The following is a 57,671-nucleotide window of genomic DNA, read 5'->3' as shown; positions in this document are numbered from 1 at the left end:
CGGCGACATCGATCTCGCGATCGGCCCGGACCGGCAAAGCGGGCCGCGCGTGCGCTCCGAGCCCGCGTTCGCGAGTCCGTGGGTCATGTGGTGCTCGGCCGCGCATCCGCTCGCCGCGCGCCGCCGCGTGCAGTGGCAGCATCTGCGCGACGTGCCGATCGTCGCGACCGGCCGCGACCACGAGCGCGCGGTCGACCAGATGCTCGCCAATCTGCCGGTCGAGGCGCGCATCATTCCCGTCGATGTCGTCGACAACGTGACCACCGCGTTCGGCCTCGCCGCGCAAGGGCTGGCGGTCACGCTCGCGCCAGCCTATGTCGCACCGCTCGCTCGGACCTTCGGGCTCGTGATGAAGCGTATCGTCGATCCTGAAACGATTCGCGAGGTGTGCGTGTATCGGTCGACCGAGCGTGCGCTGTCGCCATCGGCCGACGGCTTCGCCGATTTCGTGATGCCGTGGTTGAAACGCTGGGATCGGGAGACGCAGGTCGAGGCGCGGGGTAAGCGGAGTTGAAGCGGACTCGAAGCGCGATGCGACGCGCGCTTCGGCGCGAATTTCGACATATGTGCAGCTAGGGCTGCATACACAACGCGAACAGTTGCCGCTGATTAGAAATCCCGAGCCGCGCGTACGCGCGCTTCTGGTACGTGACGACGCTTGCTGGCTTCACGCCCATCTGCCCGGCGATCTCGGCCGCGCTCGCGCCATCGAGCGTGCCACGCAACACGTCGAGCTCGCGCGGCGTCAGCGTCGGACATGCGCGCCGCACGCGTGCGAGCATCGCCGCACCGGTGCCGTGCTGATGTTGCCCGTTCAGCGCGTATTGGCCCTTCGCCGCATGCGCGAACAGCGGCGCGACGCTTTCGATCCGCTCCAGTTCGCCCGGCGCGAATACGCCGTACGCGCGGTCGCGATACAGGTTGATCGACAGCCACACGCTATCCGCAGGCTGCACGAGCAACGACAGCCGGTCCGATACGTTCGGCTGCGCGTAGCAGGCCGCGCGGTACGCTTCGTTTTCGATTTCGTCGCCGCGCTGCTGATGCAGCACCAGCGCATCGCGCGAAGCGGTGCGCCGGCTGTGGTTCGATGGACCGATGATCGCGCGATTGCCGTCAAGCGCATAGAAATGCGCGGCGTAGCGTTCGGCGACGTCGCGCAGAAAATGCCCGCCGCGATGGTCGGCCGCCGACACCGTACGGGGCCGCGCGTCGAACTCATACGCGAAGATCGTGCACTGCGAGACGGGCAGCGACAACGATTCGCCAACCGTCAGCAGAATGCTCGCGGCGAGCGCGTCGGCATCCGGGTGGGAGATCGCCATGACGAGCTCGGTGGCGAGCGCGGTGCTGATCTGACCGCTGCGCTGCGGTGATGCGAGGCGCCAGGAACGCATGATGGGGATTCGTGCTTGCGCTGCGTGAATTGGGTTGCGGCAAGCGTAGCACAGCGGGCGCGCGGTGGCCCACCGGCGTGATCGCCGGCCTGGCGATGCTTTATCGCCGGGTAAGCGCCCCCCGCTGCAACGCCACCGTCCTCGGCAATTCGATCGTAAAGGTCGTGCCGGACTCGACCGTGGATACGACGCTGACGTCGCCGCCATGCATGCGCGCGATCTGCTGCACGATATGCAGACCGAGCCCGAGCCCTTCGCGCGAGCGCGCGCGGTTGCCGTTCGACACGAACGCCTTGAACAGATGCGGAAACACCTCCGCCGGAATCGTGCCGCGATTGGACACCTTCAGGCGCACGCAATCCTCGGCGTCGCCATCGACCTCGACGCCGATATCGCCCTCCGACGCCCCATGATGCAGCGCGTTGCTGACGAGATTCGACACCGCCTGCCACACGAGATCGGTATCCCACGCGCCGGCCGTATTGCCGGTGCAGGCGAACACGATCTGCTTGCCGCTCTTCTGCGATGCGAATTCGTCGATGACCGAGCGGCACAGCGTCGCGAGTTCGATCGAGCGCGGCTGCAACGGCAGACGTCCGCCTTGCAGGCGCGCGAGGTTCATCAGCTGATCGACCATCCGCGCCATGCGCAGGGAGCTGTTCTTCACGCGCGAGGCGACGGTTGCGGCCTGCTGGTCGGCGGCCGTGCGCATCAGGTATTCCGCCGACGCCAGCACCGCGCCGAGCGGCGTGCGCAGATCGTGGCTGAGCACCGCCATCAGCATCTCGTTCGCTTCGAGCATCTGGCGCGTCGTCACCAGTTGCGCGGCGAGCTGGCGCTTCTGCTGCTCCAACTGCACGAATACGTCGACCTTCGATTGCAGGATGCGCGGATCGAACGGCTTGTACAGGAAGTCGACCGCGCCCGCCTCATAGCCACGGAACGTGCGCGACGCGTCCTGCGCGGTCGCGGTCAGGAAGATGATGGGCACTTGCGACGTGCGCGGGCTGCCGCGCATCAGCGCGGCCAGCTCGAAGCCGTTCATGCCGGGCATATTGACGTCGAGAATCGCCAGCGCGACTTCGTGCTTGAGCAGCAGATCGAGCGCGGCGGTGCCGCAGTCGGCGACCAGCACCGCGACGTCGGGCCGCGCGAGCAAGGCTTCCAGCGCGGTGATGTTGTGGACGATGTCGTCGACGATCAGGATGTTCACAGGTGAGTTCGTCATGGCACCGGATCAGAGGGAAGTCGGCAACGCGGCAAGGCGCTTCGCCAGGGTTGCGGGATTGTAGATCGCGTCGGCCGCGCCGCGCTCGATCGCGGCGCGCGGCATCTCCGGTGCACCGGCGCTGCCGGGGTCCTGCACCCACGCGGTGCCGCCGAGCGCGCGCACGCGTTCGAGCCCGTGCGCGCCGTCGTCGTTGGCGCCGGACAGCAGGATCGCGAGCAGCCGCTCGCCGTACACCGCGGCGGCCGATTCGAACAGCACGTCGATCGACGGCCGCGAGAAGCGCACCGCCGCGGCGGTCGACAGCGCGACCGTGCGGTCCACTTCGACGAGCATGTGATAACCGGGCGGCGCGACGTACACGCGGCCCGGCAGGATCAACTCCCCCGCATCGGGTTCGAGCACCGGCAGCGCGCAGCGATGCGCGATCGCCGGCACCAGATAGCTCGGCGAATCGGGCGGCAGATGCGCGACGATCATCACGGCTGCCGCGAAGCGCGCGGGCAGCGCGGCGAGCAGCACGTTGAGCACCTCGATGCCGCCCGCCGACCCGCCAATCACGACCAGTTGATAGCCACGCCGCGCGTGCGTCCGCGCGACGGCGCTGGCGTCGGCGGCGTCGGCGGCGAGGGTGGGCGGGGGTTGACTGGTCGAGCGTGGCATCGCGACCTCGCTAACGCTTCTGATAAATGCGTTCGGCCGGGCGAAACTCGTCGAACGCCGGATAGTGATGTGAAAACCGCAGGGTTTCCTTGCTGCCCAGGCCGAGAAAGCCGCGCCGCACCAGTGCGTTCTCGAACAGCCCCAACGCGCGATCCTGCAAGCCGCGATCGAAATAGATCAGCACGTTGCGGCACGACACCAGATGCGCTTCGAGGAACACTTCGTCGGTGGACAGGCTGTGATCGGCGAACACCACGCGCTCTTTCAGCGAGCCGGCAAAGCGCGCGCCGCCATACGCTGCATGATAGTAGTCCGACAGCGAACGCGTGCCGCCCGCCGCCAGATAGTTCTGCGTGAAGCCCTGGATGCGTTCGAGCGCGTAGATGCCCGCCTCCGCGCGCGCGAGCGCGTCGGGGTTGATGTCGGTCGCGTAGAACAGCGTGCGCTCGGTGAGACCCTCCTCGTCGAACAGGATCTTCAGCGACCAGAGCTCCTCGCCGGTGCCGCATCCGGCGACCCACACCTTGATCGACGGATAGGTGCGCAAACGCGGCAGCACGTGCTCGCGCAGCGCGAGGAAATACGACGGATCGCGAAACATGTCGCTGACCTGCACGGTCAGGTAGCGGAACAGCCGCGAAAACTCGTAGCCGTCGCGCATGATGCGGTCCTGCAATTGCGACAGCGTCTCCACGTTGAATTCATCGAGCGCCTGCGTGAGGCGGCGGCGCAGCGACGACATCGCGTAGTGGCGAAAGTCGTGCTGATACTTCAGATAGATCGCCTCGAGCAGCAGCCGCAGCTCGATGTCGAAATCGCTGATGCGGTGCGGTACGTCAGATGCGGACGGTTTCATCGCGTTTCTCGCTTCCGTGCCAACGCTCGCGCCGTCAGCGCTGGCGCAGCCACACGCGGCACAGCGCGACGAGCTTGTCGACGTCGATCGGTTTCGACACGTAGTCGTCGGCACCCGCTTCGAGGCAGCGCGTGCGATCGTTCGCCATCGCCTTCGCGGTCAGCGCGATGATCGGCAGATGCGCGAAGCGCGGATTGCGGCGAATCTCGCCCATCGCGGTCAGACCGTCCATCTCGGGCATCATGATGTCCATCAGCACCAGATGCACTTCCGGCCCGTTCTGCAGTTCGTCGAGCGCCTCGCGGCCGTTGCGCGCGATCAGCAGTTTCGCGCCGAGCGGCTCCAGCACGTGCGACAGCGCGAAGATGTTGCGCACGTCGTCTTCGGCGAGCAGGATCGTGCGGCCCTCGAACGCATTGTCGCGTTGCCGCACGGTGCGCAGCATGCGCTGCTGCTCCGGCGCGAGCGACGACTCGACGCTATGCAGAAACAGCGTGACTTCATCGAGCAGACGCTCCGGCGATTTTGCGCCCTTGATGATGATCGACTTCGAGTAGCGGCGCAGCCGGTGCTCCTCTTCGTCGGACAGCATGCGGCCCGTGTAGACGATCACCGGCAGCGATGCATGCGCGCTGTTCGCGGCGAGCCGTTCGAGCAGATCGTAGCCGGTGCCGTCCGGCAGCGCGAGATCGGTGACGACGCAGTCGAACGTCAGCGCCGACAGTTGCTCGAACGCCTCGGCGAGCGTCGCGACCGCGACGATCCCGGTGTTCTCGCTTTGCAGCAGCGCGCGGATGCTTTCGCGCATCGGCGCGTCGTCCTCGATCACCAGCACGCGCTTCAGGCGCTGTTGCAGCCGCGCTTCGAGGCGGCGGATCGCGGCCTCCATCGTCGAGCGCGCGGTCGGCTTCAGCGTGTAGCCAATCGCGCCGAGGTGCAGCGCCTTGTCGGCGTGATCGGTGGCCGACACGATATGGATCGGAATGTGGCGAGTCAGCGGGTCGTTCTTCAGCCATTCGAGCACCGTGAGGCCCGAGCGGTCCGGCAGACCGACGTCGAGCAGCACCGCGGCCGGCCGCATGTCGCGCACCAGCGCGAGGCCGCTCGCGGCATCGCTCGCGTGCACGAAGTCGAAGTCGAGTTCGTGCACGAGATCGCGCAGAATCGCAGCGAACGGCGGATCGTCTTCGACCGCGACGATCAGACGGCCCGCGCGGGTGCGATTGTCGCGATCGTCGGCTATCGACGCGGCGGCGGGCTCGGCGGTGCCGGGCAGCAAGGCTTCGCGCGACGCGGTGGGCGGCGCCCAGCTTGCCAGACCATTCGCTGGCGAGATCACCGCGGCGGGCGCGGCGTCGAGCGGCGGGCGCAGCAACGGCGCTTCCGCCGTCGCCTGCGCGCCCATGCCCGCGTTCAGCGCGTTCGGCGCGGCGACGCTCGTCATCGCGCCGTCCGCGCCGTCCGTGCTCACGCGCGCCTCGCGCGCATCGAGCGGCAGCCACAGCGAAAACACGCTGCCCTTGCCGACTTCGCTCGCCACCGTGATGCGCCCGCCCAGCAACCGCGAGAACTCGCGCGAAATCGACAGCCCGAGGCCGCTGCCCCCATATTGACGGCTCGTCGAGCCATCGGCCTGCTGGAACGCCTCGAAGATCATGTCGAGCTTGTCGGCCGGAATACCGATGCCCGAATCGCGCACGTCGAAGCGCAGCACGTTGTCCTCGACCTTGACGACCTCGAGCGTGACCTCGCCGCGCTCGGTGAACTTCACCGCGTTCGACAGCAGGTTGCGCAGGATCTGCGTGAGCCGCTGGCCATCGGTGACGAACGTATCGGGCGTGCCCGGCAACTTGTCGAAGGCGAGACGCAAGTGCTTGGTCGCCGCGATCGGACGAACCATTTCTTCGAGCGATTGCAGCGTCGCCTCGATCGACACCGTTTCGGGCTCGACCGTCAGTTGACCCGCCTCGACCTTAGACAGGTCGAGAATCTCGTTGATCAGCACGAGCAGATCGCTGTTCGACGCGTAGATCGTTTCCGCGTAGCGCACCTGCTCGTCGGTCAGATTGCCGCTGCGATTCTGCTGCAGCAGCTTCGCTAGAATCAGCGAGCTGTTCAGCGGCGTGCGCAATTCGTGCGACATGTTCGCGAGGAACTCGGACTTGTAGCGGCTCGACTGTTCGAGGCGCTCCGCGTTGGCCGCCAGATCGTTCTGCGCGCGCAGCAGATCCGATTTCTGCCGCTCCAGCCGGTGCGCGTATTCCTCGAGTTGCACGTTGGTCTGTTCGAGCTCGGCCTGCTGCGCTTCGAGGCGCCGTTGCGATTCCAACAGCGCGCGGCCGCGTTCCTCGAGCCCTTCGTTGGAGACCCGCAACTCCTCCTGCTGGACCTGCAACTCCTCGTTCAACTGCTGCGTCTCGGCGAGCGCATCCTGCAGGCGTTCGCGATACAGCGCCGCCTCGAGAAAATCGCCCATGCTGTGGCGGATCAGCTCCATGAACTCTTCGTCGCGCGGCGTCACCTCGCGCAGGAAGCCCATTTCGACGACGCCGTTGACCTGGCCATCGTTGTCGATCGGCAGGATCAGGAGATTGCGCGGCGCGCCGCTGCCCGTCGCCGACACGACCCGCACGTAATCGGCCGGCACGTCGCGCAGCACCAGCGTGCGGCGCGAGCGCGCGGCCTGGCCGACCAGCGTTTCACCCTCCTCGAAACTCAGAGCGGCCGTCTGCTCACTGTCACGGCTATATCCGTACGCGGCGATGCGGCGCAGCGTGCCGCTCTGCCTGTCGCGCACGTACAGCGCGGCGACGACCGCATCGAGATATTGGGCGAGAAACTCGAGCATCGCGCGGCCGACGAGCGGCGCGCTCGTCTGGCCGACGACCTTGTCCGCGAGCAGGCGCTGGCCCGAGCGCAACCAGACCTGCTGCTCGAGCAGCGCGGTCTGTTCGCCCTGGCGGCGCAGCACGTCGTCGTAGGTCCCGGACAGGTCCAGCAGTTCGCGACGGCCTCGCCACGCTAGCAGCCCGCTGACGACGAGGCTGAACAGCAGGAACACGCCGAGCAGCGTCGCCGTCACGTTGCGCGTCGCTTCGATGCGCTGCTGGCGCAAGCGCAATTCGACGTCGAGAAAATCGCCGAATTCGCGGCGCGTTTCGTCGAATTCGAGCTTGCCGCGCCCCGCTGCGATCGCGCTCTCATAGTCCTGGTTGCGGCGGCGCGCGTCGATGATCTGTTCGGCGAAGCGGCTCCAACGCTCCTGCAAGGCCTCGATCTGCTTGAGCCGCTCGATTTGCGGCGGGTTGTCGGCGACCTGCTTTTTCAACGCTTCGAGCTGTGCCTTGAATTTCGGGCCGCCGTTTTCATACGGCGCGAGGAAAGTCTCGTTACCGGTGATCAGAAAGCCGCGCATCGACGATTGGCGATCCACCGCGAGCCGCAGCATTTCGTTGGCGTCGCCGATCACGCGCTCGGAGTGCTCGGCCCAGGTCATCGTCGACACGAGATACGCGATCAAGCCGACGAACAGCGCCATCGTGACGAGGCCGACGCCCAGAGGCAGCGCGATATTGCGGCGAAGGATGCGGCGGAAACGGAGTTGATCGACGGCCTGCGATGCGGTCATTTTTTCTGTAAGTGGCATGGCGAATCGGGTCGATGCGGAACGTTTTTCGGGTCTGCGCACGGTGTTGAGTGCCGCGATGCGACCGCTGTCATCATACAAGGACCACCCGCATCTCGTAACGGGAGTGCGCTCGTTGAGCCCTGCTGGGCACGGCGCGGCTCCCTTCGCACGATTCGTCGAGCGCGACGCGGAATGCAAAAAGAATCCGGCCGGCTAACACCGGCCAGATTCCTGTATCGACGCGCATCGACGCGCCGCGTTTCAGCTACGCTCAGCACCGTTCAGCGGCTAACGCGGCAGCGCGTCAGCGCAACCGGCTCGGCCCGCTCAGGCCGGCACCGATTCCGCCTGCGCCGCGCGCGACCACACGCGATGCTGTCCGGCGGCCTTGATGAACGCCTTCAACACGTCGGCGGACTGCGAGTCCTCGCCGGTCGCGACGCCGTCCGGCTGCGCGGGCAACTGCGCGGCCGCGAGCAGGTCGCGCCCCGCGCCGAGCGCCGCGATCGCCTTCAGATGCTTGAACGCTTCGAGCACGAAGTGCCGCGCATCGCCCGATTGCGACAGTGCCTTCGCCCCCTTCTCGCCGCCGACGACGATCACCGCGTCGAACATCACCGATGGCAGCCCGGCGATCGTCGCGTCGGGCGCGAGGCCATCGATCTCGGCGAGCGTCGGCGCGATCAGCATCGGCGTCGCGCCTTCGCCCGTGAGCGCCTGCTGCAACTGTTTGATCGCCGCGCCATCGGAGCCGGGTGCGGCGAGCAGCGCGATCTTGCGAGTCTTGATGCCGGGCTTCACGCGATTGAGCAGACTCAACGCCGGCGACGTCTTCGGCCCGACGAGTTTCGCCGTGCCCTGTTTCGGCGCCGGCAAGCCGAGTCCTTCGGCGACCTTCGCGGCGAGATCGGCGTCGAAGTTCGCGAGAATCTCGTTGACCTGGCGCGCGCGAATTTCGGGCTTAGTCACCTTGCCGAGCTCGAACTGATAGGCCGCCGCGATATGGTCTTTTTCCGGCTGCGACATGCTGTTGTAGAACAACGCGGCCTGCGAGAAATGATCGGCAAACGAGTCGCTGCGCACCCGAATCTTCGTGCTCTCGACGCGTTCCTGATAGCTGTCGAAGCCGCCATCTTCGGCGGCTGGATCGGTTTCCTTCGGCCAGCCCTCGTTCAGCGAGTTCGGCTCGTACGACGCCTGGCCGACATGGATCGCCTGCCGATGCATCGCATCGCGCTGATTGTTGACGGATGGACAGACCGGCCGGTTGATCGGAATCTCGTGAAAGTTCGGGCCACCGAGGCGGCTGATCTGAGTGTCCGTGTACGAGAACAAACGCCCCTGCAGCAACGGATCGTTGGTGAAATCGATGCCCGGCACGATATGCCCCGGATGGAACGCGGCCTGTTCGGTCTCGGCGAAGAAGTTGTCCGGATTGCGATTGAGCGTCATCTTGCCGATGATTTTCACCGGCACCAGCTCTTCCGGCATCAGCTTGGTCGGATCGAGCAGGTCGAAATCGAACTTGTGCTCGTCGGCTTCCTCGACGATCTGCACGCCCAGTTCGTACTCCGGATAATCGCCGCGCTCGATCGCTTCCCATAGGTCGCGCCGGTGAAAATCCGGGTCCTTGCCCGCGAGCTTCTGCGCTTCGTCCCACAGCAGCGAATACGAGCCGAGCACGGGACGCCAGTGGAACTTGACGAAACGAGCTTTGCCCTGCGCATTGACGAAGCGGAACGTGTGAACGCCGAAGCCTTCCATCGTCCGAAAGCTGCGCGGAATCGCGCGGTCCGACATCGTCCACAGCACCATGTGCGCCGATTCGGGCACGAGCGAGACGAAGTCCCAGAACGTGTCGTGCGCGGACCCGCCGGTCGGCATTTCGTTCGGTGCTTCCGGTTTCACCGCGTGCACGAAGTCAGGAAACTTGATCGCGTCCTGAATGAAGAACACCGGCATGTTGTTGCCGACCAGATCGAAATTGCCTTCCTGCGTGTAGAACTTCGTCGCGAAGCCGCGCACGTCGCGCACGGTGTCGGCGGAGCCGCGCGGACCTTGCACGGTCGAGAAACGCACATAGACCGGCGTTTCGGCGGCCGGGTCCTGCAAAAACGCGGCCTTGGTGTACTCGCGCATCGATTCGTAGACCTTGAAGACACCATGCGCGGCCGAGCCACGCGCGTGCACGATCCGTTCGGGAATGCGCTCGTGGTCGAAGTGCGTGATCTTTTCACGCATGATGAAATCTTCGAGCAGCGATGGACCGCGCGGTCCCGCTCGCAGCGTGTTCTGGTTGTCGGCGATCTTGACGCCCTGATTGGTCCTCAGGGCCTCGCCTTGCGGCTTCACGCGATTGCGTTCGAGATCGTTCGATTTCGCGTCGTTCGACTGCGCTGCCCCGTTTGCCTGGGCCGCGGGCTTCTGGGTGTTCGCTTTACCTGCCATGGGGATCACTCCTTCTGTTCGGGCGCGCGGCGACGGAGGCGTCGCGGCGCACGATCACGGAGTCAGCAAGGGCTATACCCACGAAGTCACGGCGCAGTGGCTGCGACGCGGCGGTGCGTCAGAACCGGTAGTTGATCGATACGTCGGCGACGCCGTTCGCGCGGCTGCGCGTGATCGGACTGTTGCCCGCGCTGCCGACGAGTTGCTCGAACGCGCCGTCGGCGGTCGCGAACCAGTGCTTGCTGAACAGCCAGATCGCGCTGACGCCGAAACCCACCGACTTGAAGCCCGCGCTCGCGTGATACTGCGGATACTGCGAGTGCGCGGCCTGTTCCTGATTGACGCCGAACCAGCTATTCATGTAATTGGAGTCCGCGAGCACCACGTTCGGGCCGGCGAACCAGAAGAACTGCTTGGTGCTGCCGGGCATCGGCATATAGGCGCCGAGATCGCCGATCCAGCCGTTCGATCCGCCGAAATAGCGGCGGATATCGGCGCGCAGGACGAGCGGAAAATCCTTCGACACGACGTACTCGCCCGAAAGCTTCAGACCGGGCGCCGGGTTGATGTTGCCGAGCCCGTTGAGTTCCTGCGGATCGTCCTGGCCGCGTCGCCCGAGGTCGTAGACCGCGGCGAGACTCATGCGCCAGTTCTCGCCCTGCGCGAAATTCACGCCGAAGCCTTCGCCGCTCGACAGAAAGAACAGATCCTTGTAGCGCACGTCGATGCTCGGGCCGGTCACCAGGTGATAGCGGTCCGATCCTTCGAAGCGCGGCTGGAACGATGTGGCCACGCCGAAGCGCAGTTGCCAGTCGGGAATGTTCGGCTGCCACATCTTCTGCAGCGGAATGCCCACCGAATATTGCCATTCGCCGAGCGGCGACGGCGTCTGCGCGAAGACCACACCCGGCACGCAGGCCATCGCACCCAAGGTCGCGGCGACGAGCGAGCTCGCCGCGATGCCGGTTTGTTTATGGCGAGGCATGGCGCCCCGCTGCTTTCTACGGCTGTTCACCACCGGAAGCCTCCAATTTCGCTCGTCGCGATGAGGTTAGGTTTTCGCCCGGGTCCAGCGCGGACCCAAAAACGCGGACGACCGCCGCGCTGTTACTTACGGCGTGTAATTTTTCCAATCGATGAAGCGGGCAGCGCGATGTGCACGAGGCGCGGCGCATGACCCACGCGCTAGCGTGGTGGCCACTGCGCATAGTCCTTGCGCGCCGCGGTGACGCGGACAATGGCCAACGGCACATTGCTTCGCAAGATATGCGCCAACTCTGTGGAAGATTGATGACGAGCGCGACCCAAGGCGTAATCCGAAGACGGTCCGGCGCTGTGGCGGCGCCGCTGGCGCCGCCGTTCGGGGGGTTATTGCCCTGCTTCGACGAGCACCGGCTTGTCGCGATACAGGTTCGGGAACAAGCGTTTCAGGTTGGCGATTTTCGGCATGTCATTGAACACGATGTAGGCCGAATCGGGATGCAACGTCAAATAGTTCTGGTGATACGACTCTGCCGGATAGAAGCCCTTGTACGGCTCCGTCTTCGTGACGATCGGCGCGGGGAACACGTGCGACTTGTCGAGCTGCGCAATGTAGCTTTGCGCGACATGCCGTTGCGCGTCGTTCAGTGGAAAGATCGCGGAGCGGTATTGCGTGCCGCTGTCGGGCCCCTGACGATTCAGCTCGGTCGGGTCCTGAACCACCGAGAAATACACCTGCAGCAACTGGCCGTAGGTGACCTTGCCAGGATCGAACGTGACCTGCACCGATTCGGCGTGCCCCGTCTCGCCGCCGCTGACGGTCTCGTACTGCGCGGAGTCGCGTGAGCCGCCCGAGTAGCCGGACACCGCCCGCGTGACACCGCGCACATGCTGGAACACCCCCTGGACGCCCCAGAAACAGCCACCCGCGAACACCGCGGTTTCCTCGTGCGCGGTGCTGGCCGGGATCGGTTCGTCGAGCGCGGGGGGCGCGATCACGACCGCGTTCTCCGCCGCGAACGCGACGCGCTGCGCGAGCGGCAATGCAAGCGCGGCCGCGCCTAGCAGCAACGACAACGCGGCCGCGCGTGAGCGTTTCGAGATGCCGCCGAACGATGTAAGGAATTGCGGTCTGTTGCGAGTCATGATGGTCGCTCCGGAAAAGTGCCGGCGCCCGCCCGCGTTGGCACGGTGCTGCCACGGCCGCATGCGGGTGCGCCGAAGCTTGGTCGCGCGGGCTCGGCATTTATGACAGCATGCGCGCTTTCGCGGCCGGCGGCGCGGCCGCGCGGCTCACAGCGGAAATTTCGTGGTCGACAGGATTTCCTTCAGCACCATGAATGAGCGAATCTGCCGTACGCCCGGCAGATACAGCAACTGCTCGGCGTGCAGTCGATTGAAGCTGTCGCTGTCGCGCGTGCGGATCACCATGAAATAGTCGAACTCGCCGGTCACCACGTGGCACTCCATGCAGCCGGCCACCTTCTGCGCGGCCTTCTCGAACTCGGCGAACGACTCGGGCGTCGAGCGATCCAGAACCACGCCGATGATCACGAGCATGCCCGCGCCGGCCGCCTTTGGATCGAGCAGCGCGACCACGCCGCGAATCAGCCCCGATTCCTTCAAGCGTTCGACGCGCCGCAAACACGCCGGCGCGCTCAGCTTCACTTTCGCGGCGAGCGCCACGTTCGAAATCGACGCGTCGGTTTGCAACTGCCGCAGGATCGCGCGATCGATGCGATCGAGCGGGTGGTGAATCGCGCCGATGCCCGAAGGTGGCGCTCCAGCACGAACTTTCGTTGCGCTCATGACCATGTGTGCGAAGTTTTGTTAGGAAGCGGACATTCTTTGATTTCGAAAAATACGTCCAGGAGATTTTTTTCGCAAGCTCATTTCTGGCGGTTTTTCCTAACATGAACTCATGGAAATCACCCCACCACGGAGCCGCGATGAACCTGCAACGATTCCCCCGCTACCCGCTCACCTTCGGACCGACGCCAATTCAACCGCTCAAGCGTCTGAGCGAACATCTCGGCGGCAAGGTCGAGCTGTATGCCAAGCGCGAGGACTGCAATAGCGGCCTCGCGTTCGGCGGCAACAAGACCCGCAAGCTCGAGTATCTGATCCCCGACGCGCTCGCGCAGGGCTGCGACACGCTCGTGTCGATCGGCGGCATCCAGTCGAACCAGACGCGCCAGGTCGCGGCGGTTGCCGCGCATCTGGGCCTGAAGTGCGTGCTCGTGCAGGAGAACTGGGTCAACTACTCGGATGCGGTGTATGACCGCGTCGGCAACATCCAGATGTCGCGCATGATGGGCGCCGACGTGCGGCTCGTGCCGGACGGCTTCGACATCGGCTTTCGCAAGAGCTGGGAAGACGCGCTCGACAGCGTGCGCGCGGCCGGCGGCAAGCCGTACGCGATTCCGGCCGGCTGCTCGGACCATCCGCTCGGCGGCCTCGGCTTCGTCGGCTTTGCCGAAGAGGTGCGTCAGCAGGAAGCCGAACTAGGCTTCAGGTTCGACTACATCGTCGTGTGCTCGGTGACGGGCAGCACGCAGGCTGGCATGGTCGTCGGTTTCGCCGCCGACGGCCGCGCCGATCGGGTGATCGGCATCGACGCATCGGCGAAACCGGCGCAGACACGCGAGCAGATCATGCGCATCGCGAAGCGGACCGCCGAGAGCGTCGAACTGGGCCGCGACATCACCGCGAAGGACATCGTGCTCGACGAGCGCTACGGCGGCCCGGAATACGGTCTGCCGAACGACGGCACGCTCGAGGCGATCCGTCTGTGCGCGCGGCTCGAAGGCATGCTGACCGATCCGGTGTACGAAGGTAAGTCGATGCACGGCATGATCGACAAGGTGCGTAACGGCGAATTTCCAGCCGGCTCGCGCGTGCTGTATGCGCACCTGGGCGGCGTGCCGGCGTTGAGCGCGTACAGCTTTATCTTCCGCGACGGTTGATGCGGTTTAGGCGATTAGCCGACGGGCGTCCGCGGTTCGGTCGCGAGCTTCTTCCTCAGATGCTTGCGCAGAAACTCGACGAACGCCCGGATCGTGACCGAGCTTTGCCGATGCTGCGGATACACGGCATAGACGCCCGTCGCCGACGGCAGGAACGCTTCGAGCACGGGCACGAGTTGTCCGCTTGCGAGCGCATCGGCGACGATGAAATCCGGTAGCCGAACGATTCCAAGTCCCGCGACGGCCGCATCGCGAATCAGATCGCCGTTATTGGCGCGTAACGGCCCCCGCACCTCGACGCTCTTCACCACGCCCTCGACGCTGAAGTCCCAGCTCACCGCGCCGCCATGGCCGTACAGCAGACATTCGTGGTTCGCGAGATCGCCAGGCACGGCCGGGCTGCCACGCCGACGCAAATAACCGGGGCTGCAGCACGCGACCATCTTCACATCGATCAGCTTTTGCGCGATCAGCGACGAATCCGCCAGCGTGCCGATACGGATCGCCATGTCGAAGCCTTCGCCGACCACATCGACGGCGCGGTCGCTCAGTTCCATATCGAAGCGCACGTCGCGATGCTCGCGCAGAAACGCCGCCACTAGCGGCGACAGATGCATCATGCCGAACGACATCGGCGCGCTCACGCGTAGCAGCCCGCGCGGCCCGGCGCGGCGCAGTGACATGGCCTGCTCGGCGTCCTCGACCTCGCCGAGGATGCGCTTCGCGCGCTCGTAGAACTCCTGACCCAGATCGGTCACCGCCAGCTTGCGCGTGTTGCGGATCAGCAGTTGCACACCGAGCGCTTCCTCGAGCGCCATCACACGGCGGCTCACGAACTGTTTCGACAGCGACAGCCGGTTCGCCGCGGCGGTGAAATTGTGGGCGTCGACGGTCGCGACGAAGATGCGCATGTCATCGAGTTGCATCGTATTGTCCACTCCAATGCGACAGTGTTTCCGGTTTTATCATGATTATAGCCATCCTGATTGACCTACACTGTCGTTCATGGATCGCAGCCAAACATCTGGCCCGGATCGCACGACAAAACTCAAGGAGAAAGAGCATGCTCGAAATCAGACACGCCAACCAACGTGGCCGCGCGGAACACGGCTGGCTCAGCTCGCGTCATACGTTTTCGTTCGCGAACTATCACGATCCGAAGCAGAACGGCTTTTCCGACCTGCTCGTGATCAACGACGACCGTGTGGCGCCGGCGCAGGGCTTCGGCAAGCATCCGCATCGCGACATGGAGATCTTTTCGTACGTGCTCGAAGGCGCGCTCGAACACAAGGACACAATGGGCACGGGCTCGGTGATCATGCCGGGCGACGTCCAGTTGATGAGCGCGGGCACCGGTGTGGCGCACAGCGAATACAACCATTCGAAGAGCGAGCCGGTGCACTTCCTGCAGATCTGGATCGCGCCGGCCCAGCAAGGCACGAAGCCGCGCTATCAGCAACAGCACTTCGGCGCGGCCGACAAGCGCGGTGTGCTGCGGCTCGTGCTGTCGCCGGACGGTGCGAACGGTTCGCTGCAGTTGCAACAGGATGCGCGCGTGTATGCCGGTCTGTTCGACGGCGACGAAACCGCACGGCTCGAACTCGCGAGGGACCGCTATGCATATGTTCAGGTGGCGCGCGGCAGCGTCACGGTGAATGGCGTCGAGCTTGCCGAGGGTGACGGCGCGCGGGTGCGGGGTGAAGAAGCGCTGACGTTCACGCAGGGCCGCGAAGCGGAAGTGCTCGTGTTCGACCTGCGTAATATCGAAACCTCGGCGTTGTGGGCATAAGCGCTCCGCTTGCGCTGCTATTGACTCAAACCTGAACGCGGCTCGCTGGACGACGATTTCCAGCGAGCTTCATCGCTCTACCCTATCGGGAAAAATCATGCGCTACACACTGTTTGAAAACCAGAAAGACGTCGTCGTTCTCGTCGCTCGAATCCTGCTGATGGTGCTGTTCGTGATGTTCGGCTGGTCGAAGTTGACCGGCTTCGCAGGCACCGTCGCTTATATGACGTCGACCGGCGCGCCCGTGCCGGCGTTCTCGGCTGTTATCGCGGTGGTGATGGAGCTTGTGGTGGGCGTCGCGCTGTTAGTGGGATTTTTCACGCGACCGCTGGCGCTGCTGCTTGCGGTGTATACGCTCGGCACCGCGATCATCGGCCATCACTACTGGAACATGACGGGCGCGATGCAGTACGACAATATGATTCATTTCTACAAGAACATCGGCATCATCGGCGGGTTGCTGCTGTTGTGCGTGACCGGCCCCGGCAAGTATTCGTTCGACCGGCGGTGATACCGATTCCCGTGCTTTAACGAAAAAGGCCCGCACGAATGCGGGCCTTGTTGCATGCGCAAACTGAAACGGCGGCCCGCGGGCCGCCGTTTGCGTCTCTGATCTACCGGATCAAACCGCTGCTTCGGCTTCCGCTTCCGCTTCGCTGACCGCCGCGACTTCTTCGCTGTTGCGGATCAGGTGATCGAATGCGGACAGCGATGCCTTCGCACCCTCGCCCACCGCGATCACGATCTGCTTGAACGGCACCGTGGTCACGTCGCCGGCGGCGAACACGCCCGGCACCGACGTCGCGCCGCGCGCATCGACGACGATCTCGCCATGCTTCGACAGCTCGACCGTGCCCTTCAGCCATTCGGTGTTCGGCACTAGACCGATCTGCACGAACACGCCTTCGAGTTCGACCGTCTTCACTTCGCCCGAAGCGAGGTCCTTGTAGACCAGACCGTTGACCTTCTTGCCGTCGCCGGTGATTTCCGTGGTCTGCGCCTGCGTGACGACCGTCACGTTCGGCAGGCTGCGCAGCTTGCGTTGCAGCACCTCGTCGGCACGCAGCGTCGCGCCGAATTCGAGCAGCGTCACTTCGCGCACGAGACCCGCCAGGTCGATCGCGGCCTCGACGCCCGAGTTGCCGCCGCCGATCACCGCGACGCGCTTGCCTTTGAACAGCGGGCCATCGCAGTGCGGGCAGTACGCGACGCCATGATTGCGATACTCGCGCTCGCCCGGCACGTTGATTTCGCGCCAGCGCGCACCGGTTGCGAGGATGATGGTCTTCGCCTTCAGCACCGCGCCGTTGGCCAGACGTACTTCGATGATGCGCCCCGGAATCAGCGCTTCGGCGCGCTGCACGTCCATGATGTCGACGTCATAGGACTTCACGTGCTGTTCGAGCGCGGTCGCGAACTTCGGTCCTTCGGTTTCGGTCACGGAGACGAAGTTTTCGATCGCCAGCGTATCGAGCACCTGGCCACCGAAACGCTCGGCCACGACACCGGTCGCAATGCCCTTGCGCGCCGAGTAGATCGCCGCCGCCGCGCCCGCCGGGCCGCCGCCGACGATCAGCGTGTCGAACACCGGCTTATTCTCCAGTTGCTTCGCGGCGCGCGCACCGGCGTTGGTATCGAGCTTCGCGAGGATTTCCTTCACGCCGCTGCGGCCCTGGCCGAAGGTTTCGCCGTTCAGGAACATGGTCGGTACCGCCATGATCTGGCGCGCGTCGACTTCGTTCTGGAACAGCGCGCCGTCGATCGCGACGTGACGGATGCGCGGATTGATCAACGCCATCACGTTCAGCGCCTGCACGACTTCCGGGCAGTTCTGGCACGACAGCGAGAAATACGTTTCGAATTGATAGTCGCCGTCGAGGCTGCGGATCTGTTCGATCACCGCATCGTCGAGTTTGACCGGATGGCCGCCGACCTGCAGCAGTGCGAGGACGAGCGACGTGAATTCATGCCCCATCGGAATGCCGGCGAAACGGATGCCGGTTTCCTTGCCCGCTTCGCCAATCGAGAACGATGGCTTGCGTTCGTCGTCGCCGCGACGCTCGATCAACGTGACGCGCTCTGACAAGGTTGCGATGTCGTTCAGCAGGGCCAGCAGTTCCTGCGACTTCGCGCTGTCGTCGACCGACGCGACGAGCTCGATAGGCCTGCTAACTTTTTCGAGGTACGACTTCAGTTGAGTCTTGAGATTGGCGTCAAGCATGGCGTTGCGATTCCGTGACGAGGGGTGTGGGTGTCCCGGCGCCGCACGCATCCGGATAGGACGTGTTGGGCCCGGGGACGCGCGAAGCGCCGTATCAGGCGATTCGCGCGGTGAAGCGACGGGAAGATCCCGGCAGATGCAGACTGCGGGTGCAGCGTGAGCTGCGCGGACCTTAGATCTTGCCGATCAGGTCGAGCGACGGGGTCAGCGTTTCCGCGCCCGGCGTCCACTTGGCGGGGCACACTTCGCCCGGGTGCTTTGCGATGTACTGAGCGGCCTGAACCTTGCGCAGCAGTTCGCCAGCGTCACGGCCGATGCCGTTGTCGTGGATTTCGCACAGCTTGATCTCGCCTTCCGGGTTGATCACGAACGTGCCACGCAGCGCGAGGCCCTCTTCTTCGATCAGCACGTCGAAGTTGCGCGAGATAGCGAGCGTCGGGTCAGCCAGCATCGGGTACTTGATCTTGCGGATCGTATCCGACGTGTCGTGCCAGGCCTTGTGCGTGAAGTGCGTATCGGTCGACACGCTGTAGATTTCCACGCCCAGCTTCTTGAAATCTTCATAACGATCGGCCAGGTCACCGAGTTCGGTCGGGCACACGAATGTGAAGTCGGCCGGGTAGAACACGAAAACCGACCACTTGCCCTTCAGGCTTTCGTCAGTGACGGTCTGGAAATCGCCGTTGTGAAAAGCCTGTGCTTTGAACGGTTTGACTTGACTGTTGATGATCGGCATTTGCTGAATCCTCTCTTTGAGGGGGTTGGAAAGTGGAGTCAGTATGTCAGACTACGCTTAATAGGTAAAGTGGATTGTGTCAATGAGTTCGATAGTCCCGCCCTATTAATTTCGTCGGTCGAAACTATCGGACGATTTGCCGGGCGTTTCAGCCCTTCAGAAGCCGCCACAGCGTGGTTCTGCCGATGCCGAGCGCGCGGCTCGCGGCGGCGCGATTGCCGCCCGATTGTTCGAGGGCGCGCAGCGCGGCCTCACGGCTGGGGGTAGCGCGGGGCGCCGTACTGCCGGGCGCAGAGCCTGGAGGCGCCTGTGTGATCTGCTCGACCTCGACCGCCCTGATCCGGAAGAACTCGGGAAACACGGCCTGCTGGTCTGGCAAGGCGTCGGCAGTCAAGTTCCCGGACATCTCGTTGGTTGGCTCACCGATATAAATCGCCGCGCGGGCCAGGAGATTTTCCAGTTCACGGACGTTACCGGGCCACGCGTAATCCGCAAAAAGCGGGGCAAGGAACACGAGCACCCGCTCGAGCCCCGCCGCCGACAAGCCGTACTGCACCGCGTTGCGCTCTAGCAGATGCCGCGCCAGCGGCGCGATGTCGGCACGGCGTTCGCGCAGCGGCGGCAATTTTATCTGAAGCAGATTTAATCTGAAATACAGGTCCGCGCGAAACGCGCCCTCCTCGACGAGCGCGTGCAGATCGCGGTGCGTCGCGGCGATCACCCTCACGTCGACCGGCGTCGCGCGGCCCGCGCCGAGCTTCATCACCTCGCGCTCCTGCAGCACGCGCAATAGCCGGCTTTGCAGCGCGGCCGGCATTTCGCCGATCTCATCGAGAAAAATAGTGCCGGTGTGCGCGATTTCAAACAACCCCGGCTTGCCGCCGCGCCGCGCGCCCGTGAACGCCCCTTCCTCGTGTCCGAACAGTTCGCTTTCGATCAGCCCCTCGGGCACCGCCGCGCAGTTGAACGCGACGAACGGATTGCCGCGCCGCCGGCTCGCGTTGTGAATGCCCTGTGCGACCAGTTCCTTGCCGGTGCCGCTTTCACCACTCAGGAGCACGGTCGCGTCGTGCGCGGCGCCGGCGCGCGCGAGCCGGCGCACGCGCTCGAGCGCTGCCGAAGCGCCGATCAGATCGTCGAGCCGGTGCCGCGCGACCAGATGCCTCGGCCGCTGGCTGGTGCGCAGGGAACGGTCGATCCGCTGCGCGACGAGTGCGTCCTGCGCCGTCACGACGAAACCGGCGCGCGCGCCCTGCTCGACGATCGGCACACAGCCGACGATCAGTGCGCGGCCGCCGATCTGTTCGATGCGTTCGTCGACCGGCTGGTCGGCGGCGCGCGTCTCGCGCAGCAGCGGCGCGAGCGCGCGCGCGACTCGTGCGGGGGTGTCCTCGTCGTCGTTTGGAACGTCCTGCGCGGCGCCTAGGCCGAGCAGTTCGAGCATTGCCGGGTTGACGGCTTCGAGCTGGGCGGCTTCGTCGAACGCGGCGACGCCGTCGCGCAGATGCGCGACGATCGTGTTCAGGCGCACCCGCTTCGATTCCTTCTGGCGGCTCACGCGCGCCAGTTCGACCGAGCGCTCGAACGCTTCCTCGACCGCGGCGAGCGAATACAGAAACACGCTTTCCATGCCGGCCTGCTGCGCCAGATCGCAGGCCATGCCAGCGCCGACCACCACGCGGCAGCCCTGCGCGGCGAGTTCATCGACTGCGAGCCGCACTTCGTCGATCGACCGATACGCGCGCTGCCGCAGATCGACGTTCAAGAGCGGGCTCAGGTCGGCCAGCTCCTGCGCGATTGCTTCGTGCAGCACGAGCCCGATGCGCGCCCGCGGCCATGTGGCCGTCGCGCGCGTGATCGCGCTCAACACGTCGAAGCCATTCACCTTGACCATTACCACCGGCACGCTGAGGTTCTCGCGCAGGTACGCGCCGTTCGAGCCGGCGGACAGTACGACGTCGACCGAACCTGCGTCCACGTAAGCCTGCAACGCGGCGACGGCCGCCCCGTAGCCCTCCCGCACCGTGAAGAACTTCGCCCGGCCCGCGTAGCGCGGCGCCACCGTCTCGCAAAGCGACTGCAGTCGGCTGATACTGACGAGTGCGACACCGGGCCGCCCGGCGTCGACGGCGGGGCTCGGATTCGCGACGAATGGGATGAACGTGGACACGCCGCCCTCCTCGATTGAAACGTTCCTCGAAACGTTTCATGAGACGTTTCATCGATTGTGCCACAAACGTCCAGACCGACCTGGTATCGCGCAAATCCTTGTTCCAGCGGAACGACCCGTGAAACACTCGCCAATGGCACGCTTCCTGCAGAATGTCGCCGGCGTTCTACTACCGATTTCCCTCATGGAGACCCCATCATGACCACCACTTCCGCCAGCCGCCGCGCCGCCTTCCGCGCCAAGGTCAATCAGCGTCAGGGCCTGCTCGTGCCCGGCGCGTTCAACGCGATGAGCGCGCGCGTGATCGAGGACGCCGGTTTCGAAGCGGTCTACATCACCGGCGCGGGCGTCACCAACATGTCCCTCGGTCTACCCGACCTGGGCTTCATCGGCCTTGCCGAAGTCGCAGAGCACACCGCGCGCATCCGCGACGCGGTCGCGCTGCCGCTGATCGTCGATGCCGACACGGGCTTCGGCAACGCGCTGAACGTGCGCCAGACCGTGCGCGTGCTGGAGCGCAGCGGCGCCGACATGATCCAGTTCGAAGATCAGGTGATGCCGAAAAAATGCGGCCACTTCTCGGGCAAGGAAGTCGTCGCGGCGAGCGAGATGGTCGGCAAGATCCGCGCGGCTGTCGACGCGCGCGAAGACGCGAACCTGCAGATCATGGCTCGTACCGACGCGGCCGCGGTCCACGGCATCGAGGACGCTATCGAGCGCGGTCATCGCTTCATCGAGGCGGGCGCCGACATCCTGTTCATCGAGGCGACCGAATCGCTCACCGACATCGAGCGTCTGCCGGGGCTGTTCAATGTGCCGCAGCTGATCAACATCGTGATCGGCGGCAAGACGCCGGTGCAGTCACGCGACGCGCTCGCGAAGCTCGGCTACGGCATCGTGCTGTACGCGAATGCGGCGCTGCAGGGCGCGGTGCTCGGCATGCAGCGCGCGCTCGGCACGCTGCAAAGCAACGGCCGCCTCGACGAGGACGCGACGATCGTCGCGCCGTTCAGCGAGCGCCAGCGGCTCGTCAACAAGCCGCTGTATGACCGGCTGGACAAGGAGTACGCGGGGAAGGACTGACGCTCGGGCGGCGGCGCGGCGGTGTGACGCGCTGCATGCCCGCGCGATATGGAACCCTTTATTGCGTTAGGATTCAGGGCTGGCAATCGAGGCTGGCAATCAGGGATGACAAGCGGGACTGACAATCAGTCAAGCCGATGTTCCCGCCAGCCCGCCGCGACAGTTCGTGGCACCGGCCTCCTCTCGTCGGCTCGCTCTCCCGGCTGCCGGCAGAATCACAAAAGCGCAAACGAAAGGTAGTCGCAAGCACCATGAAGTCAAACTATCCACGCGCCCCGCGCGGGCTCGTCAATTGTCTTTCAGCGCGCACGCGCGCAGCACGGGAGCTCACCCGATGAGCGGCACCCGCACCGCGCACGTCGGCTGGCTGCCGTACATCGTCGCGGCTACCTTCTTCATGGAGTACCTCGACACCACGGTGATCGCCACCGCGCTGCCGCAGATGGCGCGTTCGTTCGGCGTCGGCCCGAACAGCCTGAGTCTCGGCATGACCGCCTACATGCTCGCGCTCGCGATCTTCATCCCGGCGAGCGGCTGGGTCGCCGACCGCTGCGGCGCGCGCACCGTGTTCGTCAGCGCGATCGGCGTGTTCACGGTCGCGTCGGTGCTGTGCGGACTGTCGCAGAACGTGCCCGAGTTCACGGCCGCGCGGCTGCTGCAAGGCATTGGCGGAGCGATGATGGTACCGGTCGGCCGTCTCATCGTGGTCCGCAGCACCGAGAAAGCTCGCATGATGCAGGCGATCTCGACGATCACATGGCCGGCCATCGCGGCGCCGGTGGTCGGCCCGCCGATCGGCGGATTCATCACGACCTACGCGTCGTGGCGCTGGATCTTCCTGTTGAACGTGCCGTTCGGCCTCGCGGCGATCGCCGTCGCGCTCGCCATCGTGCCGAACCTGCGCGGCACCGAGCGCAAGCCGCTCGACGTCGTCGGCCTGCTGCTGAGCGGCGTCGCGCTGACCGCGATTCTGTACGGCGCGGAACTCGCGAGCCAGCCGGCCACCAATCCGTGGCTCGCGGTCTCGATCGTGGCGGGCGGTCTGCTGGTCGGCGCGCTCGCGTTCCAGCATGCGAAGCGTCATCCGTATCCGCTCGTCGACGTGTCGACGCTGAAGGTGCCGACGTTTTCCGTGACGGTCATCACCGGCTCGTTCACGCGCATTGGCATTGGCGCGGTGCCCTATCTGATGCCGCTGCTGTTCCAGGTCGGTTTCGGGCTGTCGGCGTTCCGCTCGGGGCTGCTGCTGCTCGCGAGCGCGCTCGGCAATCTCGGCATGAAGGCGCTGACCACGCGCATCCTGCAGCGCTACGGCTTCAGGATGGTGTCGATCGTCGATGTGGCGGTGGCCGGCATTTTCATCATCGCGTGCGGACTGCTGACGCCGGACGTGCCGCTCGTGTTCGTGCTAATCGTCGTGTTCGTGTACGGCATCGCGCGCTCGATGCAGTTCTCGACGCTCGCGACGCTCGCCTATGCCGACATCCCGCAGCCGCAGATGAGCGCGGCGAGTACCCTGTGGAGCGCGGCCGCGCAGATGACGATCGGTCTCGGCATCGCATTCGGCGCGGTGTCGCTGCGCGTCGCGGCGCTGTTCAACGGCGAGACGACCGGCCATGTGTTCACGCTCGACGATTTCCGCCTCGCGTTCCTGTTCGCGGGCGTGCTGACGCTGCTGTCCGTGCTTGGATATATGGGGCTCGCCCGCAATGCTGGGCAGAGTATCGGTGGGGGTTCGCGCGGCGGTGAAACTCCGGCGAAGAGCTAAGGGACGCGCAAGCGCTGCGCGATCAAAAGGAGACGTGCCGTGCAAGCAGGCGAACTGGCGATTTCCAGCCGCATCGACGATCTCGACCTCGACCTCGTCTACACATTCCTGTCGCAGGAAACGCCGTGGGCGCGCGGCATGCCACGCGCGACCTTCGAGCGCGCCGTCGCCGGGTCGCTCTGCTTCGGCGGGTTTGTCGACGGCAAGCAGATGGCGTTCGCGCGCCTCGTCACCGACGAGGCGACCTTCGCCTACCTATGCGACGTGTTCGTGCTGCCCGCGTATCGCGGCCAGGGCTATGCGTCGGCGTTGATGAAACATATCTTTGCGAGCCCTTCGCTCGCCAGTCTGCGTAGAGTCGTGCTGGTCACGACCGACGCGCATCGCGTCTATGGGCCGCATGGGTTCACGTCGCTCGAGAACCCCGAGCGGTATATGGAGCTACATCGACCGGATGTTTACAAGACGGACGCATGAACACGCATCCAAATGCCGACTATCGCGGGTGTGCCATGATCGGCTTGCACGGCCGCCGCCCTTAGCCTTCTTCTCTGCCCGCAATCCATGCAATTGTCATGGCCCAACTGCCACATTTCGTTCATCGGCTACCGGATTGCCATCATCGCCGATCAGAGAAAATAGCACGCTTGCATTTTCACCCGGGTTGCCGTGCAGCGTCTCGAGAGAGAAAGTGGCGCTGGAAAACGGGGCGACCATATCGGCCTGGGCTTGTTGCGACGCATTCGCCAGCTTGACCTCCACGGCACCGATCGTGGCGTAATAGGGTGTCGGGTTGTCAACCTTCAGCACAAGTTTGTCCGATGCCTGGGCAAGCGAGAACACAAGATGCCGGGGGAGCTCGCTCACGGAATAGGGGAGCTTTTCTGGTCGCACGAACACCTTGACCTGGGTGCGCATCGTAACAGTCACCGTCTGAGCGTCGGGTAGCCGGTCTCTAGGTGTTGCTGGAATCTCATACAGATTGAGCCAGAACAGGGACTCGCGATCTGCGGGCAGCGGCGCTCCCGAATTGATGAGGCGCAGACTCGTTTGATCACCTGGACCCATGCGAAAAACAGGCGGCAGCAGGATGATCGGCGCCTTCGACTCCTGTGGCACCGAATTGATGTCACCGTCATCCACCCATGCCTGAACGAGTACCGGGTACTTGTTGACATTGAACACCTGCAGGGACTGTTCGGTGGCACCCGCCGCGAACACCACCCGCGACACCTCGGGCGTCACACCGGCAGCGGCCTGAGCGCTCCATATAGCCAGGGGCAGTGCGCCCCACGCAAGGGCGAAGCGCACCAACTGGCGCGATCCACGCACGGCCAGACGTGTCCAGCCAGTACGAGACCTGCCCACCTGTCCACGCGCGGTCGGGGCACCGCGCCGGTCCGCAAACGTCGGGCGAATCGACGGTCTTTCGGCATCCTGCGCGCGGGACGCTGACACGTGGATCTTCATAGGGGCTCACAAAGATGGATGCTGATCTAACGACTTTACTATTCGGTTGCGGCCGCAAACTTCATTAGAGCGCCGCAACCGGCGCTCTAATAATGACCGTTTGTGACGGTAGAACCGATTACTGCACCCGCACGATAACCTGAGCCGTCGCGTTAAACTTCCCTGCCGTCACCGGCGTCGCTCGTGGCGCAAAGGCCTTGAAGGTCGCATTGATCGTGCGCGTATAGGAGGTCATGCCGCCAGATGCCGGGCCATTTGCAGATGCATCATTCAAAACCGGATCCCAGCCATCCTTGGTACCGCCAGCGGTGACGTACTCGTTGGTGAGGAAATTCAAGGCAGCACCTCCCGGCCTCGACAATGCCACACCCACGCCGGTTGCAGCACCGGGATCGGTTCCGTAGCCATCGGAGAGCAGATAGCTTACGCCGCTTCCCGTGGTCGTCAGGCCCACGCTGGTCGCGGTCTGTGCATTGGCCGGCGGAGCAAGAATGCCCAGCGCGGTCTGGTTGGGCGCCGTTCCGCTCGCGAAAGCCGCTAGGTTCGCAGGCTTAGTGGTCTGGCACTGCATCTGGATTGTGATGGGCAACTGCCTGGAACCACCCTGATTCAGTTCGCCTATCGTAATCGACGGGAAATTCACCACCGGTGTTGCATTGGTCACTGCACAGGTGGCGGATCGTCTGACCGTTACATTGCCATAAGGGTTAATCGAGCCGGGCCAATTGCCATACCAGCCGTCGTAGTGATTGAGGGAGTCGGCGCCAACCGACAGGTTACCCTTGATGATAGTGCCACTGGCGCCGCCAACAAACGCAGAATAGGCGACGGGCTGGGAATACGCCCAAGCCCCAGTGCTAGTATTGTCATAGACCGGGCAGGTGCTGCACTGGAAAAACTCCATCTTGTACTGACTGAAGTTCTTTGCCTTGACGAGAAACCAGCCCTGACTGTCGACATCGAGGTTAGTAAGGGGCGTAGCCTTCCAGTACCGCGACACGTATTCACCTGTTGTCATGTTCGTTACTCGGGACACGACCCCCGTGTAATAGGTTTCATACGTTTCCGGGATACCTGACTGGGCACTGACATTGGTATAGCCAGCATATGCATTATCGCCGTTCGTCGAATAGTATTCAAACATGGTGCCGGCCGAATCAGGGGAGCAGCGGAACAGAACCTGCTCGGGACTGTAGCCCCCAACGCCTTTATCACCGAGGTTGACCATGGGCGCCACGCCGCTTGCGAGCAGCGTGCCGTCTGGCACAAAGGGAGGGGTGTTGATCTGAATGGTCATTGGATAGGCGCCTTTCCCCCCCCCATCGGTTGACCCCGTCCAGCTACTGGCAACGGTACCCGGGTCCGTGTAGAGATTCGAATTCTTATTGGTGGTAAGACTCGTGATCTTCCAGCACCCCCTCGAGGTGGACTGGGCCGAGGCGTGCGTGGGCACGACGATGCTCGACATGACAACCAGCGTTGCCAGCAGGCCGTTTCGGCTCACCCGTGGCGAATGCCGGACGAAGTTTAAAAAACGCTTCATGAATAAAAACTCCTAATAGTCGTCGATTCCGCCGTGAGCCCGAATCGACGGGTGCGTCAGCCTTGCCGGCGCACAACATTACCTGGCTGCGGCCTGAATTTCAGCCGATTCAAGGGGCGTGCACCTTGCGCTCATCCGAATGATGGGTGCGGAATCCTGCCCGGTGGTGTCGTACGCGATAGCGCATTGATCTTCGCGATGCTCTCCCCACTTCACGGTCAACGTGCCGCGATCCGCCGGCACCCGAGCGTAGACCTGTCCACCCTGACCCACCATACCGATCGCAGCGCCGGTGCTGTCCAGCACATCCGCGCCCAGAGGCAGCGGCTCGCCTTCCGGCCGAGTCGCTCCGATCAACAACGCGTGACCGGTCAGTGTGGAGAATTTGAGCAGCACAGCAGATCCGGCATACGGTGCAATCCGAATCTGGTTACCTGTCAATTCAGCGTTCTGGTTGATCCCCTTGGTATCAAGCGCCACATCGTTGTAGCGGTACGGTGTCAGCGACGGAACGATTGCGTACCCGAAACTGTCCACGCGCGCACCCGACCCGTTGCGCACAGTGGCACCCTCTGCACCCTTGGCTTCAACGAGGCCGAACGTATCGCTCAGGTACGGGCCGAATGTGACTCCACCACCATGCGCGACTGCTGCGCCGCGTGCGTTGGCACCAGCCTGCCAGAAGCCATTACCCTGCGAATAGTTCGCGCCCATCGTGACCATCGACAGGTTCTTCTGCACGTTGCCGCTGACGCTCTTCGCGCCGTTTTGCGTCTCGGCCGATGCCGTCAGGCCATAGCTGAGTGTCTGCGCCGTATCGGCGATACCGCTTACCGACGTCTGGAACGAGGTGCCTTGGCCAGTACCGGTTGCAACGCTGCCGGAGAGACTTGCGGAGCGCGGGCCGTAGCCGAGCGGGATCGAAACCGTCGCCATGAACGTATTGGACGACTGGCCGCTTGATCCCGACTGGCCACTGCCGGACACCAGGTTCGGCAAGCCCGTGCTGTAGAGCATGGCGGTCTGCTGGCGAATGAACGACAGGTTATAGTTGATCGACTTGTAGTGATTGTTATAGCTGAGCTGGAGCTGCGTATCGCGCGGCCTCGAGCCATAGTAGCTACTTATCGCAGCTGACAGAGAAAGGGAGCCGTACTGGTTGAGGCTCTGGTTGACGTTAACCGTAAACTGATCGCGCTGCTGATACGTGCCTGAAGACCAGGTCTCGCCGCTCTTATAAGCCGCCCGTGCGCTCAGTGCATCCAGAAAGTCCCGATATCCTTTGGTCGAATAGCGATAGCCGGCCAGCGAGAACGTAGTCATGGTCTGCTGGAGGGTATGGCTGTAGTTGATGGAACTCCGCCATCCGTTCACGCGGTTACCCTGCGCATCGAGTGCGTTGGACCACGCAGCGTTCAGGCCGAACGCGCCAAATGACGTTCCAAATACCACACCAGCCAGTACGGACTGGTAATCCGTGGAAAGACGTGCGCCGCCGTTGGCGGTGATCATATTGGTCAGACCGCGCTCATATGTAAAGTCGGCGAACTTTGCGTTCGAGCTTTCCACCTGGCGCACCTGACCCAGCGTGAAACTGTAGTGTGACGCGCCGGGTCGCAGTGAGTTCGGCACTGCTGAAAACGGCACCGTGAACGTGGACACCTGCCCGTTCGCTTCAAACACGCGCACGGTCAGGTCACCCTGATAGCTCGTGGGATTCAGATCGTTGATCGAAAACGGACCCGGCGCAACTGTGGTCTGGTAAATGACGTTGCCGTTCTGACTTACCTCGACCCGTGCGTTGGTGTTGGCAACACCATTCACGACCGGCGCGTAACCGCGCATGGAGTCCGGCAGCATGCGCTCATCAGTCTCGATATGCAGCCCTGTATAACCCACACTACTGAGCAGGTTGCCACCCGTGAAGTTTTGCCCGACAGTGAGGTGGCTGTTCCAGCCCGGCAACGGTCGCTCGGCGTACGTGCGAATGTTGTTCCACTGCCCGGCGCTACCCGCGGGGCTGTTGTTAAACGTATAGGCGGATTGCTGGTGAAATCGCCATAGCCCGATATTCAGACCGGCGTTGATACCCGCATAAAGCGAGTTTGTCTTGTAACCAAACGCCGATGACGTGTAGTAGTTCGTGTCATAGTTGAGATAGGCCATGGTCTGGCCTGCCTCGAGGTTGGCCAGGTCGACTGCACCGCGCGGCACATGCTTCATCTGCGCGTGAGGAACGCTGATGTTCAGACGCAGGCGCGGCAGGTCGAAGGCAGTGGATGCGCCCGGCACGCGCTTCGCAAGCGGACCGCACAGCGCAGTCAACGCCTCTGCGGGTGGCGTATGCACGGTTGGCATAGCCTCATCCGGGACACTGTCCATTGATCCGGAAGACGCGCCGGACACTTCGCTGGATGTGGCGCTCTCTACCAGTATCCCGGTCGACATCAGAAATTCGTCGCTCAGACACGGATAAACCTCGCCGCTATCTGCGCTGCGGAACTCGACCGGCCGACGGGAAATAAAGACATCATTCACGTAGATATCGACCCGATAATTTCCGGGGTCAACGCTGCTGGTTTTATTAAAGCGTTCGATATCGGCGACACCGAGTGATGAACCCATCAGTAGATCGCTGTCGAACGTATAGGCAGGTGCTGCACTAGCAGAAGCCTCGACAACTGTCGGAATTGGCGCGGCCAGCGCCCGGCATGCGGGGATCGCAAAACCGAGGGCCGCTACGACTATCGAAACCTGGGAAGGTCTGATTGACCGTACGTCGGTGGAAGCACCCCGACTGTTGACGGAATACACTGCTTTTCGAGGCTGACGCAACATCTCACTTGATCCCTTGTTCTACGATTACTGGATATTCCGATTCGTGAACCGCACCGTAGTCGTCGACGTGTTTGATTTTCAGACTAGGGGTTGCCCCTTCAAGCGGACATTCGCCCTTAATGCTCCATCCAGCCTCGGAACGAGGCGCAACCATGTCAGCCGCGAGAGTTGCGGTATGCGTGCCGCAGGTCAAACTGCCGTCAAGAAGTGAAATGTGGTAACCCGACGGATTGTTGGCGGTGACGTGCTCACTCTTGCCTTCTTTGCCAATACGAAATGTGAGCAGCTGCTGCGCTTTTTGTGCGCTGCCTTCAATTCCGGTCGGACGATAGAAAAGCTTGAGCCGGTTGCGCAACATCACCAGCATCTGGTTCTGGTCGGCGTAGGCCGCGTTTTTCGATGGGATCTGCAGGGTATTGAGGTAAAAGACCGACTCGCGATCTTGCGGCAGATCCTTGCCGGTAAACACCAGGCGTACTGTCTGCCCCGCCTTGGGCTCGATGCGGAATATGGGTGGGGTAACCAGAAACGGCGCGTCGGCCGTGTCGGGGGTGGACTGGGCATTCCCCGAGTCAACCCATACCTGCATCACGCTTGGTCCATCGTCCTGGTTGGAAAACTGCAGACTCTGCTCTCTGGCGTTTCCATCGAAGATGACACGGGTACTGGGCATGATGACACTGGCGCAGGCGCTGCCAATCTGGGCAGCACACGTTGCGGCCAGCATTACCTTGTAAACATTTTCACGAACCCAGCCCATGATTTCTCCGTTTCCGCAAGCTGTTGATTAGATGTACTGATATAAAATCCTTCGGGCTTGCTCAGATATGCAAGCCCGAAGGCAAGGGGGTGATTACTGGTAGCTAACTGCGTACTGCACGCTGCCCAGAACCGAACCTGGCGTTGCGCCGCCTTCTTCGGAGATGTACTGAACAGCGAAGTCGTGCGACGCGGCCGATGCGCCAACTTCCAGATTCAGACCCGGTGCTGCATAACCGTTGACGCCGCTCAGATTGAACGGCGCAGCGGGTGCTGCCGGATCGAGCAGTTGCAGGGCAACTTTAGTCGCGGTGCCGGTGTTCCCCAGATTACCGCTTGCGGTGACCTGGTTGCCCACGAACACCGTATTGATCGACTGAGCCACCGTCGTCGGAGCCATACATCCCGTCACGCCAATCGTGAAGTTGGTCGGTTCAGCGGTAGCGCCCGCAGCAGCCAACTGTGACGCTGCGACGGTAGGCAGCAGCACCGTCGGGCTGGCAGCATTGCCATTGATCGCAACCGCGCACGTCTGATCCGTCACTTCGCCCTGGAAGTTGATGGTGTTGCCGCTGGCAGCAAACGCGAAGGCAGGAACAGCTGCAATGGCGAGGGCAAGAAGATGTTTTTTCAAGGTATAACTCGTTTTGGAAAGGTTGATAAATGTGCCGCTTCTCAGGCAGCAAACGAATTCTGATTCTTTCAACGTCATTTCGCTCTAGGACGTCTCCGATAACTTCGTTGGTAGGCTCGGACATCCGGACAATTCGAAGGAAAGCGCAGGCCAATCGCACAAATTGTTCAATCGTTATGAATTGTGACAGCCGGGAATTTGAGGGCGATAGACGTCGTTGGTACATGCCTTCACCGGTTCAGGGCGATGCCATCTCCGGGGCAAAATCCAGAGTAATCGCGTGCACCACTTTGTTTAGATGCCTTCCGGTCAATCTTTAAATAACAATCTTTAATACTTCATTCAATCGCGCTATGGCGGGAATGGCAAAGATCTTCGATTGGAATCAATCGCATTCGGACGACGCCCTCGATCTAGGGGGTACGCTAAGAAAGGGGCATCAAAGTACGCCAAGCCAAATGCCAACCCCGTGACTCGGGATGGTGTCACCGTGCGTTCTCGACGACAGCTCCGTTCTGCAAGGTGAATTCCGCATTTCCGAAGGAGCCTGTCTGAAGTGCCGTGCATCCTGTTTCTTGCGACCGGTCCGCTTTCTCTCCTTAAACAACCTTCTACTGTGGGCGTGCCCTCGTCTGCACGCGGAAATGCGCATGGCACAGCACGATCTTGCTATCGTTAGAACGATTGTCCTTCCCGATGTGCCGCTGAACGCGCGGACGATTCATGCCCCGTTCCCTCCTGAATCCACGCCCAAGGCCCGCGTCGCGGCGCTTGCCCCTTACGGGAAGCGCCATGCAGAAGGTCCATTTTTCTGCCTATCTTGCCTGGGGTGAACATCAACCTCGTTGGCTTTGCGGACCGGGACGAAGCGGATCGGAATCAAATTTGCCAGAGCCCGCCTCAGCCGTACGCGCGCTCGCGCATCCACTTCGTCATGATCCACTTATCGCCGGCAAGCACCGGCGCGCCGCCGTGCAGAGTCGACGGATCGAGCTGGCGTTGGCCGTTCATGTAGCGGAAATACACCGCGCCGCCCGCGCGCGCCGCGACCGACAGGCTCGCTGACGGAAACACCGTCTCGCCGCCGTCGGCGACGTCGTTCAAATACATGATCAGGGTCGCGACGCGTTGGCCGCCCTGCGCGGTATGCACCGCGCTTCCCGGATGATCGGGTGTGAAGAAGTCGAAATGAGGGCTGTATTCGCCGCTCCTGTCGTAATGGAGCACCTGCAGGCCTTCGCCATTTTCGAGCGGCCAGTTCGTCAGGCTCTCGATGCGCCGTTCGATCCGCGCGATCAACGCATCCTCACCGCGCCGATACCAGACGCCTTCGCTGGTGCGGTTGCGGATCACGTCTTCGTGGCCGGTGAGCGGATTGACCGTCGTCGAGCGTTTCAACCGATGCCGCGAGCGTTCGATCAGCTCGGCGCATTCCGCGACCGACAGCACGTCGGCGAACACGACCAGCTGCGGACGCTCACAGCGCAGCAGCACGCGCACATCGCGGTCGTCGGCACGGATCAGGTTGCCGCGGGCGACCGGCGCGGCGTCGTATCGATAAGGCTGGGTGGCTGGATCGGCGACTGTGGCTTGCGCCGCGGGGTCGGTCGCGCGCCGATCGAACGCATGGTGGACCGCGACGCGGGCGTCGCCGCCGGCAAAACCGGCCTGCACCATCGCGTCGATCATCGAGCCCGGCGTGCAGCCCCGCGCGACATTGCTGCTCAGCCATTCTTGCCAGGCTGCATCGACGACTCGCATAGCGCTTCCTGTGCAGCGGCCCGGCAAGGAGTGCGGGCACGCGTGCTTCGATCATCGCAGGCGCGATGCGCGCGCCGCCCGCATGCGCCTAGTCGCGCCTCAACTGCCCGCGATAGTGCAGCAGCCCTCGGCGCGCCTGCTGCCTGAGCATCCGCTGCACGAACGGCGACCAGCCGAACAGCGTGCCGCGCACGCCCATCGCCTGGCGCATCCACAGCCACAGATCGAAGCGGTCGCGATGCTCGACGATGAGCCCATCGCGGAACACGAAACTCGCCTCGATCCGGTTCACGACGTCGCGCCCCGTCTGGACGAAACGGTAGCTCGCCACCCACTGCGCGCGGCCGGCATGGTCGTCCGCCTCGATGTTGCTGAAGGTCAGCGTGAAGTCTTGCGCATGCTTGACGAGCATGCGCCACATGTCGCGCGCTTCATCGCCAACCAGCTCGCCGAAAGCGGGGTCGCTGAAGACGACGTCGTCGGCATAACAGGCGACCATGGTCTCGGCGTCGCGTTGCCGGAAGGCCGTGTAGAAACGTTCGATCAGCTCGGTGTTGGGATGGCTCATTGATGTCGTATGGTGTATTGCAGGAGCGCGTCATGCACGTGCAGAGTCGCGCCGCGCTCCGGAAAAACAGCCCGCGCGCGGTAGGCGGCGGGCATGGCGCACACGATATAGGAAAACGGCGTGAAGGGGGCCGGCGCGAGCCGACGACGGCTTTTACCCTTCCGATACCGCTCCCTTGAAGCGCACCACCTCCGCCCGCCAGGAGAGGTAGGACGCATCGAGATCGGCTATGTGGCGTCGGCCGCGTTCGCGGGCGTGTTGCAAGCGTCCTGTCGGATATTGCGGCAGGTCTGCCGTTCATGCAGCCTACTGGGCGCTGATGACCCACCCGCTCGTGACCATGCCGATGCGTCAGAAAGCTGGATCAACCTTCGTCCGCATATGCGCGGCCTCGAATCTCGGCCAGCGACGTATCGACCAGCAAGTGGCCCGCCTCGAACACCGTCTCGAGCGCTTCGCCCCACTCGCCCTCCACCGTGCTCCCGTCCCACGCGATCGGCAACGTGACCGTCCGGTACTCGCCGGTGCGGCGATGGCGCAGCAAGGTGAGCCGGCCTTTCATCGAACGCTTGCCGTGATCCGTGACTGGATCCTTCGACACATCGTGCCACGTGTCGCCTAGCCGGATCGCCGAGCACTTCATCGCGAAGCGCTGCGTATCGCGATTGATCTGCTGCAACAGCGCACCGCCCATGCCGAACACGATGTTGTCGGTGGCGAAGCCGGCCTCGTCCATCGCGGCGAGGATCGCGACGATCGAATCCGGGTTCACGCCGTCACCCTGAATCACGCGCACATGGTCGAGCACGCGCCGCCCCTTGCTGTTGGTCTGCGACCCGAACGAAGCCTCCAGCGAGCACAGCGTGTGCAGGACGATCGTGCACGGATCGCCGGAGTCCGGGCGAATCACGAGCATGCCGCCGGAATCGAGCACGGCCTGCTTCAGCTCGCCGCCCCATGCGTTGAGCGCGGCGAACAGGTCGTAAGAGTCGGACACCACCGAAACGATCGCGCCCGGCTTGCCGAAGCGGGCGATCATGTTGCGATACGCGTCGACTTCGCGCTCGCGGCCCCACGACGTGATCGTGCTGTGCTCTGCCGCCGGCACCGAGAACGCGGCCATGCGGTCGCGGTAGAAGTGATTCGCCGCAATCACGCCGAGCACCGTATCCGAGCCCATGAAGCTGACGAGATGTGCCGCGCCGCCGATCGCCGCCGACTCCGCGCTCGACACGCCGCGCGCGCCGAAATCGTGCAGCTTGAACGGTAGCTGCGAGAGATCGTCGCTGCTTTTCAGCAGATACGCGCGGATCGTCTGGCGCAGATGCCAGCTTTGCGTCGCGACCGTGATCGGATACCATACGCGCATCAGCATCGTCTCCAGATACGACGTGAGCCAGAACACCTGCGGATCGTCGCACTCGACGGTGACGAGCACGTTGTGCGTGGGCACGACCGAGCCTTCGGGCGCCGCGCGAATCCGCACCGGCAGATAGCCGCCGTATCGCTGCACGACGTAGCGCCAGCCCGCCTCGTTGAACGGCTCGCCGTGCGCGCTGAAGAAGGTCCGCGCCTGGTCGATCATCGCGCCGGTAACCGGCCGGCACAGGTACTCCTTCAGCAGCATCTGCAAGCCGAAGAACAGCGTGCGGTCGTAACGTCCGCCGCGCGATTCGATGTACGAGAACATCGCCGTCGCGTCGGGCGGATATTGCAGATAGTGCGATGCCTTGTACGAATCCGTATTCAGAATCGGATTGGACAGGATCGACGCGAGGTCGCTGAAACCCTGCGCGTTTTGCATGGACGGTGCTGCGCTCACGTGATTTTCTCGCTGGAGTGACCGGACGGCGCGAGCCTGCCCGACGCTTTCGAGACTCCGAGGCCGCGGCTCTACGCCTACAGAATATGCCGGAGATGAACCTGTATCTCACCTTACTACGGTATGCGCGATAGCGCTCGTCGTCGGACTGTAGCTTCTCTTCGCGCAGGATGAGTCTGGCCTGCAGCGCCAACTGCAGCCGCAGACGATCATCTTCCCGATCTCGAGGTTCACCAGCAGAAGACCGGGCTCGAGCAGCGAGTAGACGTCGTCCTAGACTCCCGGCTTCAATTGCGGCGGCAGATTCGGCCACGTCGCGAGCAACCTCCCGAGCATGCTCCTGCGGCGCTCCGCACCCGCGGGCCACAGCATGTTCGCGAGCAGCACGATCCCTTGCGCGAGCCCGCTGTCGCGCGCGCAAGCGACGAGCGGCACGCCGCGGCTCAGCGCATCGTTGACGTGCTGATCGTCGCGCGGCAGTTGATGCGCGACCCTCGCGCCGAGCGTGCGTTCGAGCATCGGTAGATTGATCTGCGCGCCCTTGTCGTAGTGGTTGACGACGACCCGCACCTTGCTGGACGGGTGCCCCAGTTCGCGAAAGATCTCGAGCATGCGGCGCGCGCCGTGCAGGTACAGCGGGTTCTGCCGCACCACCATGCAGATCGCGTCGCTATGCGCGAGCGCGCGGATCGTCGACGGATTCAGGCTCGTGCCGACGTCGATCAGCACCGCGTCGTAGCGCTCGCGCACCAGCGTCAGAATCCGGTCCAGCTGACCGGGCAGTAGTTCGGCGGCCTTCAACGGATCGCCGGCGCCGGCGAGCAGATCCAGGTTCGGGCACACGTGCATCGCGCACGCGTCGAACAGCGCCGGGTCGAGTTGCTCGTTGCGCGAGCACAGATCGACGAGCGTCATGGGCGGGGGGCGATTCGCCATCAGCAGGCTCGCGTCGGCGAATTGCTGGCTCAGGTCGATCAGCAGCACGCGCCGCTCACGCCGCGCGGCGAGCGCGCACGCGAGGTTGACCGCGATCAGCGTGGTGCCGCTACCGCCCTTGCTCGACGCCAGGGTGACCACGCGCGCGTGGCGCCGCTCGGGCTCGCGGCGCCGCGCTTCGATCTGCGCAAGCGCATCGACGACGGCCTGACGATCGAGCGGCCACGACAGCACCTGCCGCACGCCGACGCGCAGCGCCGCGCCGATCAGCGCGGTGGACGGCGCCGGCGTTACCAGCATGCAATGTAGCGTCGGCGCGCAGGCGAGCGTTTCCTCGATGCCGTCTAGTCCGCCCACGCTCAGATTGGCGTCGTCGACGATCAGCAGGTCGGCGCCGCGGACCACGCGCGCGTGCATCGGCAATTGCCGGGCCGGACCGAACGCGGTGTGCAGCCGGTAACGCACGCCGCTCTCTTCGAGGCGCACGACGATTCGCTGCGCGTTTTCGATGCTCGCGGCAATCAGGAAGATGTCGATCATGGCAGCTCTGCGGCGCTTGGCGCGTCATGCGCGGGCTTTTATTCCAGTCGTCTGTTCACGATTGACGACGCAGGCTTCGGCGCGAGTTCCTTACCGCGACGCTCCTCCGTGAAAACCATGAGCCGGCAAACGGTGCTATCGAATTCCTGCGCGGTCGCTGCGAGCCGACGAGCGGCAAGCGTCAGCCGTCGGTTTCATCGTCGTCGCGCCGATGCGCCGCGCGGCGTTCAGCGCGCACCGGCATGGCGTACAGCGCGTCGCGCAGCAGGTCGCGGCGGATCTCGGCTTGCGCTCGGCGCTCGAGCGCCTCGGCGACGACGAGCGTCAGCAGATCGACCGACGAGCCCGCCGCCTGCGCGAAAAAGCGCGCGCGCGATGCCGCGACATACCGCCGGTAAGTGCTTCTGGTTCCTCCCGAAGCGGCCGGCCTGCGAATCAGTTGTGGTTTCATGTCAGCCCCGATGTCGAGCAGATTTGCGCCGGGTCACGCCGTCTGGTCTCAGCGCCCCGGCCGTTGGGCCAGGTCGCCGTGCCCGTGCCAACCCACGGACACGGCCCCTGGTTCACCTCGTATATCCGTCTCTCTGTGGAGACTAGGCCTCTCTCCCCGCTTCATCGCGCCGGCCGGTCCTTATCCGGCGCTGCCCCTTCCCTTTGCGGCGCGTCGCTCGCGAATGTTGCCAGCGCGTTGCCTGTCGTTATCGCCACCCTTTTCGCGTCGTGAGGACAAAAAGTCGAAAAGGAAAAACGGCGAAGTCGTTGCCCTTTTTTCGTCCGGTTTTGAATGGCCGCCAAACCGGTCCGCCACTCACCCGTTTTCTAACGTATTTAAGAAGGCCCCGCCGCGCTCCCGCAAACACCTGATGGCTGGCTTCCCCGACCATGTCTGCGAGTGACTTTTTTACCGCCGGTCTTTTTTTAATCCGGTTTTCCCGTACCGTCGACCTGGCGGCAAAACATTTTTCTGTGCAGACCTTATTGCAACGGTTATGCCAACACGCGTTCGAATAGCTAAGGCGCCCGTCAGGGCTTCACGCTGCCGAGAAATCGGTTTGCTTTTGACGCAGTGCGAGCCTGTCCGATTTTTGGCGTGACGCGCATTGATTCGTTTCTGACACGCCAAATCGCTGTGCGCTGGCCGCAAAACGCGCCTCCCGCTCCGTCTCGCCGGCCTGCTGACTGGCCGCGGGCCCGTCCACGCGCGGCTTCGCCGCTCTTTCCGGTTGGCAAAGCGCCCCACCCGGCGCGGCAAAGCGCATTCGACTCGCGCTGTCCAATCTGTCGCAAGTGTGAAACATGACTGCTCGCGCCCCGTCCGTTTTAGTCACGCCTTAATCCCAGGGCAATTGCTACGCAATGTGCGATTCCGCGCATAACCGGCCTTGACCGCTTATTCATTAGTGATCCGTGTTAATCCGAAAAACCGACACGCACTCTTGATCCATGTTTCTTTTCTGGCGCTTTTAGGCGCTTTCGCTTATCGTTAGGCCATACGCCAATCAGAGCGCTTGTATCAGGTCAACGAGGCAAGCCACGGTTCAAGTGGTTTTCACGGTTCGGGGAAAAATCGCCGGGCAGTTTCAGCAATGAACGACAAGGTCGGCGCCATTGCATGAATCGGTCTACCATGCAGCGTTCCGGTTCGCGCCGCACTTGAAGCGTGTCCCTTGTTCGTGATTGCTGCTGTCGTGAATGCGTCGCAGCCGGAGTGCAGCAACTGGCCGCCTGAATCTCACAACGTCGCACGGCAGTCCTGAGGATCGAACGGGGGAACCATGACTACGACTTGCACGCCGGCCGACATGGAACGCACGGTTCTGTACGTGGCGAACGCGCCCGACCAGAAACTCGTCGAGTTTCTGGCCGCGTCGGGATGGCAAGCCATGCACGCAAAAAGCACGGCCGTGGCGGAACGCATGATCGAACGCGGCAACATCAAGGTCGGTCTCGTTCAACTGCCCGAAGATTGCACGTCACAGCAGCTGTCCGCGCTCGCGCTGTGCATGCGCCGCGTCGAAACCAACTGGGTCGCGCAGATCGTGCCGGGCCAGGCCGACAACGAGCTGGTCAGCCGTTTCATCCTCGATTACTGCTTCGACTTCGTCACGCAGCCATGGCTCAACGAGCGGCTCGTGTTTGCGCTCGGCCACGCGCATGGGCTGTCGAGCCTGCGTCAGCCGCGCGTCGTGCCGGAGCCGTCGCTCGGCCGCCACGGCATGATCGGGCAATGCGAGCCGATGCAGCAGCTCTACCGGCGCATCGATAAATGCGGCGTGACCGATGCGCCGGTGTTCATCGCGGGCGAATCGGGCACCGGCAAGGAGCTGACCGCTCGTGCTATTCACGACCGCTCGCCGCGCGCGGGCCGCACGTTCGTCGCGATCAATTGCGCGGCGATTCCGCCGAGCCTGTTGCAGGCCGAACTGTTCGGCCACGAGCGCGGCGCTTTTACCGGCGCGGTGCAACGCAAGCTCGGCCGGATCGAGAGCGCGCATGAAGGCACGCTGTTTCTCGACGAAATCGGCGACATGCCGCACGAATGCCAGGCGGTGCTGCTGCGCTTCCTGCAGGAAGGCACGATCGAGCGGCTTGGCGGCAACGGTCCGATCAGCGTCGACGTGCGCGTGATCTCGGCCACCCACGTCGATCTGGAGCGCGCCGTCGAAGACGGGCGTTTCCGTTCCGACCTCTATCACCGGCTGTGCGTGCTGCGCCTCGTCGAGCCGCCATTGCGCGAGCGCGGCGGCGACATCAAGCTACTCGCCAATTACGCGCTCAGCATGTACAAGCAGGACGGCGCGCGCAAGCTGCGCGGCCTGTCGAGCGACGCGATCGTCGCGATGTCGAACTATCCGTGGCCCGGCAACGTGCGCGAGCTGATCAACTGCGTGCGCCGCGCGGTCGTGATGAGCGAGGGCCGCTTCATCACCGCGATCGACCTCGGCCTACCCGAGGCTGACAATGGCCCGGCGATCACGCTGGCGGAAATCCGCAGCAAGGCCGAAAAGGATGCGATCGGGAACGCGCTGCTGCGGCACGGCTACAAGCTGTCCGATGCGGCGGCCGAACTCGGCATTTCGCGCGCGACGCTGTACCGGCTGATGCATGCGAACCGGCTGCATCAGGAGCCGTCCGGACGCGGCGCGAGCAGCAGCCCCCATGCCGATGACGAAGCAGAGCGCCAGACCTCTTCAGTGGCATAAGTGCAGATTTAAGCGTTTTTTGTAGTGAACGCTTAGCAGCGCACGGTCACGGCGATTGGGCATTCCCGACTTTCCGCGCTCTGCCCGCACGTAGCGTGGCCGTCGGGAACATCCTCGCGCCGCCGCCAGCATTGCCACCCGGCAAGCGGCCTCCTACCTCCTGCGCCGCCCCGCCCACGGGGCTTTCCGGGCAGGCTTTCTGCTGCCTTCGACAGGCCTGCCGGCCATCATCCGCTATCCTGTCGGGTCAACGCCCCGCCGGACGGGCGCCGCTCTCGCGGCCCTTTCGCCCGTCCGGCGGGCCTCTGCCGCAGGAACTTCAGCGCCCCGCCCCGTGTCGGTCCCGGGTCGCCCCGCTGAAACAGCCCATGTTCCGGCACAATCGTCCGCACTGGCCTCATCCCGCTTTACACCCTATGCAAAAATTTCTGCGTGTCTGTTTTTTCATTTTTCTGCTCGCAGGCGCGGCGCCCGTCTTCGCCGCCGCGCCTGAGCCTGCCCATCCCACGCCCGCGACACCCGCTTCCGCCGCCGTCACGCTGACACCTCAGCAGGCCCGCGACGCGCTCGCCGTCCTGAACGACCCCAAACGTCGCGCGCAAGTCGCCGATACGCTGCAAGCGATCGCCGCGGCCGGCGCGTTGAGCGCGCCGCCCGCATCCGCGCCGGCGGCGGCGTCGGCGCCCGCCGCCGCAAGCGGCGCAGCCGCGCTCGTGCCGGACGCGTTCAAATCCAATGGCCTCGCCTCGCAACTCGCGCGCGAGGGCGCGCATTACGCCGGCTATCTCGCGACCTCGCTGCGCGGCTCGATCGCCGCGCTGCTCGACGTCGCGTCGGTGCGCGCATGGTGGAACTGGCAGTTTGCCAATCCGCACGCGCGCGCGGTGCTGTTCGAGGTGCTGTGGTCGCTGCTGGCCGCGCTGATCCCCGCTCTGGTGCTCGAATGGCTGGCGCGGCGGCTGCTGCGGCGCGTCTATCGGGCGATCGCCGCGCGCCGCGAAGCCGCGCGGCAGGATGACAACGACAACTCACCGCCGCCCGCGCACGACGCCGGCGCCGCGCCGACCGGTCATCCGCCGACCAGCACGCCGCCGCTGCCCCCGATCTCATCGGTGCCGTCAGTGCTCGAAGCGGAGGCGCAAGCCGTCGCGACTGGCCCGGCCGCGCCGTACGCGACGCCATCCGCCAAAGGCCGCGCCATCGAAGCCGAAGGCAAGCGCAACGCGACGCACCACTGGACGCTGCTGCAACGTCTGCCGCGCGCGTTGCTGATCACGCTGCTGCGGCTCGTGCCGATCGCGGTGTTCGTCGGCGCGGCGAGCGCGCTGATGTCGATCTTCACCGGCAACGGCACGCCGCAGGATCGCGCGCTCGATTCGCTGATCGACGTCTATGTGGTGTGCCGCTGCGTCGTGATCGTCGGCGCGTTCTTCCTGCAGCCGAGCGCACCGCGTCTGCGGCTGCTGCGCATGGGCGATGCGTGGGCCGCGTTCGTGCTCGGCTGGATCGTGCGAATCGTCAGCGTGGTCGGCGCCGGCGTCGCGCTAGCCGAAGTCGCGCAGGCGCTTGGCATGAACGACGCCGCGCATCTCGCGCTGCTGAAAGTGGTCGCACTCGCCGGTCACGTGATGATCTCGATCCTCGTGCTGCGCTGCGCGAAACCCGTCGCCAACCGGATCCGCAATCGCTTCGCCGCTCACGAGTCGTTGGAGATGTTGGGCAACGCGTTCGCGGACGCGTGGGCCGTGGTGACCGTGGTCATCGTGATGGGCCTGTGGTTCGTCTGGGCCTTCGACGTACGGAACGGCTATCACGCGCTCGTGAATATCGGCGGCATGACGCTCGCGATACTGATCGGCGCGCGGCTCGTGTCGATCGTGATCTTCGGCGCGCTCGCGCGCATCTTTCATGTGCAGGACGAAGCGTCACGCTCGCTCGTGCATGAGCACGCCTACCGATACTATCCGGCGCTGCGGCGCGTGATCGGCTGGATCATCGGCAGCGTCACCGCGCTGGTGCTGTTGCAGGCGTGGGGCGTCGACGTCATCGATCTGTTCCGCAGCGGCACGATCGGCCACCGGCTCGCCTCGGCGCTCGCGACGATCGCCGTCGCCGCGATCATCGCGCTGGTGGTGTGGGAGGTCGTCAACGTGTCGGCCGAACGTCGCCTCGATAACTGGACGAGCAGCGGCGATCTGGTGCGCGCCGCGCGTCTGCGCACCTTGATGCCGATGCTGCGCACCGCGCTGTTCTGCGTAATCGCGCTCGTCGTCGTGCTGACCGGCCTGAGCCAACTCGGCGTGAACATCGGCCCGCTGCTCGCGGGCGCGAGCATCTTCGGCGTCGCGCTCGGCTTCGGCTCGCAGAAGCTCGTGCAGGACTTCATCACCGGCATCTTTCTGCTGATGGAAAACGCGATGCAGGTCGGCGACTGGGTCACGCTCGCGGGTGTGTCGGGCACCGTCGAATATCTGTCGATTCGCACCGTGCGGCTGCGCGGCGGCGACGGCTCGCTGTTTACGGTGCCGTTCAGCTCGGTGTCGACCGTGAACAACACGAATCGCGGCATCGGCAACGCGGCGGTGCGCGTGAATATCGTGTTCGGCCAGGACGTCGAGCGCGCGATCGACACGCTGAAGGAAATCGGCGCATCGCTGCGCACGGACGACAACTTCAAGGACGGCATCCTGGCGGACTTCTCGTTCTGGGGCGTCGATGCGGTCGACGGTTCGGCGATCACGCTGGCCGGCCAGATGCAATGCCGCGATACGTCGCGCTGGGGCGTGCAACGCGAATTCAACCGACGCATCCTCGAGCGCTTCAGCGAACTCGGCATCGAGATCGCGAATCCGCAGCGTCATCTGCTCACGTGGGACCCGGCGAGCAAGGCCAGGTTCGATACGGCCCTGCCGCGCGAACGCCATGGCGACCGGCCGGACGGCGACGCCGCGGGGGACGGTCACGCTCCGCACAAGGGCGACGCGCCGCTCGACGACCAGATCCCGGTTGATCCGAGCCCGGCCGGCGGCCCTGGTACGCCCGGCAATCCGGGCTCGACCTCGCCGCACGCGTAACGCGTCGCGCGTCGCGCGCGTAAAGGTTCGCTAGCCCGGCGCGGTGCTAGCGAACCTGCCACCAGCGCGGCAACAGGCGCCGCACTTCCGGCCGGCGAAAGCGGTCGTCGATCAGATGCACGACGCCGCGGTCCTCTTCGGTACGGATCACGCGCCCCGCCGCCTGCACGACTTTCTGCAAACCCGGATACAGGTACACGTAGTCGTAGCCATTGCCGAAGCGCGCATCGAGCGCGCGGCGCATCTGCTCGTTGACGTCGTTGATCTGCGGCAAACCGAGCGTCGCGACGAACGCGCCGATCAGTTGCTGCCCGGTCAGATCGACACCCTCCGAAAACGCGCCGCCGAGCACCGCGAAGCCGATGCCCTGATTCATCGTCCTGAAGCGCGCGAGAAACGCATCGCGCGCGGCTTCGTCCATGCCGGGTTCCTGCGCCCACACCGGCAAGCCGGGATGCCGCTCGCGCAGCAGCGCGACCACGCGTTGCAGATAGTCGAAACTGCTCAGGAACCCGAGATAATTGCCGGGCTGGGTGTCGTACTGCTTCGCGATCAGCTCCACGATCGGCGCGAGCGAGCGTTCGCGGTCACGCCAGCGCGTCGACACATGAGCGGCCACGTGCACCTGCAACTGCTCCGCGCGAAACGGTCCCTCGACGTCGAGCCATTGCGTGTCGTCGGCGAGCCCAAGTGTGTCGCGATAGAAATGCTGCGGATTCAGCGTGCCGGAGAACATCACCGTGGTACGCGCAGCCGCATAGCGTGGCGCGAGGAACGGCGCCGGGATCACGTTGCGCACGCAGAGCGTCGCACTGGTTTTGTCGCGCGGCGCGTAGCGGTCGGCGCTCAATGTCACGTCGAACATCGAGTGCTCGCCGAACTGTTCGGCGAGCGCGACGAAGTGCATCACGTCGAAGAAAACGCGCAGCGCATGTTCGTCGATCGACAACGGCGCGTCGGCGAGCTGATCCGTTACCTCGCCGATCAGATTCTGCGCGGCGGACAGCAATTTGCTGGGCACCTCCGCATACACGTGATAGCTGGACGTCTGCGTGCGCTTCACCGCGTTCCACTCGCGCTGCAAGCGTTCGAGCGGCCTCTTCAACGCCGCCGGCGCGCTCTTGCGCGCGAGCCGGAACGCGCTTTGATCGAGCGACGCGGTATACATGCGCCGCGCGCGTTCGAGCAGGTTGTGCGCTTCGTCGACCAGCACGCCGACGCGCCACTGGTTGATCTGCGTGAGCGCATGCAGCATCGCGCTCCCGTCGTAGTAGTAGTTGTAATCGCCGACGATCACATCGGCCCAGCGCGCGAGCTCCTGCGACAGATAGTACGGACAGATATTGTGCGTGAGCGCAGCCTCGCGCACCGCCGCGCGATCGAGCCGTGGCGTCGTCAACGCGGCGGCGCGCGCCGCATCGAGACGGTCGTAAAAGCCGCGCGCGAGCGGACAGGACTCGCCGTTGCAGGCTTTGTCCGAATGCTCGCAGGCTTTGTCGCGCGCGACGAGTTCGAGCGTTCTGAGCGGCAACGGCGCGCTCTGGTGCAGCGAGTCGATCGCATCGAACGCAAGCGCGCGGCCCGGCGTCTTCGCGGTCAGAAAGAACACGCGATCGAGCCGGTCTTCGCCGCAGGCTTTCAGCAACGGAAAAATCGTCGCCAGCGTCTTACCGATACCGGTCGGGGCCTGCGCCATCAACGGCTTGCCGTCGCGTGCCGCGCGATACACGGCCACCGCGAGCTCGCGCTGCCCGCGCCGAAACCGCCCATACGGAAACTGCAACGCGACGAGCGCCGCGTTGCGCGCGACGCGATGCGCGTCTTCCTGCACGGCCCAATCGAGAAATCGTTCACACTGGTCGACGAAGAAGATTTCGAGTTCGCGCGCGCTGTGCTGCTGCGTCAGCACGGTTTCCTTCTGACTGCCGATATCGAAGTACACGAGCGCGATCGTCAGCTCGCCGAGCCCGCGCGCCCGGCACAGCAGATGCCCATACACGAGTGCCTGCGCCCAATGCAGCACGCGATGATTCGCGGGCATACGCGCGAGATCGCCGCGATACGTCTTCACTTCTTCGAGCCGGTTCGCGATTCCGTCGTAGCCGTCCGCGCGGCCACGCACGGTCAGACTGCGATGCGAGCCCGTCAGCGTGAGCTCGGTTTCGTAGCCGCTCGCGCGGCGGCCGGCGACCATCTGATGACCCGCGATGCCTTCGAGCGAAGTCGGCGCGGGCGTGAAGCGCAGATCGAGATCGCCGCGCCGAGCGGTGAATTCGCACATCGCGCGGACAGCCACCACGTAGCTCATACGACGCGCTCCGCTGCGGCTTGCGTCGCGGCGTCCGCTTCGCTCTGCGCCTCTTGCCCGGCCCAGCGCACGTCGACGACGCGCACCGGCATGCCGTGCTGCGCGCAGTACGCGAGCCAGCGGATCTGGTTGTCCTGCAGACGATCGCCGGGGCCTTTCACCTCGATCAGTTCATAGCGACGCTCGGCCGGCCAGAACCGGATCAGGTCGGGCAAGCCCGAACGATTGCCGCGAATGTCGCGCAGCAAGCGCTCGAAGCACAGCTTCAGATGCGCGGCGGGCAGACAGTCGAGCGCGAGCGCGATGAGGTCGGGCGTCAGCAGTCCCCAGAACACAAACGGCGACTGCATGCCGGCCTTGTCGTGCAGATGCCGCAGAATCGTGTCGCGATAGACGCCGTTATCGAGCTGCGCCAAGCACGCGGCGAACTGGGTGGCGCGACGCGCGTGAAAGTCCGGCGCGTGCAGATCGGCCGGTCCGCGTTGGAACGGATGAAAAAACGCGCCGGGCAACGCCGCGAACACCGGCTCCCAGCACAGCAGGCCGAACAGCGAATTGATCAGCGCGTTCTCGACGTAGTGCACCGGCGCGGCGTCGCTGCTCAAATGATCGCGCACCACGTACTCGACGGCCACCGGCGTATCAGGCTTCGGCAGCACCAGCGTGCCGCGCTCCACAGGCCTCGCCGCTGCTGCGCGCGGCACCGGCTCGCCGCACTTGCGGCGCAAGCGCGGCAACATCCGGGCGACGCGCTGCGCCTCTTCTTCGCTCTCAGGCGCGGCATCGGCCTGCGAGGCCAGCGCCAGCGCTTCGCCGTAACGCTCGCTGCGCTCGAGCACGCGCATGCGTCGAAGACGCGCGCCGGGCCAGGCGCACGCGTCGTACACCGCGAGCGCGGTGTCCCATTGCCCGCGCCGCTCGCAATCCTGGCCGATCCGGAACAGTAGTTTCGCGCGACGCATTTCGAGCCACGGATTCGCGGTGCCGATCGAGCGGACGGTCGCGATCAGTTCGTGAAGGGTGGGTGTGTCGGTGTCGACCGGTAGCCATTCGAGCGCTTCGCGGCACGCGTGCAGCGCGAGATAGACGTCGACGTCCGCGCGTTGCTGGAACGCGCGCGACAAAGGCCCGAACGCGACCTTCTCGTACTGGAACACGCCAAGATCGGCCAGCACGAACTCCGACCAGTCCTGATGCAGATTGCCGAAGAACATCAGGCGCAAGCGATCGCACAACGGCGCGATCGCGACGTGCAGCACGCGGTCCGTAGAAGCGTCGTGCCAGGCGGCGAGCGGACGTGATGTGCAGGCTTGCGCGTCGCCGCTTGCGGTTTCGTAAAACTCGCGCAGCGTTTCGAGCAGATCCGGTTTGCGCAAAGCCTTTGCGCCCGGAATCCGCGCGATCGCGTCCGCGAAGATGTCCAGCAATTGCGCACGCGTGCTGAGCGCAAACAGGTCGTCGAGAGACAGGGCCGGCTCGGTGTCGATCCAGCGATGCACCGTCATCGGCATCGCCGCCTGCAACGGACAGCCGATTTCGTCGTAAGCCAGGCGGCTCGCGCGGAACAGCATGCCTTTGCGCATCAGCATGCGCACCAGCAGCGCACGCGATGCCTGCGGCAACGTCGCGAAAGTTTCCAAAAAAGCGTGCTCTTCGTCGTCGAGCAGATCGTCGTAACGCGCGGCGAGCCACGCAAGCGCGCGCTCGAAATTCAGCAGGTAGTAAGGGGCTTCAGAGCGAATCTCTGAGCGAGCATCGGTTGCCACGGACTTTGTGCGGGACCTGTATGTTTATACAGTGATGATAGCAAAGTCCGGCGCCGCAACCGCCGCACATTAGCCCGCGAGCCACACGACCGTCAGCGAGCGCACGCCCTGCGCGCCGCGAATCAGTACGCCCTCGATATCGGCGGTGGCCGAAGGGCCGGTAACGAGCGCCGCGTAGCGCGCCCTGCGGAAATCGTCGCGACGATAGACGTCTTGCAGTCCATCGAGCAATTGCGCCGGATCGAGCAGCACGACCAGATGCTGGACGATGTAGCCCAATGCATTGACCACATATTCGCGCTCGCTAAACCACACCGAGCCGGTTTCGGCGACGCCAAACCGCGCACGGACCAAACCGACGTCGACGTCCTGCAGCGATGCGGGGTCCGTATCCGCGCCGATCACGCGCGTGCCCGGCACTTCGGCGCTCGCCGATGCGATCGATGCCGTCGCGCCAAAACGCTCGCGAATCAGATCGCTGACGTCGCTCGCGCTGGCCGCTTCGACGCAAGTGCCGCCCATCGTTTGCAACGCCGCGGTGAAGCGCGCCCGCAGATCGCCGCCAAGCGCATCGAACAGCGGCACGTCGGGACGCGGCCGCGCGGCCGGTTGCGCGGCGCGCACTTTGGCGAGAAAAGCCTCACGCGTTGTCATCGCCGCCTCCGCGATTCTTTTTGTACCAGGCATGAAAAGTCATCTTCGGCGCCTCCGGCAATTCGCGCTGCCGGCCCCAGATATTCAGAGGGTTGTACAGCACGAAATTCGGCAGCCGCCGCAACGCGCTGCCCATCGACGACACCGTCGCGCGATACAAGGTCGGACTCGATAGCAGACGTCCCGCCATCTTCAGGACTTCCTGCTTCACGAACGGCACTTCGTGCTGCTCGGCGATCACCGCGCGCCACTTATAGATCTGCTCGTGAATGTTGATCTTCACCGGACACACATTCGTGCAACTGCCATTGAGTGTCGATGCGAACGGCAACGCGCTATAGCGTTTCAGATCGAACGTCGGATTGATGATCGCGCCGATCGGCCCCGAATAGGTGCCGCCATACGACAGGCCGCCGCTGCGTCGATAGACCGGACACGTATTCATGCACGCGCCGCAGCGTATGCATTTGAGCGAGTACCAGAAGTCCTCCATCGCGAGCCGTTCGGAGCGGCCATGATCGACGAGGATGAAATGCATCTCGGTGCCCGGCCGCGGCGCACGAAAATGCGACGTGTACTGCGTGATCGGCGAACCCAATGCGCTGCGCGAAAGCATGCGCACGAACACGCCGAGATCCGACACCTTCGGGATCAGCTTCTCGATTCCGATCGATGCGATATGCAGCGGCGGCACGTTCGCCGAAAGATCGGCATTGCCCTCGTTCGTGCAGACGACGACCGTGCCGGTTTCCGCCACCGCGAAATTGCAGCCGGTCATGCCAGCGGTTTTCTCGCGCACGAAATACGGTCGCGTATTCATGCGCTGACTCTCGGCCAGATAGTGGATGTCGCTGTTCGTCGGATCGGTGCCGATGGTCCGGCCGAACAGCTCGGCCACGTCCGCGCGCAGCTTGTGCACGGCCGGCACGACCATATGACTCGGGTCCTGGTGATCGAGTTGCTGGATGCGCTCGCCGAGGTCCGTTTCCATCACGGTAATGCCGCGCGGTTCGAGATACTCGCGCATCCGGCATTCGTCGGTCAGCATCGACTTGCTCTTCACGAGCGTCGTCATGCCGCGCTCGGACATCAGCGTGTGGACGATCGCGTTGTGCTCTTCCGCGCTCGCAGCCCAATGCAAGACCACGCCATTGGCCTCGGCCGCCGCCGCGAACTGCTCCAGGTAGTCGGCCAGATGCGACAGCGTGTGTTCCTTGATGCCCGACGCCAGCGAGCGCAACGTTTCCCATTCGGCGATGCCGTGCGCCTGCGCGTCGCGCTTCTCGCGCAGGTCCCACAGACGCTTGTCGTGAAACGCGACATGCTCGGTCTTGCTGATGAAAGAACCCGCGGCTTTGGCGTGATCGATGCGGTGATGGTCGTCGCTCATGCGCGTGCTCCATTGAGAACCTGCGCGATATGAATGAAGCGCGCGTCGGCTTTCATGCGTTCCGCGCAACCCTGCTGGTGCATCAGGCACGACATGTCGCCCGAAACGATGTACTCGGCGCCCGCATCCAGATGGTCGCGCACCTTGTCCTGCCCCATGCGCACCGACACCGCCTCTTCGGTGACCGAGAACGTGCCGCCAAAACCGCAACATTCGTCGGGCCTCGCCGGCTTGACGAACTCGATGCCCTTCACGCCTTCGAGCAACGCGCGCGGCTTCGAAAACGGCGTGCCGGCGATTTCCGACGCCGACGCCTGTTTCAGATGACGCAGTGCGCTGCAACTGGTGTGCAGACCGACTCTATGCGGAAATTCGGCCCAAGGAAATTCGCGCGCGCCGATCACATCGTGCAGAAACTCGACCAGTTCGTAAGCGCCTGCGCGTACTTTCTTCACTTCGTCGGTCTGCTCGAGCGCGGTGAGATGTTCGCGCACGTGGTGAATGCAACTCGCGGACGGCCCGACGATGTAGTCGTAACCCGCGAAGTTGCGCGCGAATAGTCGCTCCGTGGCGGCGGCGTCCGCATGCGCGCCGCTATTGGCCATCGGCTGGCCGCAGCAAGTCTGCTGCTGCGGATAGTCGACCTCGATGCCGAAACGTTCGAGCAGTTCGAGCGTCGCGATACCGACCTCGGGATAGAACGCGTCGATAAAGCACGGGATAAACAGCGCGACTTTCATAGGCTCTTCAGGAAAAGCGGCGGGAACGATGTCTGTTGACCGGTGCGGCCCGTCTGGGCGTCTTGGTCATGTTGGTCTGACCAAGACTATAAAAAAGTCCGTTGGCGGTGTCAATTCGGACGGCGCGGGCCTCGAAATCAGGGAATCAGGAAATCACCGCGGCCGACGGCTTCGTCGCATCGTCCTTGTAAATCTCCCGCACGAACGCCAGATGCCGCTCGGCGGCCTTGCGTGCCTTGGGCGCATCGCGTGCGACGACCGCGTCGTAAATCGCCTGGTGCTGGCTCATCAACTGCTTTTCCATCGCGTCGTCGTAATCGATCAACCGATGATACTGGCGCATGCCCTCGCGAATCAGCGTATGAATGCCGTGCATCACATGCGCCAGCGCGACATTGTGCGTGGAGTCGGCGATCGCGAGATGAAACGCGGCATCGAGTTCGGCGAGATTCGCGCGATCGCGCGACAGCGACGCGGCCTTCAACGCCTCGAACGCCGCGCGGATTTTCTTCAGATCGGTGGCGGTTGCGCGCTGCGCGGCATAGACCGTCGAAATCGCTTCGAGCCCCTGGCGCAACTCCAGAATGTCGGCACTGGTGCGCGGATTCTGCAGCAACAGTTCGGCAAGCGGCTTCGAGATGATGGGCGCGGTCACGTCGACCACCGTGAAACCGCCGCGCCCCGACGTTTCGATGTAACCGTCCGCCTCCAGCCGGATCAGCGCCTCGCGCAGCGATGGTCGCGACACGCCGAGCTGCGCCGCGAGATCGCGCTCGGCCGGCAGACGGTCGCCGGGCATCAGCGTGCCCTCCGAGATCAGTTGCTTGATCTGGTCGGACACCACGTCGGAAATGCGCTTGCGCGCGAAGGACGGAATCGGGGTGAATGGCATAAGCGGCGAACGATGAAGCCAGTTGACAGAGCGCGCGGCTACTCCACGGTGCGGGGAATTATACCGTTCGACACCATGCGACGATTCGCCGATCTCAACGCGGCTGCTCCGTATAAAAGCTCACGAGGTCACGCTTCATCGCGTGCAGCGCGGCATCGTCGAGATACACCATATGGCCGGTCGGATAGTAGGCGATGCGCACGTTCTCGCGCAACGACCGATCGAGGCCGAGATGCGCGAGCGCATATTCGGTCGCATAGAACGGCGTGGCGAGATCGAAGTAGCCGTTCAGCGATAACACCCGCAACCGCGGATTCTGCCGCATCGCTTCGGCCAGATCGCCGCCCGCGTAGGGCAGCTCCAGCCGTTCGCCCCACCATTCGCGATGTTTCCAGTCCCATTGCTTCAACGCGTCGTCGCTGAACACCAGGTAACGGTCGGTTGGCGTGTAGTGCAGGTCGTCCGACAGATGCTGATGAAGCGCCGCATTGAACGCATTCGACACGCTGCTCACCGACGCATCGAAGTCCGGATCCTCCGATGCATCGTCGTAGTTCAGGCCTTCGAAACGCGCATCGTAGCGGCCCAAGCTGCGCGACTCGTTGCGCAGCAACTCGTTTCGAAAACGCGACGGATAAAGACGCAGACGGTTACGCTTCACGAAACCCACGTCCAATCCGGTGAAGTACGCGATGCGCGCGGCGATCGCGTCGCGCTGATCGTCGGGCAGCGCATCGCCCTGTCCGAGCGCCTGCGCATAGGGTCCGCGGGCGAACGCGCGTGCTTCGTCGAGAAAGGCCGGCAGGCTCGCGGGCTTCGGCGTGACCTTGTCGTGATACCACGCGATCGCCGCGAAACTCGGCAGATAACTCTCGCTCTTGAAATCGGTGCCTGGCGCGAACGCCGCGGAATTGAGCACCGACGACAGCAGGATCACGCCGTTCAGCGCGATATTGTTCTGTCCCAACCGATAAGCGAGCATCGCGGCGCGCGCGGTGCCATACGATTCGCCAAGCAGGTACTTCGGCGAATTCCAGCGCTGGTTCACCGTCAGATAACGGTCGATGAATTGCGCAAACGCACTGACGTCCTGATCGACGCCCCAGAAGTCCTTGCCCGTGCCATGCCCGACCGGTCTCGACAGGCCCGCGCCGACCGCGTCGATGAACACGAGGTCGCTGGTGTCGAGCAGGCTGTCGGGGTTGTCGTCGAGCGTGTAAGGCGCGGGCGGCGTGCTCGCGGGGCTCGCGGTGCGCACGCGTTTCGGGCCGACCGAGCCCATCATCAGGAATACGCTGCCGGCGCCTGGGCCGCCGTTGAACAGAAAGGTGATCGGACGCGTCGCAGGCGTCCTGGTCGGCACCGTGTATGCGACATAGAACACGCTCGCGTTGGGCGCGCCGGTCTTGTCGTGCAGCAACAGATTGCCCGCGCTCGCCGTGTAGTCGAGCTTGCGACCGTTCAGGCGAAGCGAATGGGTGGTGACGCTGGTGGTTTCGGGCGGCACGGGAATCGCGGGCGTCGAAGCCCTGTCGTCGCGAGGCCTTGCCGTCGCGTCGGCCGAGTCGGGTGCATGCGATGCAGCCTGCGTGTCGCCGCGCGCAGCCGTCCGCTTGCGCGGCTCACCGTCCGGGCGCGCCGTCATCGCGTGCGGCTCGCTCGGTTCGCCGACCGGCGACGCGTTCGCCTCCGGTCCCTGGCGTGGTGCGATCGGCGCGGATGCGGCGGCGTCCGTGCTTCCCTCCGTTGCCGTGCTTTCCGAGGTGCTCGACGCATCGGCCTGTTCGGCTGCCATGCACTGTTCGCCGAACGGCACCACACCGGCGACAGAAATCGTCACCGTCAGCGCGGCGGCCGGTAATCCGGCTGTCAGCAAGCGGCGCAATGAAAAAGAGAAGCGAGGGATCATGAAGTCTTCCGCGACGAGTCGAAACGCGCTGGAATCGGGCTAGCCGGGTTCGGGAGCACACCCGGCGCTCGATTCTTGACGCAAGTTTGCGCGGCGTCAACCGTCTGCGTCACCGCACGCCGAACATGACAAAGCGCTTTTTGCTCGACGTGGCGCACACCTGCGCAGTCATGGCAGAATCGACAGCGCCTTCGTCGCCTTGTCGAGAATACCCAATGGACCAACTGGTACTGGATGCATTCGACGCTGCCGCGCTGATCCCCGGCTTTCGCGCGCCGCAACTGCCGCACGAGCAGCCCGCCCCCTCGACCCTCGACGCCGCCGACCGCGCGATGCGGCACTGGACTAGCACCGTCAGCGGCCCGCTGCCGCCCGGCTCCGACGTGCACCGGCAGGAAATGTGCCGCATGTTTCGCGAGACCTTCAATCCGTATCGCCCGGCCGTGCTCGCATGGCCGCAGCTCGAAGCCGCGACGCTCAAGCGTATCGTCGATCTGCCGATCTGGGACATCGCCGTGCAAACCGAAGGCAGGGCGCGCCTGCGCATGGCCGCCTACGCGGCCACGCTCGACACCCCGGACCTGCGCGACGCACTCGCGCTGAACGCGTGGGAAGAGAACCGCCATAAGGAAGTGCTGTCGCGCATGGTGCATGCATATGGCATCGCGCTCGCGAGCGAGCCGTCGTACGTCTATCCGAAAGACACGGAACGGGCTTACCTCGTGACCGGCTATAGCGAATGTATCGACAGCTTCTTCGCATTCGGCCTGTTCGAGGTGGCGCGGCGCTCGGGCCTGTTCCCGCCGGCACTGACCGAGACATTCGAGCCGGTGATGCAGGAAGAGTGCCGCCATATTCTGCTGTTCGCGAACTGGGTCGCCTGGCATCGCGCGCGGCTTTCATGGTGGCAGCGCATCCGCTTCGAGCTCAAGGTGGCGGGCGTGTGGGCGTTTCTGGTGTGGGAGCGCATTGGGCTCGCTCGTGCGATTGATGCTGAGGGCAACGTCCACGAGCACGATAACAACTTCACGGTAAACGGCGCGCAGTCGGTAACGGATGTCGATATCAGCGTGCCCGAATTGATGCAGCTGTGTCTTCAGGAGAATGAGCGGCGATTTGTTGGGTATGACCCTCGGCTGTTGCGGCCCGAAACGATGCCGCGGCTGGTGCGCTTCGGCTTGAAATTCGTGCGCAGGAAAAAGTAAGCCGCGCCGAACGCACCGCCCTCTCAGCCCCGCCCCCCTTCCACGAACCGCGCGATCCTCTCGCACGCCTCGATCAATCGATCCTCGCCCACCACCAGCCCCAACCTCACGAAGCCGTTCGCCGTCTCCCCGAACGCACTCGCGTCGAGCACGGCCACGCCTTGTGCGCGAAACAGCTGCCATGTGAACTCGGTCGTATCGAGCCCGGTCCCGCTGACGTCGACCATCATGAACATGCCCGCTTCGGGCAACAGGCACCGCAAGCCCGGCACACGATGCAAGCGCTCGAACACGACGTCGCGCCGCCGCCGGTAGATCTCGCGAATATCGGCGACGATCTCCGCCCTGTTCTCCAGAGCCGTCAACGCGGCCTGCTGGATGAAACCCGGCAGGCCGTACAGCATCGCGAGCGCGAGCCGCGCCATGTGCTCGATCAGCGTCGCGGGCCCGACTGTCCAGCCGACACGCCACCCCGCCATCGCATGCGACTTCGACAGACTGCCGAGCGTGACCGTGCGCTCCGCCATGCCGGACAGCGACGCAATGCTCACGTGATCGCGTTCGAACGTGAGTTCCGCATAGACCTCGTCGGACAGCACCCACAGGTCGTGCTCGCACGCGAGCCGCGCGATGCGCTCGAGATCGGCGCGCTGCATCACCACGCCGGTCGGGTTGCACGGCGTCGCGAAGAAGATCGCCTTCGTGCGCGGCGTGATCGCCGCTTCGAGCGCGTCGCAGTCGACGTGAAACGCGCGCGCCGGATCGACCGGCACCGCGACGAGCGTCGCGCCCGCCGCGCGCACGCAGGCCTCGTAGGTCAGATACATCGGCTCGGGAACGATCACGTCGTCGCCCGCTTCGAGCAGGCACAGCGACACCGCGAACACGCCGTTTTGCGCGCCGGCGGTCAGCACCACGTTGGCGGCGCTCACGTCGCAGCCCGTCGTGCGCGCGTGCTCGGCGGCGATCGCGGCGCGCAGCGGCTCGCGACCGGCCATCGCCGTATAGTGCGTATCGCCGGCCCGCAACGCATCGATGGCGCGCTCGACGATCGGCGCGGGCGTCGAGAACTCGGGATCGCCAACGCTCAGCACGATCACGTCTTCGCCCCTGGCAGCCGCCTGCTGCGCGACCCGATGAATTTCCCACGCCGACGTGCGCCGCCCTTGCAGTCGCTCGACCAGATTCGAATACTTCATTGCGCTCACCCGTTGTAGTGCGATCCGTTGCGCCGATCTCTTCCCATTTGACCCGCCAATGTAAAGGCACGCCGGCGAAACGTCCAGATACGAAAAAGGGTCATGCGAGCGGACGATCTCGCATGACCCTGTGCGCAATGTACTGCTGTTTGAATGACTGCTTTGGTTCAAACCCCGGCCAAGTTTTTTTCAAACCCCCGTTATAACTTCGGCGCGTCAAAGCTGCCGGCGCAGTTCAGCCGGCGGCACCTTCATCAGATGCCGGTATTTCGCCACCGTGCGTCGCGCGACCAGCACGCCCTGGTCCGCGAGCATCTTCGCGAGCGTTACGTCCGACAGTGGATCGTGCGTATTTTCCGCGGCGATCATCTCCTTGAGCAACGCGCGCACCGCGGCGGCCGAGCAGGTTCCGCCGCTTTCGGTGCCGAGCTCGCGCGGGAAGAAATGCTTGAACTCGAAGATGCCGCGCGGCGTCGCCATATATTTGTTGCCCGTCGCGCGCGAGATCGTCGATTCGTGCAGGCCCAGCTCGTCAGCCACGTCACGCAGCACCATCGGCTTCAGCGCGATCTCGCCGTACAGGAAGAATGCCTTCTGATGCGCGACGATGCATTCGGCAACCCGCTGAATCGTATCGAAGCGCTGTTGCGCGTTGCGGATCAGCCAGCGCGCCTCCTGTAGCTGCTGCGCAAGCGGCGAACGGCTCGCGCCGGCCGACTGCGCGAACAGCTGCGCATACATGCGATGGATTCGCGCCCGCGGCTGCACCGCCGGATTGATCGACACGACCCACTTGTTGCGCACCTGACGCACGATCACGTCGGGCACGACATAGTTATCCTCGGTGCGGCCGTAGCAGTTGCCGGGCTTCGGATCGAGCTTGCGCACCAACGCGCAAGCCACACGCAATTCCTCCGCGCTGCAGCCGATCTGTTTTTGCAACTCGGCCTGCTCGCGGCGCGCGAGCCTTTCCAGATGATGCTCGGCGATCTGCCGCGCGACTTCGCGTCCTGGCGTATTGGCGGGTAGCGCATTGATCTGCAGCGCGAGGCATTCCGATAGCGAACGCGCGCCGAGCCCCGGACGATCGAGCGCCTGCACGAGGCGCAACGCCACCAGCAGTTCTTCCTCGGTCAGCGTGGGTTCCAGATCGACGCTATCGGCCAGGTCGGCCAGCGACTGCCGCAGATAGCCGTCGTCGTCGAGCGCCTCGATGATGAAACGGGCCACGGCGCGATCGCGGTCGTCTAGCCGGTACAGGCGCAACGCGTCGTGCAACTGCTCGCGCAGCGTGGGTTGAGAGCGAGCCCAATCGGCCGGGTCGCTGCCGTCCGCGTCGCCGTTCTGGCGCGTCGAGTTGCGCGAACCGTAGTCGCCGTAAAAATCGGCGGGCACGTCGTCCTGGCCCGCGCTTTCGGGCGTATCGCTACCGGCGCTTTCCGCCGGCAGTCCGTCCGGCTCGGCGGCGGCAAGCGTATCGGCGGCGGGCGGCGCGTTGGCGTCTTCGCCTTCGCCTGGCGTCGTGCCGGCGAGCGCGACGTCCTCCGCTTCGGACGAGTCGTATTCGAGGAACGGATTGGTATCGAGCGCCGTGCGCAATTCCTGCTGGAACTCGAGAGCCGACAATTGCAAGAGCCGCACCGACTGCTGAAGACGAGGCGTCAGTGCGAGAGACTGCCTTGTGCGTAGTTCGATTGAAGGCATTGGAGTGATCCCGTTCGTTAGTAGCCTCAGGCTCAATGAGCCAAGTTCACTGATCAATGCAACGTCTGTACCAGCTCGCACAAGACGCTGTTTTGATTGCGCTTTGTTTTATTCAGGAGGATGAATTGCCTCGACCGGCGCGCCGGTTTTTACAAACGGCAGGCAATTTTCGGTCCCCTTTCTTCACATCTCCGGCAGGCTCGCGCATGGGCGCGCCGCAGCCCTATTCATCAGTCGAAACTCCCCGGTGCATGCGGCTTTTGCGAGCGGCATGGATTGGCTCGCACACGGCAGGCACGATGGTTGCGGAGCAACGGTGTGTGGACGGACGCAGCCCTTCGCAAACGCCTCGGTTGAGCGCGGATGCGAGTACAGCGTCCGGTGTCGAGAAACGGGCCCCTGACGGTACCGTAGCGGCGACGATCCCACGTGCGTCATCAGCGGCTTCGGCCGCGATCGGCCACCGGCAACAAGACCGCCATTTTCATCACCACCTGAAGGAGAGAACCATGAAGACGATCCAGCTTCTGAAGACCGCAGGCAGCATCGCCGTCGTCGCGTTCGCGCTGAACGCGAACGCCCAGACCAGCGCTTCGGCCCCGCCCGCGGCGTCGGAAAGCGTCGGCCAGCATATCGACGATGGCACCATCACGACCAAGGTCAAGGCTGATCTGCTTGCCGCGAAGAACGTCAAATCGACGCATATCCACGTGAAGACCCGCAAGGGCGTCGTGTGGCTCACGGGTTCGGTGCCTTCGGCCGACGACAAGTCCGCCGCCGAAGATGTCGTGCAAAGCGTGAAGGGCGTGACCAGCGTGAAGA

The 57,671-nt window shown here is 64.2% G+C and carries 43 protein-coding genes (2 of these 43 cut by a window edge); 11 read left to right on the top strand and 32 right to left on the bottom strand.

What is annotated here, in order from left to right:
• Positions 1-514, top strand: the 3' portion of a protein-coding gene (locus tag OKW44_RS04560) for a LysR family transcriptional regulator (RefSeq protein ID WP_026226666.1). It extends 428 nt beyond the left edge of the window; 514 of the gene's 942 nt are visible here — the last part of the coding sequence; its start codon lies off the left edge, out of view; it ends in the stop codon at positions 512-514.
• Positions 515-572: 58 nt separating this feature from the next.
• Here OKW44_RS04560 and OKW44_RS04555 read toward each other — a convergent pair whose 3' ends face one another.
• The 9 genes from OKW44_RS04555 to OKW44_RS04515 form a co-directional block, all read right to left on the bottom strand.
• Complete coding sequence (locus OKW44_RS04555; RefSeq protein WP_018425241.1) at positions 573-1,397, bottom strand: helix-turn-helix transcriptional regulator; 825 nt, start codon at positions 1,395-1,397, stop codon at positions 573-575.
• A gap of 100 nt (positions 1,398-1,497) precedes the next feature.
• Positions 1,498-2,625 (bottom strand): hybrid sensor histidine kinase/response regulator, encoded by a 1,128-nt coding sequence (locus OKW44_RS04550; protein WP_026226667.1) that lies wholly within the window; start codon positions 2,623-2,625, stop codon positions 1,498-1,500.
• 9 nt (positions 2,626-2,634) lie between these two features.
• Positions 2,635-3,288, bottom strand: a complete 654-nt coding sequence (locus tag OKW44_RS04545; RefSeq protein ID WP_018425243.1) for a chemotaxis protein CheB — start codon at positions 3,286-3,288, stop codon at positions 2,635-2,637.
• Between the two features lie 10 nt (positions 3,289-3,298).
• Positions 3,299-4,144: a CheR family methyltransferase gene (locus tag OKW44_RS04540; RefSeq protein WP_018425244.1), complete on the bottom strand. Its 846-nt coding sequence runs from the start codon at positions 4,142-4,144 to the stop codon at positions 3,299-3,301.
• A 34-nt stretch (positions 4,145-4,178) separates the two neighbouring features.
• A complete protein-coding gene (locus OKW44_RS04535; RefSeq protein WP_018425245.1) occupies positions 4,179-7,772 on the bottom strand; it encodes a response regulator in 3,594 nt (1,197 codons plus the stop codon).
• A 327-nt stretch (positions 7,773-8,099) separates the two neighbouring features.
• Positions 8,100-10,220 carry a catalase HPII gene (gene katE, locus OKW44_RS04530; RefSeq protein ID WP_018425247.1) on the bottom strand — a complete coding sequence of 707 codons (2,121 nt, stop codon included), beginning with the start codon at positions 10,218-10,220 and terminating at the stop codon, positions 8,100-8,102.
• 118 nt (positions 10,221-10,338) lie between these two features.
• The gene (locus OKW44_RS04525; RefSeq protein WP_018425248.1) at positions 10,339-11,238 is read right to left on the bottom strand and encodes a MipA/OmpV family protein; all 900 of its coding nucleotides are present in this window, start codon (positions 11,236-11,238) and stop codon (positions 10,339-10,341) included.
• Positions 11,239-11,588: 350 nt separating this feature from the next.
• Positions 11,589-12,347, bottom strand: a complete 759-nt coding sequence (gene msrA, locus OKW44_RS04520) for a peptide-methionine (S)-S-oxide reductase MsrA (protein ID WP_018425249.1) — start codon at positions 12,345-12,347, stop codon at positions 11,589-11,591.
• A 147-nt stretch (positions 12,348-12,494) separates the two neighbouring features.
• Positions 12,495-13,010 (bottom strand): Lrp/AsnC family transcriptional regulator, encoded by a 516-nt coding sequence (locus OKW44_RS04515; RefSeq protein ID WP_026226668.1) that lies wholly within the window; start codon positions 13,008-13,010, stop codon positions 12,495-12,497.
• Positions 13,011-13,150: 140 nt separating this feature from the next.
• On the opposite strand from OKW44_RS04515, the gene OKW44_RS04510 reads away from it, so the two are divergent.
• Positions 13,151-14,167: a 1-aminocyclopropane-1-carboxylate deaminase gene (locus tag OKW44_RS04510; RefSeq protein WP_018425251.1), complete on the top strand. Its 1,017-nt coding sequence runs from the start codon at positions 13,151-13,153 to the stop codon at positions 14,165-14,167.
• A 14-nt stretch (positions 14,168-14,181) separates the two neighbouring features.
• Here the strand turns inward: OKW44_RS04510 and OKW44_RS04505 are convergent, their stop codons facing one another.
• On the bottom strand, positions 14,182-15,093 hold the full coding sequence (locus OKW44_RS04505; RefSeq protein WP_026226669.1) for a LysR family transcriptional regulator: 912 nt from the start codon (positions 15,091-15,093) through the stop codon (positions 14,182-14,184).
• A 137-nt stretch (positions 15,094-15,230) separates the two neighbouring features.
• Between OKW44_RS04505 and OKW44_RS04500 the strand changes: the two genes are divergently transcribed.
• Both OKW44_RS04500 and OKW44_RS04495 read left to right on the top strand, forming a co-directional pair.
• Positions 15,231-15,956, top strand: coding sequence for a pirin family protein (locus OKW44_RS04500; protein WP_018425253.1), 726 nt, complete (start codon positions 15,231-15,233; stop codon positions 15,954-15,956).
• A gap of 97 nt (positions 15,957-16,053) precedes the next feature.
• Positions 16,054-16,467 carry a DoxX family protein gene (locus OKW44_RS04495; protein ID WP_018425254.1) on the top strand — a complete coding sequence of 138 codons (414 nt, stop codon included), beginning with the start codon at positions 16,054-16,056 and terminating at the stop codon, positions 16,465-16,467.
• A gap of 111 nt (positions 16,468-16,578) precedes the next feature.
• Here OKW44_RS04495 and ahpF read toward each other — a convergent pair whose 3' ends face one another.
• From ahpF to prpR, 3 genes are all read right to left on the bottom strand, one after another.
• A complete protein-coding gene (gene ahpF, locus OKW44_RS04490; RefSeq protein ID WP_018425255.1) occupies positions 16,579-18,177 on the bottom strand; it encodes an alkyl hydroperoxide reductase subunit F in 1,599 nt (532 codons plus the stop codon).
• Positions 18,178-18,349: 172 nt separating this feature from the next.
• Complete coding sequence (gene ahpC / locus OKW44_RS04485; RefSeq protein WP_018425256.1) at positions 18,350-18,913, bottom strand: alkyl hydroperoxide reductase subunit C; 564 nt, start codon at positions 18,911-18,913, stop codon at positions 18,350-18,352.
• A gap of 148 nt (positions 18,914-19,061) precedes the next feature.
• The gene (gene prpR / locus OKW44_RS04480; RefSeq protein ID WP_018425257.1) at positions 19,062-21,083 is read right to left on the bottom strand and encodes a propionate catabolism operon regulatory protein PrpR; all 2,022 of its coding nucleotides are present in this window, start codon (positions 21,081-21,083) and stop codon (positions 19,062-19,064) included.
• Positions 21,084-21,281: 198 nt separating this feature from the next.
• Here prpR and OKW44_RS04475 point away from each other — a divergent pair, with 198 nt between their 5' ends.
• The 3 genes from OKW44_RS04475 to OKW44_RS04465 all read left to right on the top strand — a co-directional run bounded on the left by OKW44_RS04475 (position 21,282) and on the right by OKW44_RS04465 (position 24,411).
• Positions 21,282-22,166 carry an isocitrate lyase/PEP mutase family protein gene (locus tag OKW44_RS04475; RefSeq protein ID WP_018425258.1) on the top strand — a complete coding sequence of 295 codons (885 nt, stop codon included), beginning with the start codon at positions 21,282-21,284 and terminating at the stop codon, positions 22,164-22,166.
• 334 nt (positions 22,167-22,500) lie between these two features.
• The gene (locus tag OKW44_RS04470; RefSeq protein ID WP_018425259.1) at positions 22,501-23,934 is read left to right on the top strand and encodes an MFS transporter; all 1,434 of its coding nucleotides are present in this window, start codon (positions 22,501-22,503) and stop codon (positions 23,932-23,934) included.
• Between the two features lie 39 nt (positions 23,935-23,973).
• Complete coding sequence (locus OKW44_RS04465; protein WP_018425260.1) at positions 23,974-24,411, top strand: GNAT family N-acetyltransferase; 438 nt, start codon at positions 23,974-23,976, stop codon at positions 24,409-24,411.
• 96 nt (positions 24,412-24,507) lie between these two features.
• On the opposite strand, the gene OKW44_RS04460 is transcribed toward OKW44_RS04465, so the two are convergent.
• From OKW44_RS04460 to OKW44_RS04415, 10 genes are all read right to left on the bottom strand, one after another.
• Positions 24,508-25,404: a fimbrial biogenesis chaperone gene (locus OKW44_RS04460; protein WP_084754444.1), complete on the bottom strand. Its 897-nt coding sequence runs from the start codon at positions 25,402-25,404 to the stop codon at positions 24,508-24,510.
• 118 nt (positions 25,405-25,522) lie between these two features.
• Complete coding sequence (locus OKW44_RS04455) at positions 25,523-26,947, bottom strand: fimbrial protein (RefSeq protein WP_051103854.1); 1,425 nt, start codon at positions 26,945-26,947, stop codon at positions 25,523-25,525.
• Between the two features lie 78 nt (positions 26,948-27,025).
• The gene (locus OKW44_RS04450) at positions 27,026-29,572 is read right to left on the bottom strand and encodes a fimbria/pilus outer membrane usher protein (RefSeq protein ID WP_239499268.1); all 2,547 of its coding nucleotides are present in this window, start codon (positions 29,570-29,572) and stop codon (positions 27,026-27,028) included.
• A gap of 214 nt (positions 29,573-29,786) precedes the next feature.
• Positions 29,787-30,545, bottom strand: a complete 759-nt coding sequence (locus OKW44_RS04445) for a fimbrial biogenesis chaperone (protein ID WP_018425265.1) — start codon at positions 30,543-30,545, stop codon at positions 29,787-29,789.
• Positions 30,546-30,638: 93 nt separating this feature from the next.
• Positions 30,639-31,178 (bottom strand): fimbrial protein, encoded by a 540-nt coding sequence (locus tag OKW44_RS04440; protein WP_018425266.1) that lies wholly within the window; start codon positions 31,176-31,178, stop codon positions 30,639-30,641.
• Positions 31,179-32,078: 900 nt separating this feature from the next.
• Complete coding sequence (locus tag OKW44_RS04435; RefSeq protein ID WP_018425267.1) at positions 32,079-32,939, bottom strand: 2OG-Fe(II) oxygenase; 861 nt, start codon at positions 32,937-32,939, stop codon at positions 32,079-32,081.
• 88 nt (positions 32,940-33,027) lie between these two features.
• A complete protein-coding gene (locus OKW44_RS04430) occupies positions 33,028-33,507 on the bottom strand; it encodes a nuclear transport factor 2 family protein (RefSeq protein ID WP_018425268.1) in 480 nt (159 codons plus the stop codon).
• Positions 33,508-33,871: 364 nt separating this feature from the next.
• Positions 33,872-35,311 carry a nicotinate phosphoribosyltransferase gene (locus tag OKW44_RS04425; RefSeq protein ID WP_018425269.1) on the bottom strand — a complete coding sequence of 480 codons (1,440 nt, stop codon included), beginning with the start codon at positions 35,309-35,311 and terminating at the stop codon, positions 33,872-33,874.
• A 291-nt stretch (positions 35,312-35,602) separates the two neighbouring features.
• Complete coding sequence (locus OKW44_RS04420; protein ID WP_018425270.1) at positions 35,603-36,805, bottom strand: CpaE/TadZ family protein; 1,203 nt, start codon at positions 36,803-36,805, stop codon at positions 35,603-35,605.
• Between the two features lie 181 nt (positions 36,806-36,986).
• Positions 36,987-37,256 carry a hypothetical protein gene (locus OKW44_RS04415; RefSeq protein ID WP_018425271.1) on the bottom strand — a complete coding sequence of 90 codons (270 nt, stop codon included), beginning with the start codon at positions 37,254-37,256 and terminating at the stop codon, positions 36,987-36,989.
• Positions 37,257-38,580: 1,324 nt separating this feature from the next.
• Between OKW44_RS04415 and OKW44_RS04410 the strand changes: the two genes are divergently transcribed.
• Positions 38,581-40,008, top strand: coding sequence for a sigma-54-dependent transcriptional regulator (locus tag OKW44_RS04410; RefSeq protein ID WP_018425272.1), 1,428 nt, complete (start codon positions 38,581-38,583; stop codon positions 40,006-40,008).
• Between the two features lie 416 nt (positions 40,009-40,424).
• Positions 40,425-43,082 carry a mechanosensitive ion channel domain-containing protein gene (locus tag OKW44_RS04405; protein WP_018425273.1) on the top strand — a complete coding sequence of 886 codons (2,658 nt, stop codon included), beginning with the start codon at positions 40,425-40,427 and terminating at the stop codon, positions 43,080-43,082.
• A 46-nt stretch (positions 43,083-43,128) separates the two neighbouring features.
• On the opposite strand, the gene OKW44_RS04400 is transcribed toward OKW44_RS04405, so the two are convergent.
• The 7 genes from OKW44_RS04400 to OKW44_RS04370 all read right to left on the bottom strand — a co-directional run bounded on the left by OKW44_RS04400 (position 43,129) and on the right by OKW44_RS04370 (position 52,741).
• On the bottom strand, positions 43,129-45,390 hold the full coding sequence (locus tag OKW44_RS04400; protein ID WP_018425274.1) for an ATP-dependent DNA helicase: 2,262 nt from the start codon (positions 45,388-45,390) through the stop codon (positions 43,129-43,131).
• Positions 45,387-47,156 (bottom strand): VRR-NUC domain-containing protein, encoded by a 1,770-nt coding sequence (locus OKW44_RS04395; protein WP_018425275.1) that lies wholly within the window; start codon positions 47,154-47,156, stop codon positions 45,387-45,389. Before OKW44_RS04395 ends, OKW44_RS04400 begins: the two co-directional genes overlap by 4 nt.
• Positions 47,157-47,225: 69 nt before the next feature.
• Entirely contained in the window at positions 47,226-47,810 is a 585-nt protein-coding gene (locus OKW44_RS04390; RefSeq protein WP_018425276.1) for a LutC/YkgG family protein, read from the bottom strand.
• Positions 47,797-49,200, bottom strand: coding sequence for a lactate utilization protein B (locus tag OKW44_RS04385; RefSeq protein ID WP_018425277.1), 1,404 nt, complete (start codon positions 49,198-49,200; stop codon positions 47,797-47,799). Before OKW44_RS04385 ends, OKW44_RS04390 begins: the two co-directional genes overlap by 14 nt.
• Positions 49,197-49,940 carry a (Fe-S)-binding protein gene (locus OKW44_RS04380; RefSeq protein WP_018425278.1) on the bottom strand — a complete coding sequence of 248 codons (744 nt, stop codon included), beginning with the start codon at positions 49,938-49,940 and terminating at the stop codon, positions 49,197-49,199. The genes OKW44_RS04385 and OKW44_RS04380 overlap by 4 nt, the downstream gene beginning before the upstream one ends.
• A gap of 145 nt (positions 49,941-50,085) precedes the next feature.
• Entirely contained in the window at positions 50,086-50,832 is a 747-nt protein-coding gene (locus OKW44_RS04375) for a FadR/GntR family transcriptional regulator (RefSeq protein WP_018425279.1), read from the bottom strand.
• A 94-nt stretch (positions 50,833-50,926) separates the two neighbouring features.
• Positions 50,927-52,741: a S10 family peptidase gene (locus OKW44_RS04370; protein WP_018425280.1), complete on the bottom strand. Its 1,815-nt coding sequence runs from the start codon at positions 52,739-52,741 to the stop codon at positions 50,927-50,929.
• A 215-nt stretch (positions 52,742-52,956) separates the two neighbouring features.
• Here OKW44_RS04370 and OKW44_RS04365 point away from each other — a divergent pair, with 215 nt between their 5' ends.
• Positions 52,957-53,946 carry a hypothetical protein gene (locus OKW44_RS04365; protein ID WP_018425281.1) on the top strand — a complete coding sequence of 330 codons (990 nt, stop codon included), beginning with the start codon at positions 52,957-52,959 and terminating at the stop codon, positions 53,944-53,946.
• A gap of 23 nt (positions 53,947-53,969) precedes the next feature.
• Here the strand turns inward: OKW44_RS04365 and OKW44_RS04360 are convergent, their stop codons facing one another.
• Together OKW44_RS04360 and OKW44_RS04355 are read right to left on the bottom strand one after the other, a co-directional pair.
• Positions 53,970-55,145, bottom strand: coding sequence for a pyridoxal phosphate-dependent aminotransferase (locus OKW44_RS04360; RefSeq protein ID WP_018425282.1), 1,176 nt, complete (start codon positions 55,143-55,145; stop codon positions 53,970-53,972).
• A gap of 216 nt (positions 55,146-55,361) precedes the next feature.
• Complete coding sequence (locus tag OKW44_RS04355) at positions 55,362-56,849, bottom strand: RNA polymerase factor sigma-54 (RefSeq protein ID WP_018425283.1); 1,488 nt, start codon at positions 56,847-56,849, stop codon at positions 55,362-55,364.
• 509 nt (positions 56,850-57,358) lie between these two features.
• On the opposite strand from OKW44_RS04355, the gene OKW44_RS04350 reads away from it, so the two are divergent.
• Positions 57,359-57,671, top strand: the 5' portion of a protein-coding gene (locus OKW44_RS04350) for a BON domain-containing protein (protein WP_018425284.1). The gene runs 26 nt beyond the window's last position; the window shows 313 of its 339 coding nt (coding positions 1-313); the start codon lies at positions 57,359-57,361; the stop codon falls past the right edge of the window.

Origin of the sequence: Paraburkholderia lebeckiae (assembly GCF_050436325.1) — a bacterium.
GTDB lineage: Bacteria > Pseudomonadota > Gammaproteobacteria > Burkholderiales > Burkholderiaceae > Paraburkholderia > Paraburkholderia tuberum.
Note: the sequence above shows the minus strand (reverse complement) of the source record. Positions and strands in the feature narration are given on the sequence as shown.

Excerpts from the sequence above, each read along its gene's own strand:
- OKW44_RS04510 (WP_018425251.1), top strand. The coding sequence starts at position 13,151 with ATGAACCTGCAACGATTCCCCCGCTACCCGCTCACCTTCGGACCGACG.
- OKW44_RS04425 (WP_018425269.1), bottom strand. The coding sequence starts at position 35,311 with ATGCAAAACGCGCAGGGTTTCAGCGACCTCGCGTCGATCCTGTCCAAT.
- OKW44_RS04550 (WP_026226667.1), bottom strand. The coding sequence starts at position 2,625 with ATGACGAACTCACCTGTGAACATCCTGATCGTCGACGACATCGTCCAC.
- OKW44_RS04365 (WP_018425281.1), top strand. The coding sequence starts at position 52,957 with ATGGACCAACTGGTACTGGATGCATTCGACGCTGCCGCGCTGATCCCC.
- OKW44_RS04470 (WP_018425259.1), top strand. The coding sequence starts at position 22,501 with ATGAGCGGCACCCGCACCGCGCACGTCGGCTGGCTGCCGTACATCGTC.
- OKW44_RS04355 (WP_018425283.1), bottom strand. The coding sequence starts at position 56,849 with ATGCCTTCAATCGAACTACGCACAAGGCAGTCTCTCGCACTGACGCCT.
- OKW44_RS04430 (WP_018425268.1), bottom strand. The coding sequence starts at position 33,507 with ATGAGCCATCCCAACACCGAGCTGATCGAACGTTTCTACACGGCCTTC.
- OKW44_RS04555 (WP_018425241.1), bottom strand. The coding sequence starts at position 1,397 with ATGCGTTCCTGGCGCCTCGCATCACCGCAGCGCAGCGGTCAGATCAGC.
- OKW44_RS04500 (WP_018425253.1), top strand. The coding sequence starts at position 15,231 with ATGCTCGAAATCAGACACGCCAACCAACGTGGCCGCGCGGAACACGGC.
- OKW44_RS04415 (WP_018425271.1), bottom strand. The coding sequence starts at position 37,256 with ATGAAACCACAACTGATTCGCAGGCCGGCCGCTTCGGGAGGAACCAGA.
- OKW44_RS04410 (WP_018425272.1), top strand. The coding sequence starts at position 38,581 with ATGACTACGACTTGCACGCCGGCCGACATGGAACGCACGGTTCTGTAC.
- ahpF (WP_018425255.1), bottom strand. The coding sequence starts at position 18,177 with ATGCTTGACGCCAATCTCAAGACTCAACTGAAGTCGTACCTCGAAAAA.
- OKW44_RS04535 (WP_018425245.1), bottom strand. The coding sequence starts at position 7,772 with ATGACCGCATCGCAGGCCGTCGATCAACTCCGTTTCCGCCGCATCCTT.
- OKW44_RS04405 (WP_018425273.1), top strand. The coding sequence starts at position 40,425 with ATGCAAAAATTTCTGCGTGTCTGTTTTTTCATTTTTCTGCTCGCAGGC.
- OKW44_RS04450 (WP_239499268.1), bottom strand. The coding sequence starts at position 29,572 with ATGGGTTCATCACTCGGTGTCGCCGATATCGAACGCTTTAATAAAACC.
- OKW44_RS04375 (WP_018425279.1), bottom strand. The coding sequence starts at position 50,832 with ATGCCATTCACCCCGATTCCGTCCTTCGCGCGCAAGCGCATTTCCGAC.
- OKW44_RS04390 (WP_018425276.1), bottom strand. The coding sequence starts at position 47,810 with ATGACAACGCGTGAGGCTTTTCTCGCCAAAGTGCGCGCCGCGCAACCG.
- OKW44_RS04545 (WP_018425243.1), bottom strand. The coding sequence starts at position 3,288 with ATGCCACGCTCGACCAGTCAACCCCCGCCCACCCTCGCCGCCGACGCC.
- OKW44_RS04445 (WP_018425265.1), bottom strand. The coding sequence starts at position 30,545 with ATGGGCTGGGTTCGTGAAAATGTTTACAAGGTAATGCTGGCCGCAACG.
- OKW44_RS04505 (WP_026226669.1), bottom strand. The coding sequence starts at position 15,093 with ATGCAACTCGATGACATGCGCATCTTCGTCGCGACCGTCGACGCCCAC.
- OKW44_RS04360 (WP_018425282.1), bottom strand. The coding sequence starts at position 55,145 with ATGAAGTATTCGAATCTGGTCGAGCGACTGCAAGGGCGGCGCACGTCG.
- OKW44_RS04540 (WP_018425244.1), bottom strand. The coding sequence starts at position 4,144 with ATGAAACCGTCCGCATCTGACGTACCGCACCGCATCAGCGATTTCGAC.
- OKW44_RS04460 (WP_084754444.1), bottom strand. The coding sequence starts at position 25,404 with ATGAAGATCCACGTGTCAGCGTCCCGCGCGCAGGATGCCGAAAGACCG.
- OKW44_RS04380 (WP_018425278.1), bottom strand. The coding sequence starts at position 49,940 with ATGAAAGTCGCGCTGTTTATCCCGTGCTTTATCGACGCGTTCTATCCC.
- OKW44_RS04400 (WP_018425274.1), bottom strand. The coding sequence starts at position 45,390 with ATGAGCTACGTGGTGGCTGTCCGCGCGATGTGCGAATTCACCGCTCGG.
- OKW44_RS04435 (WP_018425267.1), bottom strand. The coding sequence starts at position 32,939 with ATGCGAGTCGTCGATGCAGCCTGGCAAGAATGGCTGAGCAGCAATGTC.
- OKW44_RS04385 (WP_018425277.1), bottom strand. The coding sequence starts at position 49,200 with ATGAGCGACGACCATCACCGCATCGATCACGCCAAAGCCGCGGGTTCT.
- OKW44_RS04420 (WP_018425270.1), bottom strand. The coding sequence starts at position 36,805 with ATGATCGACATCTTCCTGATTGCCGCGAGCATCGAAAACGCGCAGCGA.
- OKW44_RS04475 (WP_018425258.1), top strand. The coding sequence starts at position 21,282 with ATGACCACCACTTCCGCCAGCCGCCGCGCCGCCTTCCGCGCCAAGGTC.
- OKW44_RS04495 (WP_018425254.1), top strand. The coding sequence starts at position 16,054 with ATGCGCTACACACTGTTTGAAAACCAGAAAGACGTCGTCGTTCTCGTC.
- katE (WP_018425247.1), bottom strand. The coding sequence starts at position 10,220 with ATGGCAGGTAAAGCGAACACCCAGAAGCCCGCGGCCCAGGCAAACGGG.
- msrA (WP_018425249.1), bottom strand. The coding sequence starts at position 12,347 with ATGACTCGCAACAGACCGCAATTCCTTACATCGTTCGGCGGCATCTCG.
- OKW44_RS04515 (WP_026226668.1), bottom strand. The coding sequence starts at position 13,010 with ATGAGCGCAACGAAAGTTCGTGCTGGAGCGCCACCTTCGGGCATCGGC.
- ahpC (WP_018425256.1), bottom strand. The coding sequence starts at position 18,913 with ATGCCGATCATCAACAGTCAAGTCAAACCGTTCAAAGCACAGGCTTTT.
- OKW44_RS04455 (WP_051103854.1), bottom strand. The coding sequence starts at position 26,947 with ATGAAGCGTTTTTTAAACTTCGTCCGGCATTCGCCACGGGTGAGCCGA.
- OKW44_RS04370 (WP_018425280.1), bottom strand. The coding sequence starts at position 52,741 with ATGATCCCTCGCTTCTCTTTTTCATTGCGCCGCTTGCTGACAGCCGGA.